This window comes from Butyrivibrio sp. (genome assembly GCF_015056685.1).
In the GTDB taxonomy this organism is placed as follows: Bacteria; Bacillota; Clostridia; order Lachnospirales; family Lachnospiraceae; genus Butyrivibrio.
Window position 1 is genome coordinate 1 of the sequence record NZ_SVFW01000006.1, and the last position, 57671, is coordinate 57671.

At 40.2% G+C, this 57671-nt stretch carries 42 protein-coding genes and 1 riboswitch (1 of these 43 running past the window's edge); of the genes, 31 read left to right on the forward strand and 11 right to left on the reverse strand.

Annotated features, from left to right (window positions below; all coding sequences use genetic code 11):
* Nucleotides 1-1128: 1128 nt before the first annotated feature.
* Nucleotides 1129-2958 (reverse strand): translational GTPase TypA, encoded by a 1830-nt coding sequence (gene typA / locus E7303_RS03220; protein WP_292143813.1) that lies wholly within the window; start codon nucleotides 2956-2958, stop codon nucleotides 1129-1131.
* 206 nt (nucleotides 2959-3164) lie between these two features.
* A riboswitch (Lysine riboswitch) is annotated at nucleotides 3165-3337 on the forward strand.
* Nucleotides 3338-3441: 104 nt separating this feature from the next.
* On the opposite strand from typA, the gene dapA reads away from it, so the two are divergent.
* From dapA to hisA, 3 genes are all read left to right on the forward strand, one after another.
* Nucleotides 3442-4326 carry a 4-hydroxy-tetrahydrodipicolinate synthase gene (gene dapA / locus E7303_RS03225; protein ID WP_022773833.1) on the forward strand — a complete coding sequence of 295 codons (885 nt, stop codon included), beginning with the start codon at nucleotides 3442-3444 and terminating at the stop codon, nucleotides 4324-4326.
* Nucleotides 4327-4421: 95 nt separating this feature from the next.
* A complete protein-coding gene (gene dapB, locus E7303_RS03230) occupies nucleotides 4422-5177 on the forward strand; it encodes a 4-hydroxy-tetrahydrodipicolinate reductase (RefSeq protein WP_292143814.1) in 756 nt (251 codons plus the stop codon).
* A gap of 83 nt (nucleotides 5178-5260) precedes the next feature.
* Nucleotides 5261-6055, forward strand: coding sequence for a phosphoribosylformimino-5-aminoimidazole carboxamide ribotide isomerase (gene hisA / locus E7303_RS03235; RefSeq protein WP_292143893.1), 795 nt, complete (start codon nucleotides 5261-5263; stop codon nucleotides 6053-6055).
* 134 nt (nucleotides 6056-6189) lie between these two features.
* On the opposite strand, the gene E7303_RS03240 is transcribed toward hisA, so the two are convergent.
* Nucleotides 6190-6390, reverse strand: coding sequence for a cold-shock protein (locus tag E7303_RS03240; protein ID WP_013281837.1), 201 nt, complete (start codon nucleotides 6388-6390; stop codon nucleotides 6190-6192).
* Nucleotides 6391-6660: 270 nt separating this feature from the next.
* Here E7303_RS03240 and E7303_RS03245 point away from each other — a divergent pair, with 270 nt between their 5' ends.
* The gene (locus E7303_RS03245; protein WP_022773837.1) at nucleotides 6661-6945 is read left to right on the forward strand and encodes a YerC/YecD family TrpR-related protein; all 285 of its coding nucleotides are present in this window, start codon (nucleotides 6661-6663) and stop codon (nucleotides 6943-6945) included.
* Nucleotides 6946-7028: 83 nt separating this feature from the next.
* Here the strand turns inward: E7303_RS03245 and E7303_RS03250 are convergent, their stop codons facing one another.
* The 4 genes from E7303_RS03250 to E7303_RS03265 all read right to left on the reverse strand — a co-directional run bounded on the left by E7303_RS03250 (nucleotide 7029) and on the right by E7303_RS03265 (nucleotide 12678).
* Nucleotides 7029-7490: a bactofilin family protein gene (locus tag E7303_RS03250; RefSeq protein WP_292143815.1), complete on the reverse strand. Its 462-nt coding sequence runs from the start codon at nucleotides 7488-7490 to the stop codon at nucleotides 7029-7031.
* Nucleotides 7491-7504: 14 nt separating this feature from the next.
* The gene (locus E7303_RS03255) at nucleotides 7505-8287 is read right to left on the reverse strand and encodes a murein hydrolase activator EnvC family protein (RefSeq protein ID WP_292143816.1); all 783 of its coding nucleotides are present in this window, start codon (nucleotides 8285-8287) and stop codon (nucleotides 7505-7507) included.
* 184 nt (nucleotides 8288-8471) lie between these two features.
* A complete protein-coding gene (locus tag E7303_RS03260) occupies nucleotides 8472-10004 on the reverse strand; it encodes a hypothetical protein (RefSeq protein ID WP_292143817.1) in 1533 nt (510 codons plus the stop codon).
* A 223-nt stretch (nucleotides 10005-10227) separates the two neighbouring features.
* On the reverse strand, nucleotides 10228-12678 hold the full coding sequence (locus E7303_RS03265) for a GH36-type glycosyl hydrolase domain-containing protein (protein WP_292143818.1): 2451 nt from the start codon (nucleotides 12676-12678) through the stop codon (nucleotides 10228-10230).
* Nucleotides 12679-13063: 385 nt separating this feature from the next.
* Between E7303_RS03265 and E7303_RS03270 the strand changes: the two genes are divergently transcribed.
* From E7303_RS03270 to E7303_RS03310, 9 genes are all read left to right on the forward strand, one after another.
* Complete coding sequence (locus E7303_RS03270) at nucleotides 13064-14086, forward strand: LacI family DNA-binding transcriptional regulator (RefSeq protein WP_292143894.1); 1023 nt, start codon at nucleotides 13064-13066, stop codon at nucleotides 14084-14086.
* A 70-nt stretch (nucleotides 14087-14156) separates the two neighbouring features.
* Nucleotides 14157-15593: a carbohydrate ABC transporter substrate-binding protein gene (locus E7303_RS03275; protein WP_292143819.1), complete on the forward strand. Its 1437-nt coding sequence runs from the start codon at nucleotides 14157-14159 to the stop codon at nucleotides 15591-15593.
* Between the two features lie 106 nt (nucleotides 15594-15699).
* The gene (locus tag E7303_RS03280) at nucleotides 15700-16617 is read left to right on the forward strand and encodes a carbohydrate ABC transporter permease (protein ID WP_292143820.1); all 918 of its coding nucleotides are present in this window, start codon (nucleotides 15700-15702) and stop codon (nucleotides 16615-16617) included.
* A gap of 15 nt (nucleotides 16618-16632) precedes the next feature.
* Nucleotides 16633-17496: a carbohydrate ABC transporter permease gene (locus E7303_RS03285; RefSeq protein ID WP_074886122.1), complete on the forward strand. Its 864-nt coding sequence runs from the start codon at nucleotides 16633-16635 to the stop codon at nucleotides 17494-17496.
* 255 nt (nucleotides 17497-17751) lie between these two features.
* Nucleotides 17752-18255: a helix-turn-helix domain-containing protein gene (locus E7303_RS03290; RefSeq protein WP_074886125.1), complete on the forward strand. Its 504-nt coding sequence runs from the start codon at nucleotides 17752-17754 to the stop codon at nucleotides 18253-18255.
* A gap of 220 nt (nucleotides 18256-18475) precedes the next feature.
* Nucleotides 18476-18931, forward strand: coding sequence for an ACT domain-containing protein (locus tag E7303_RS03295; protein ID WP_022773851.1), 456 nt, complete (start codon nucleotides 18476-18478; stop codon nucleotides 18929-18931).
* A gap of 23 nt (nucleotides 18932-18954) precedes the next feature.
* Entirely contained in the window at nucleotides 18955-20163 is a 1209-nt protein-coding gene (locus tag E7303_RS03300) for a homoserine dehydrogenase (RefSeq protein WP_292143821.1), read from the forward strand.
* Nucleotides 20164-20192: 29 nt separating this feature from the next.
* Complete coding sequence (locus E7303_RS03305) at nucleotides 20193-21512, forward strand: aspartate kinase (RefSeq protein WP_292143822.1); 1320 nt, start codon at nucleotides 20193-20195, stop codon at nucleotides 21510-21512.
* 162 nt (nucleotides 21513-21674) lie between these two features.
* The gene (locus tag E7303_RS03310; protein ID WP_292143823.1) at nucleotides 21675-21854 is read left to right on the forward strand and encodes a hypothetical protein; all 180 of its coding nucleotides are present in this window, start codon (nucleotides 21675-21677) and stop codon (nucleotides 21852-21854) included.
* 350 nt (nucleotides 21855-22204) lie between these two features.
* Here E7303_RS03310 and E7303_RS03315 read toward each other — a convergent pair whose 3' ends face one another.
* Entirely contained in the window at nucleotides 22205-23002 is a 798-nt protein-coding gene (locus E7303_RS03315; RefSeq protein ID WP_292143824.1) for a hypothetical protein, read from the reverse strand.
* A gap of 249 nt (nucleotides 23003-23251) precedes the next feature.
* Here E7303_RS03315 and E7303_RS03320 point away from each other — a divergent pair, with 249 nt between their 5' ends.
* The 5 genes from E7303_RS03320 (at nucleotide 23252) to E7303_RS03340 (ending at nucleotide 30732) form a co-directional block, all read left to right on the forward strand.
* Entirely contained in the window at nucleotides 23252-23764 is a 513-nt protein-coding gene (locus tag E7303_RS03320) for a DUF6106 family protein (protein ID WP_292143825.1), read from the forward strand.
* Nucleotides 23765-23818: 54 nt separating this feature from the next.
* A complete protein-coding gene (guaB, locus tag E7303_RS03325; protein ID WP_292143826.1) occupies nucleotides 23819-25276 on the forward strand; it encodes an IMP dehydrogenase in 1458 nt (485 codons plus the stop codon).
* A gap of 73 nt (nucleotides 25277-25349) precedes the next feature.
* Entirely contained in the window at nucleotides 25350-28079 is a 2730-nt protein-coding gene (locus E7303_RS03330) for a putative bifunctional diguanylate cyclase/phosphodiesterase (RefSeq protein ID WP_292143827.1), read from the forward strand.
* 67 nt (nucleotides 28080-28146) lie between these two features.
* Nucleotides 28147-29853, forward strand: a complete 1707-nt coding sequence (locus E7303_RS03335; RefSeq protein WP_292143828.1) for a glutamine--tRNA ligase/YqeY domain fusion protein — start codon at nucleotides 28147-28149, stop codon at nucleotides 29851-29853.
* Nucleotides 29854-29874: 21 nt separating this feature from the next.
* The gene (locus E7303_RS03340; protein WP_292143829.1) at nucleotides 29875-30732 is read left to right on the forward strand and encodes a DUF2225 domain-containing protein; all 858 of its coding nucleotides are present in this window, start codon (nucleotides 29875-29877) and stop codon (nucleotides 30730-30732) included.
* Between the two features lie 47 nt (nucleotides 30733-30779).
* Here the strand turns inward: E7303_RS03340 and E7303_RS03345 are convergent, their stop codons facing one another.
* Nucleotides 30780-31082 carry a hypothetical protein gene (locus tag E7303_RS03345; RefSeq protein ID WP_292143830.1) on the reverse strand — a complete coding sequence of 101 codons (303 nt, stop codon included), beginning with the start codon at nucleotides 31080-31082 and terminating at the stop codon, nucleotides 30780-30782.
* Nucleotides 31083-31288: 206 nt separating this feature from the next.
* On the opposite strand from E7303_RS03345, the gene E7303_RS03350 reads away from it, so the two are divergent.
* The 3 genes from E7303_RS03350 to E7303_RS03360 are packed head-to-tail and all read left to right on the forward strand — an operon-like array spanning nucleotide 31289 to nucleotide 39459.
* Nucleotides 31289-35527 (forward strand): hybrid sensor histidine kinase/response regulator, encoded by a 4239-nt coding sequence (locus E7303_RS03350; protein WP_292143831.1) that lies wholly within the window; start codon nucleotides 31289-31291, stop codon nucleotides 35525-35527.
* Nucleotides 35528-35546: 19 nt separating this feature from the next.
* On the forward strand, nucleotides 35547-36308 hold the full coding sequence (locus tag E7303_RS03355; RefSeq protein ID WP_292143832.1) for a response regulator: 762 nt from the start codon (nucleotides 35547-35549) through the stop codon (nucleotides 36306-36308).
* Nucleotides 36309-36318: 10 nt separating this feature from the next.
* A complete protein-coding gene (locus E7303_RS03360) occupies nucleotides 36319-39459 on the forward strand; it encodes an ATP-binding protein (protein ID WP_292143833.1) in 3141 nt (1046 codons plus the stop codon).
* Between the two features lie 57 nt (nucleotides 39460-39516).
* Here E7303_RS03360 and E7303_RS03365 read toward each other — a convergent pair whose 3' ends face one another.
* Nucleotides 39517-42033 carry an ATP-binding protein gene (locus E7303_RS03365; RefSeq protein WP_292143834.1) on the reverse strand — a complete coding sequence of 839 codons (2517 nt, stop codon included), beginning with the start codon at nucleotides 42031-42033 and terminating at the stop codon, nucleotides 39517-39519.
* Nucleotides 42034-42194: 161 nt separating this feature from the next.
* Between E7303_RS03365 and E7303_RS03370 the strand changes: the two genes are divergently transcribed.
* The 8 genes from E7303_RS03370 (at nucleotide 42195) to E7303_RS03405 (ending at nucleotide 54699) form a co-directional block, all read left to right on the forward strand.
* Nucleotides 42195-42797 carry a TetR/AcrR family transcriptional regulator gene (locus tag E7303_RS03370; protein WP_292143835.1) on the forward strand — a complete coding sequence of 201 codons (603 nt, stop codon included), beginning with the start codon at nucleotides 42195-42197 and terminating at the stop codon, nucleotides 42795-42797.
* Nucleotides 42798-42809: 12 nt separating this feature from the next.
* Nucleotides 42810-43751, forward strand: a complete 942-nt coding sequence (locus tag E7303_RS03375; protein ID WP_292143836.1) for a carbohydrate kinase family protein — start codon at nucleotides 42810-42812, stop codon at nucleotides 43749-43751.
* A gap of 139 nt (nucleotides 43752-43890) precedes the next feature.
* On the forward strand, nucleotides 43891-45411 hold the full coding sequence (malQ, locus tag E7303_RS03380; protein ID WP_292143837.1) for a 4-alpha-glucanotransferase: 1521 nt from the start codon (nucleotides 43891-43893) through the stop codon (nucleotides 45409-45411).
* Between the two features lie 76 nt (nucleotides 45412-45487).
* Nucleotides 45488-46519 carry a LacI family DNA-binding transcriptional regulator gene (locus tag E7303_RS03385; RefSeq protein ID WP_292143838.1) on the forward strand — a complete coding sequence of 344 codons (1032 nt, stop codon included), beginning with the start codon at nucleotides 45488-45490 and terminating at the stop codon, nucleotides 46517-46519.
* Nucleotides 46516-47067, forward strand: a complete 552-nt coding sequence (locus E7303_RS03390) for a DJ-1 family glyoxalase III (protein WP_292143839.1) — start codon at nucleotides 46516-46518, stop codon at nucleotides 47065-47067. Before E7303_RS03385 ends, E7303_RS03390 begins: the two co-directional genes overlap by 4 nt.
* 49 nt (nucleotides 47068-47116) lie before the next feature.
* Nucleotides 47117-47674 carry a CYTH domain-containing protein gene (locus E7303_RS03395; protein ID WP_330601614.1) on the forward strand — a complete coding sequence of 186 codons (558 nt, stop codon included), beginning with the start codon at nucleotides 47117-47119 and terminating at the stop codon, nucleotides 47672-47674.
* A gap of 147 nt (nucleotides 47675-47821) precedes the next feature.
* Nucleotides 47822-49312 (forward strand): trigger factor, encoded by a 1491-nt coding sequence (gene tig, locus E7303_RS03400; RefSeq protein WP_022773881.1) that lies wholly within the window; start codon nucleotides 47822-47824, stop codon nucleotides 49310-49312.
* A 272-nt stretch (nucleotides 49313-49584) separates the two neighbouring features.
* Entirely contained in the window at nucleotides 49585-54699 is a 5115-nt protein-coding gene (locus E7303_RS03405; RefSeq protein WP_292143840.1) for a choice-of-anchor L domain-containing protein, read from the forward strand.
* Here the strand turns inward: E7303_RS03405 and E7303_RS03410 are convergent.
* Both E7303_RS03410 and E7303_RS03415 read right to left on the reverse strand, forming a co-directional pair.
* Nucleotides 54696-55838: an anti-sigma-I factor RsgI family protein gene (locus E7303_RS03410; protein ID WP_292143841.1), complete on the reverse strand. Its 1143-nt coding sequence runs from the start codon at nucleotides 55836-55838 to the stop codon at nucleotides 54696-54698. The genes E7303_RS03405 and E7303_RS03410 overlap by 4 nt on opposite strands.
* Nucleotides 55839-55849: 11 nt before the next feature.
* Nucleotides 55850-56602 carry a sigma factor gene (locus E7303_RS03415; RefSeq protein ID WP_292143842.1) on the reverse strand — a complete coding sequence of 251 codons (753 nt, stop codon included), beginning with the start codon at nucleotides 56600-56602 and terminating at the stop codon, nucleotides 55850-55852.
* Between the two features lie 167 nt (nucleotides 56603-56769).
* Between E7303_RS03415 and E7303_RS03420 the strand changes: the two genes are divergently transcribed.
* Nucleotides 56770-57507, forward strand: a complete 738-nt coding sequence (locus E7303_RS03420) for a hypothetical protein (RefSeq protein WP_292143843.1) — start codon at nucleotides 56770-56772, stop codon at nucleotides 57505-57507.
* Nucleotides 57508-57664: 157 nt separating this feature from the next.
* On the forward strand, nucleotides 57665-57671 hold the start of the coding sequence (clpP, locus tag E7303_RS03425; protein WP_022774545.1) for an ATP-dependent Clp endopeptidase proteolytic subunit ClpP. 596 nt of this gene lie beyond the right edge of the window; 7 of the gene's 603 nt are visible here — the first part of the coding sequence; it begins with the start codon at nucleotides 57665-57667; the stop codon falls past the right edge of the window.

A 57671-nucleotide genomic window follows, 5' to 3' on the forward strand; every position in this document is an offset into this window, starting at 1 on the left:
AATATTTACTTGAGCCATGATGATTACTCACCTCCTTTATATTGTTTGGTTTGGTCACTTAACATTTTAAATCAGGAGAGAGCATTCATGGCTCTTTTATATTATATTTTCAATTTACACCATTATATGGACATAATGTGATTTTTGTCATGATAATGCTTTGTTATTACAGAATTCATGACCTAATCAGTATATTTCTTTTACTTAGGTCATGTTTCTGGTCATGATAGGTATTATCAAAGTGGATTTCGATAGAAATTCAGGTTTTATCCTATATCTCAGAAAATCGCTGTTATAAAAATCATTCCGTCCGTATAACGATCCATATAATAGAAAAAATATCGTTTTGGGCATATAGCGCTTTGTAAAGCTTTCAGCCACCTCTGATTCTTACTATTTTGGGCATATAGCAGCTTTTTGCGATGCCAGCCACCCCTCACGAGCGCTCAAATGGGCATATAGGACGACTTCAAGCCTCGGACCACCCGTAAAAAGGCTGCGGCCGGATTATTACCGTATATGCCCAATCGCCTGCGATGAAATCCATGATGAGGGGTGGCTGCAAGCCTGATATCCGGCTATGAGCCCAAAACCTGTTTAATTGCAGGTGGCTGAGCTATTAAAAACAAGCTATATGCCCAAAGGTAACGCTTTCGGGCTCCCTTAACTGCTACTTGTATAGTGTACACATATAAACTCCCTTTAGCCCTGCTTTCACATGTGGCATGCGAAAGCTGCGAGCCCATGTTCCATAGAAACTAGCCGCTTCTGCTGCCACTGAATTCAGAGTCCGAGGTGCCTTCACCCCCTACTGTTCTCGGAATTGGATCCTGAGGCACCTTAACCCAGCCACACCGCAGGTGCTTGCCATTGACGGGTTCTGGGAAAAACGCTACAATGCTGAATCCGACGGTGAGATAAAATCTACTGTTCCCATCATCCTCACCGTCGGCAGAGCCTGCAGGGCGTTTTCCTCAGGTTCAGTCAATGGTGGCGGACGCTACCAATCACTTACGCATATACAAAGGGAGAGTATTCCGATGGGTGCGATTAGCATCCATCAGAATACTCTCCCTAATTTACAATGTATACTTTGATAGTTTATTACGTCCTGCTTGCAAAAAAGAATTATTTCTTGAAGCCGGCTCTCTTACGAAGAGTAGGATCAAGGATTCTCTTTCTGATACGAAGACTTGTAGGTGTTACCTCCAAAAGCTCATCGTTATCGATGAATTCGATGCACTGCTCAAGAGACATGATCCTAGGTGGAACAAGACGAAGAGCTTCATCAGAAGCTGATGTTCTTGTATTTGTAAGGTGCTTTGTCTTGCAGACATTAACCTCAACGTCCTCAGACTTACCACTTGTTCCGATAACCATTCCTGAGTAAACCTTATCACCAGGCTTGATGAAGAGCTGTCCACGGTCCTGAGCATTGAAAAGACCGTATGCTGTAGCTTCACCTGACTCGAAAGCTATGACTGAACCTGTCTTACGGTAGTTCATATCTCCCTTATAAGGAGCATAGCCATCGAAGATTGTGTTGATGATACCGTTACCCTTTGTATCAGTCATGAACTCACCTCTGTATCCGATAAGTCCACGTGAAGGAATGTTGAACTCAAGACGAGTGTAACCACCATTTCCGGCACCCATGTTTACAAGCTCACCTTTTCTTTCGCCGAGCTTCTGAATAACGCTTCCGGAGAATTCATCAGGAACATCGATGTAGCATTTCTCCATAGGCTCAAGCTTGTGACCCTGCTCATCTGTGTGGTAGATAACCTCTGCCTTACTTACAGCAAACTCAAAGCCTTCACGACGCATTGTCTCAATAAGAACTGAAAGGTGAAGCTCACCACGTCCTGAAACCTTGAATGTCTCTGTTGTATCTGTATCTTCTACACGAAGAGAAACGTCAGTGTTAAGTTCCTTATAAAGTCTGTCACGAAGGTGACGGCTTGTTACATATTTACCTTCCTGACCAGCAAGTGGAGAGTCGTTAACAATGAAGTTCATTGAAATAGTAGGCTCTGAAATCTTCTGGAATGGAATAGCAACCTGATTATCAACTGAGCAAAGTGTATCACCAATCTTAAGATCTTCGATACCTGAAATGGCAACGATTGAACCAATCTTTGCTTCCTGAACTTCAACTCTTCCAAGTCCATCGTACTCATAGAGCTTGCTGATCTTGGTCTTGATACGTCTGTCTGGCTCGTGGTGGTTAACAACTACAACTTCCTGGTTAACCTTAACGACACCGTTATCAACCTTACCTACACCGATACGTCCAACGTACTCGTTGTAATCGATTGTGCTGATAAGCACCTGTGTGCTGACATCAGGATCGCCAACAGGAGCTGGAATATAATTAACGATTGTATCAAGAAGTGGCTTCATATCTGTGCCAGGTTCATCAAGTGAAAGTGATGATGTTCCAGCCTTAGCCGATGCAAATACGAATGGGCAGTCAAGCTGATTATCATCGGCACCAAGATCCATAAGGAGCTCAAGTACTTCATCGATAACATCATTTGGTCTTGCTTCAGGACGGTCGATCTTGTTGATACATACAATAACAGGAAGACCAAGATCCATTGCCTTACCAAGAACGAACTTGGTCTGTGGCATAGGACCTTCAAAAGCGTCAACGACAAGGATTACACCGTTAACCATCTTAAGAACTCGCTCAACCTCACCACCAAAGTCTGCGTGACCTGGAGTATCAATGATGTTGATCTTGATATCTTTATATGTGATAGCTGTGTTTTTAGACATGATGGTAATACCACGCTCTTTTTCGATATCCCCGGAGTCCATAACACGTTCTACAACTTCCTGACCGGCACGGAATACACCACTCTGTCTTAAAAGTCCGTCAACCAGAGTTGTTTTACCATGGTCAACGTGAGCGATAATAGCAACGTTTCTTACATCATTTCTAGTCTGCTTCATAAATAAACCTTTCTTATAATTAATACAATTAACAATTATTTCTCAAAACTTTAGTAGTATAGCACGCGTTTTTTTCTAGTTCAACCCCATTTTCATTTCCTTAATAAAGTAATAATAAAATGTTTATAGTGGCTACTTTATTGGAAAACGTGCGGCGGTCTTGACACGCTTTTTTTCGTGTTGTAGTATTTAAAACAACTAAAGACGGTTTAGATAGAGGTTGCGTATTTAATGAGTATTTCTGTGGATGTGTCAGGCACAGATGAATCAGGAAAAAAGGTAAATACGCCGAAAGGTTCAATTACCTGAGGATTGGATACTTGGGCATGCAGTAAACAGCTGTATGACTGTCATCGAAAGATGGGGCGCTATCAACAATACAAATGCTTTAACCAGGATTGTTATAGGCTCATCAGATTTTCTGTTGAGCCTTTTTCTTTGAAAAAACAGCATTAGCGCACCAAAAGCCAAAAGGAGGGCAAAATGGCTATTTTTAAGGGAGCAGGAGTTGCGATCGCAACACCATTTAAGGAGAACGGGGAGGTTAATTACGAAGAGTTTGAGCGTCTTATCGAGTTCCAGATCGAGAACGGAACAGATGCCATTATCGTATGTGGAACCACCGGAGAGGCAGCGACCATGAGTGAAGAAGAGCACATGGACGTTGTAAAGTTTTGTATAGACAAGGTAGCAAAAAGAATTCCTGTTATCGCAGGAACAGGTTCTAATTGCACAGAGACAGCTGTCAAGCTTTCAAAGCTTGCCGAGGAGTATGGCGCTGACGGATTACTGCTTGTTACTCCTTATTACAACAAGGCTACACAGGGCGGTCTCATCGCACATTTCTCAGCAGTAGCAAAAGAGGTAAATATACCGATCATTCTCTACAATGTGCCAAGCAGAACAGGCTGCAATATCCTTCCTGAGACAGCTGTTAAGCTTGCGCGTGAATACAAAAATATTGTTGGTATCAAGGATGCTACAGGTAATATTTCACAGACAACCAAGATGATGCAGCTTGCAGAAGGATGCATCGATCTTTACTCAGGTGATGATGATCAGATCGTACCTATCATGTCAATTGGTGGTCTTGGTGTCATCTCAGTTCTATCAAATATCGCTCCACGACAGACACATGAGATTTGTCAGAAGTGTCTTGAGGGGGATTATGCAGCTGCAAGAGAGCTTCAGTTCAAAGCTTTTCCTCTCGTGAAAGCTCTTTTCTCTGAGGTTAATCCTATCCCTGTTAAGAGTGCCCTTAAAATGGTAGGCTTTGCGGCAGGCCCTCTTCGCCTTCCTCTTACAGAGATGGAACCTGAGAATCAGGAAAAGCTCCGCGCAGAGATGAAGAAGTTCGGACTTATCTGATCGCGTTTATCAACAAAAATGTGCTAAAAAAATAAGATATCCACAATTGATCGGTGTATAAATCAGTTTAAACATACGATTTCAGAGGAGTAAATATGACAAAAATGATAATGCACGGCTGCAATGGCCGCATGGGACATGTGATTATCGACCTTGTTAAGGAAGATAAGGATATAGAAGTTGTCGCAGGAGTAGATGCATATGGAGAGAGCTCCTACGATTTTCCTGTTTTTAAAAGCCTTGAGGAGTGCAATGTGGCAGCAGATGTCATTGTTGATTTTTCAAATGCTTCTGCGGCAGAAGGCCTTTTAGCTTATTGTGAAAAGACATCAACTCCTGTTGTTCTTTGCTCAACAGGTCTTTCAGAAGATCAGCTTCTTAAGGTAAAAGAGACATCCAAAAAAGTTGCAGTTTTAAAGTCTGCCAATATGTCTGTTGGTGTTAACGCTCTTATGAAGGTTTTAAAGGAGGTTTCTCCACTTTTTGCGGCAGCAGGATTTGACATTGAGATAGTAGAAAAGCACCACAATCAGAAACTTGATGCACCAAGTGGAACAGCAATTGCCCTTGCTGACAGCATTAACGATTCTCTTGGCAATGAATACGAGTACGTATATGACAGAAGCACAAGAAGAGAAAAGAGACCTGAAAAAGAAATAGGAATCTCAGCGGTACGTGGCGGTACGATCGTTGGGGATCACGATGTTATCTTTGCGGGACACGACGAAGTTGTAACTCTTTCTCATAGGGCTTATTCCAGAGCTATATTTGGAAAAGGAGCTATAGAGGCAGCCAAGTTCCTTGCTGGAAAACCTGCCGGAATGTATGACATGAGTGACGTACTTGCCTGATGATATGGCTGAAGTTATACTACACATTCTTTTGGGATGTATGTGCAGCAGGACTTCAGCCATTATTTATGAAAGGAATGATCATGAAGCTTAGACCATGTATTGATATTCATAACGGAAAAGTTAAACAGATTGTGGGTAGCAGTCTTAGAGATGCCGGAGATGTGGCCAGTGAGAACTATGTGTCTACAAGGGAAGCGGCATTTTATTCCAATATGTATAGAGAACTGGGGCTTTCAGGCGGTCATGTGATTCTTCTTAATTCTGTGGACAGCCCTTATTATGAAATGACAAAAAAACAGGCTTTTGGAGCTCTTTTAGCTAATCCCGGTCTTTTGCAGGTTGGCGGCGGGATAACTGCTGACAATGCGCAGGAATTCATTGATGCAGGTGCTTCTCATGTTATAGTCACTTCATACGTGTTTAAAAATGGCAAGATTAGCTATACGAACCTGAAAAAGCTGGTCAAGGCTGTTGGGAAAGAAAGGATAGTTCTTGATCTTTCCTGTAAAGCAGGAGAAGATGAAAGCAAGGATGAGCCTGCATCTTACTATATTGTCACTGATAGATGGCAGAAGATGACCGATGTGAAACTTTGCAGCGAAACTTTGGATGAACTTTCAGAGTATTGCGATGAGTTTCTGGTTCATGCAGCAGATGTTGAGGGCAAGCAAAACGGAATAGAAAAGAATGTAGTTAAGATCCTGGCCGATTGGGGGAAAAGACCTATCACATATGCCGGCGGTGTTGGCAGTATATCCGATATTAAAAGCTTGAAAAAGCTTGGGAAAGGTAAGATAGATGTTACTGTTGGATCCGCGCTTGATATATTTGGCGGGAATCTGAAGATGGAAGATGTGATCACAGCATGTGAGTGATTCAAGACTAAAAAAGGCCATCTGACTAATGTCAGATGGCTTTTTCTATTAATCATTGTTACAATCTTGCAAATTCAATATATATATATTAGAATAAGGCACTTTGTAGTCTGATTAATTGCTCTAATTCAGAATTAAAGCTTGTTTACGTTTACGGCCTGAGGTCCCTTTTCGCCCTGGATTACATCATACTCTACAGAAGCGCCCTCTTCGAGAGACTTGAAACCTTCCATGTTGAGTCCTGAATAATGTACGAATACATCATTTCCAGCCTCGTCTGAGATGAAGCCGTAACCCTTCTGGTTGTTGAACCACTTAACAGTACCTTTGTTCATTGTAATACCTCCACTAAAAATAAAAAAATATTCGTTCTGTTGTCTAGTCTATGACAACATATTTACAATAGCACAGTAAAAAACAAAAGTAAAGCGCATATTTTGTATTTTGCGTATAATCATTACAATTTTTAGTGCTTTTCCGATATTTAAATTACCTCTTTACTTTACAAATTTAGAGTGATAAAATGTTTAAGCACGAAAGTATTTTATACGAAATATTGATAAGTTGTGGCGACAGAAAAAATATTGAATTGGAGGACATGGCAGATGAACAAAAAAATAAGAACAGATGCAGTAGATCACCTGTTTGATGCAATTCTTTGCCTTCAGAATAAAGAGGAGTGTTATAGCTTCTTTGAGGATCTGTGTACTGTTAACGAGCTTCTTTCTCTTTCACAGAGATTTGAAGTTGCTTCTATGTTGAGAGAACATAAGACTTATCTGGAGATAGCGGAGAAGACCGGTGCGTCTACCGCAACCATAAGCAGAGTTAACCGTTCACTTAACTATGGTGATGATGGTTACGAGTTAGTTTTCGAGAGAATGAAATAAAAAAAATCGCTTGCCTTGGATAATTTCCGTGGGCAAGCGTTTTTTATTTAATTCATTATCAGTTTGTTTCTGTCTTATTATCTTCAGTTTGTTTCTGCCTTATTATCTTCAGCCGTTTCTTCTTTTGATTCCTTATCAGCAACAGCTCTTTCTTTCGCTATAGAAGCAGAAGACTTATCCTGACCGGTCATTTCACATTTACCCTGGAAAACAGCGTTTTCATCGATGATGATTCCTTTGCAGGAAATGTCGCCGTAAACTTTTCCGGTATCACTTATTTCAATTTTGCCCTGTGGAGCAGTGATATTACCTGTAACCTCACCAGCAACATATACGTTAAGTGCTGATACAGTACCGGTAATCTTGCCGTCCTGGCCAATGATAAGCGCACCAGAGATGGTTACGTTTCCTTTAATGATACCGTCAATTCTGGTTGAATCTTTAGTTGTCAGTGGGCCTTCAATTACAGCGCCGGGGCCAATGATTGTTCCAACCTGTTCCAGTAATGCGTTGTCTTCGGCTGAGTCTTTTTTGTTTCCGAACATGATTATCCTCCGATTTAACCATTAATCTCTATTAGTTCTTCAGGATCGATAAATTTATCATCCTGCTGAATCTGATATCCAAGGGTGGTATTGTCACTTACCACAAAGATTATGTCACCTCTGTCTATGGCATCGCCTTCAGAAACAAGTGGATCTCCTGCGTTTCTATAGAAAGTGATATATCCATTGCCATGGTCAATGGTGACCATATTGCCAAATTTGGCATCAGTAGTTACTGATAAAACTGTGCCTGTACCTGTTGCAATTACATTGCTTCCGGCTGCTGCTTCAAATAAAACAATAGGATTGCCGGTAGCAGTATCTTTATTCTCATCTGTAATCTTGGTAACAGTAGTGGAGTTAGTATCATCAACAGCTGCAATAGGTGCTGAAGCTCCTGCTGTAAGCGGAAAACCTGTTGGGACAGCGAGGGTCTCAGCTTCTTCAGCTGACTGCTGCTCATTTTCCAGTCTCAGATTAAGAGCTGCTCTAAGCTGTTGTTCCTCAGTTACAAGAGTCTCATTCGATGCTTCCAAAGTACTGTTTTCTACTTTGAGATCTTCAATCTGTTTTTTCTGCTCAGCCTGTATGGACCTGAGAGTATTTATGGTCATTGCCGAGTAGATAATGTAGCAGACCAGTGCAAGAACTATTGCAAAAGAACAGTAGGCAAGCACCTGAGTCTTAAAATGATTAAGATGGAGACGTTTGGTACTTCCATCAGAATCTCCTGAAATGATCATAAAAGTATAATGTCTCTTATGCCTGTGCTTTCTGGGCTTTTTATCTGCGCTCATATTCACCTCCGACTGACTAAATATTTTATCATATATGCCAGTAAAATGGCAAATTATGCGCAAAACCCCAGCGAAATACACAATTACGTGCAAAGAATCGTCCCTCTGATTCCACAAAAAAAACTCCCTACACCGTAGGGCTATGTGGGCGCCCTGTGGTGTGGGGAGTTTAAGAAATTACTATTTACTTTGTGCCTGTTAATGCTGTGCCGTTTACGTAGAGTGTGTAACCGTTACTGATTATGCTTGATGCGTCGCCGTCAAAGGATGTGATATAAGTGTCAGCGGTAAGTGTCCAGGTACTGCTTGAGTCGATACTTACTGATACTGTGCCGACCTTTGTTGACACTGTTTCGCCGTCTGCGTTTGTTATGTTGCCGTCGATAGCTCCTTCAAAGGTTGATCCGTTTGTGAGGTTCAATGTGAACTCAGAATCATCTCCGACAAGGATTGTTCCGGAGAGGATCTGGTCATCTGCATTAAGTGTGGCTATATTGTTATCGCCTGTCCATCCGTCTGCACATACTGAGAGAAGGATGTTATCAGAATCGGCATTGTTGATGCTTACACTTGAGAGGTTGATGACCGCGTTTGTGTTTGTAACGTGGAATACGTGACCATTTTTACTTGTAAGTGAGCCGCCGTTCATTGTAAATGTAGATGTTCCGCTGTCTGCATCACCTGACATTGACTGGTAGATCATGATGGTGTCGTAGAATGTAGCGTTACCATTAGTGTCAGTATTATTTGCAGTCATATCACAATCATTAAGTGTAATGGAGTTTATACCCTCAATGCATACACCTTCTGAAAGGTTTGAAGTGAGTGTTGCATCTGAAACGGTAATATCCGCAGTTGAGTAGATTGCAGGTGAGCCGAGACCATTTGTTGTGTAAGTTCCGCCATCTACAGTAACTGTTCCGCCGCCTCTGTCAGTTCTGATAGCAGCAGAGGACTGGCCTGATGTTTCAACAGTGAGGTTGGAAGCCTTTGTTATACCGCCACCTGTTGTCATGATACCGCCTGAACCGTCACCTGTTGTTGTAATGGATGTATCTGAAATGATAACTGTTGTGCCGTCTCCTGAAGCACCGTTCTGTCCGCCGTTACCGCCGTAAGAGAAGACGCCGTTTGCGCCGTCTGCATCAGAAGTGATAGTTCCACCTGTGATTGTGGTTGTTGATCCGTCTTTTACAAGGACAGCAGCGTTAAGACCGTAGAAGTTGCAGTTGTCGCCACCATCTGAGTCACCTGTCTTTTCAACAGTTGGATTTGTTATTGTTACGTCTTCAGAAGTTGCAATCAAAAGAGCACTCTGATCAACTGTACTTGTTGAATATGTCTTTGAGTCTTGAGTATCGGCAGATGTGATCTCAACAGCACCTGAATAATCTATATCAGCGCTGCTGCTACCGCCGCCAAAGCCGCCACCGCCTTCTCCTCCGGGACCACCGCCAGGTGCTCCATCGGGGGCTTCACCCTGAGGCTTTTCTCCATCAGGTGCCTCGCCTTCAGGCTTTTCACCTTCTTTATTATCTGCAGGCGCTTCGCCTTGAGCCATGTCTTTTTCACCAGCTTCTGCAGGTGCTTCAACACTGCTTTCAGCCTGGGTATCCAGAGTTGAAGCTGTACTTTCCTGACCGCAGGCAGCAAGTGATGCGCACATTACTGTTATAGCTGCAGTAGATATCAGTTTTTTGACATATTTTTTTTTCATCTTAAGTCATCTCCTAATAGATTTGCTTTTTAGTTTATGTGTGCATTATGAAACTTAAACCTAAAATTAACTTAAAATGTTAAAGTCAATATGCAAAAAGCCGCATAAATCTGCTTGAATGCAGAAAATATGCGGCTTTTAGGCATTTTTTAAAAGAGGTATAAAAAAGTATAATTTTTTATGAAAAATAAGTTTCGTGGTCGATAGCTTTTATAAAATAAGATTACATGATAACTTCAACTTTGTATTCTTTTACTCCTGCTTCGTAAGGAATTACAGTTCCTTCGATCTCTTTGCCGTTTACAGTGAGCTTCTTAACTCCGCTCTGTGAACCATTTGTCTTAACGTCAATTGTATAAACGGCATCTCTGTACTTTCTTGTGATTGTAAAGTCACCAAAGTCCTCAGGTACACAAGGGCTCACTGAAAGACCGTTGTGAGTAGGATATACACCAAGAATGTACTGTGAGATATTAACAAATGTCCAGGCAGCAGTACCTGTAAGCCAGCTGTTCTTGCCCTGTCCGAAGAACTTAGCATCTCTTCCTGCAACCATCTGAGAGTATACATAAGGCTCAGTGCAGTGAACATCGCTGATGTCTTCAATATAAGCAGGACATGTCTTTTTGTAGATCTCAAAAGCTCTGTTTCCGTGGCCAAGAACTGTCTCAGCAATAGAAACCCAAGGATTGTTGTGGCAGAAGATACCGGCATTTTCCTTGTATCCCGGTGGATATGAGCTTACTTCACCAAGTTCAAGGTGATATTTTGTGTAAGCAGGCTGAAGGATCATTATGCCATACTTGGTATCAAGTCTTTCTTCAACGCTCTTAAGAGCCTTAGCTGCAAGGCCTTCCTTAACACCGATTCCTGCGAGAACGCAGAAGCCCTGAGGCTCGATGTAGATCTGACCTTCTTCACATTCTTTTGAACCAACTTTGTTGCTGTAGGCATCATATGCTCTTACAAACCATTCGCCGTCCCAACCTGCATCGAGCACAGCGTCGTAAACTTTTTTAACTTCGTCTCTTGCGCGCTTTGCTTCAGCATCATCGCCTAAGAGTTCAGCGAGCTGAGCGTACTCTTCACCGTACTTAACAAACATTCCGGCAATGAATACAGATTCTGCAACAGGCCCTTCAGAAGGTCCGAATGTCTGGAATGATTCACCTGGGTGCTCTGAGAAGCAGTTGAGGTTCAGACAGTCGTTCCAGTCAGCTCTTCCGATAAGAGGAAGTCCGTGAGGTCCCTTGTGAGTGATAGTGAAGTTAAGTGAGCACTTTAAGTGTTCCATAAGTGTCTTTGCAACACTCATATCGTTATCAAAAGGTACGATCTCTTTTAATATAGAAAGATCACCTGTCTCTCTTACATATGCGCTTGTTCCTGCAATGAGCCAAAGTGGATCATCATTGAAGCCAGATCCGATATCGGAGTTACCCTTCTTGGTAAGTGGCTGATACTGATGATATGCGCTACCATCCTGGAACTGAGTAGAAGCGATATCAATTATACGCTGTCTTGCTCTGTCCGGAATAAGGTGAACAAAGCCCAGAAGATCCTGACATGAATCTCTAAAGCCCATTCCACGGCCAATTCCTGACTCATAATATGAAGCAGAACGTGACATGTTGAATGTTACCATGCACTGATACTGGTTCCAAATGTTGACCATTCTGTCAACTTTCTCATTTTTGGAAGAGATGTGGTAGATTCCAAGGAGGTTATCCCAGTAATCGCTTAACTCTTTAAGAGCCTTATCAACAGCTTCCTCTGTCTTGTAGCTGTCAAGCATCTTGAATGCAGGTTTTTTATTAACAACAGAAGGAGCTTCCCATTTATCATCTTCAGGATTCTCGATATAACCGAGTGTAAAGATGAAAGTCCTGGACTCGCCAGGAGCAAGCTCAAGGTTGATCTGCTGAGATGCAATAGGAGACCATCCGCTTGCAATTGAGTTTGTTGCCTTTCCTTCTGCAACTACATCAGGGCTGTCAGGGCCGTTGTATGCACCAAGGAAAGCATCTCTGCTAGTGTCGAATCCATCAACTTTAGCATTTACACCGTAGATAGCATAGTGGTTACGACGCTCTCTGTACTCTGTCTTGTGGAAGATAACAGATCCGCCGTCAACAACTTCAACTTCACCTGTGCTAAGGTTTCTCTGGAAGTTCTTCATATCATCGTCAGCATTCCAAAGGCACCATTCTACATAAGAAAAGAGTGACAATTTAGCTGCTGTGCTCTTGTTATTTGTGATAGTGAGCTTTGAAATCTCACAGTTGTCATTCATAGGAACGAATGTTAAAAGTTTTGCTTCAACATCATTTTTGGATGATGTGAACTTGCTATATCCAAGGCCGTGACGACATTCGTAGCTGTCAAGCTTTGTCTTGACAGGCTGCCAACCCGGATTCCATACAACAGTGTTAGCGGCATCTGTTACATCTTTAATATAGAAGTATTTACCATTGTTGTCATAAGGCACGTTGTTATAGCGATATCTTGTGAGTCTTAAAAGCTTGGCATCCTTATAGAATGTGTAACCGCCACAAGTGTTGGATATTAGTGAAAAGAACTCTTTATTCCCGAGGTAGTTGATCCAGGGAAGGGGAGTCTTTGGGGTAGTGATGACGTATTCACGAGCTGCGTCGTCAAAGTAACCGTATTTCATATCGACCTCCTAATACTTAAACGTTTAAGATAATTTCCTAGTGACATTATATATGGCAAGTTGATGGAATGCAATAGAAAAAATCCAAAAAAGATTCACCTGAATGCCGCACAAAACCTAGGGGTAATTAAAATAAACAAATCGTTTCCGTGGAATAGGCGCAGAATCTGTATCAAATCGAAAACGTTTAAATCAAAAATGAACAAACTATGTACAACTTCGGAAAAATGTATGAAAAAGCGATAATGAATTTGTAAAAAACAAACAAAATTATATAATGTGCACAAAAAAATAATAATGATACTTGATTTGAAAGTAAAAATGATGTATATTGAAATCACGAAAACGATTAAGTGTATGTGAAAAGGTACAAATGACAAAGAGAATGGTTTCACTCAAAGACATATCTAAGGCTTGTGGAGTGTCGGTTGCGACCGTTTCCAAGGCCCTTAATGATCATAGTGATATAAGTAAAGAAACGAAAGAACGTGTCAGAGAAATTGCTGAGCAGCTTGGCTATCATCCCAATGCTGCAGCCCAGGCGCTCAAGACAAACAGAACCAATAACATCGGAGTCCTGTTTGTTGATGAGGCAAACAGCGGCCTTACTCATGATTACTTTTCACATGTTCTTGACAGTTTCAAAAAGAAAGCGGAGCAGGAAGGTTTCGATATCACCTTTATTAATGGTAATAAGACCCGCAACAATATGAGCTATTTATCTCACGCAATCTACAGAGGATTTGACGGTGTGGTAATTGCCTGTGTTGATTTTTCAGATCCCCAAGTGGATGAGCTTATTAAGAGCAACATTCCTGTTGTCACTATCGACCACTCTTTCTTCAATAGAATATCGATCATGTCTGACAACATAAAAGGCATTAAGGATTTAGTTACTTATGTATATGAAATGGGACATAGGAAGATAGCTTATGTACACGGTTATGAAAATACCGCCGTTACACAGAGCAGATTGGCAAGTTTCTACAATACTTTGCAGGAACTTGGTATAAACGTTTCGGATGAATATATCGTGGGAAGTCCTTACAGAGATACTGAGAAGGCTTATGAAGCTACCCAAAAGCTTCTTGATCTTCCTGATCCACCTACATGTATTCTTTATCCCGATGACTTTGCAGCGTTTGGCGGATTCAATGCAGTCAGAGAGAGGAACTTGCGCATCCCGGAAGATATTTCCATTGCCGGTTATGATGGAATTGAGCTGGCAAGGCGAATAAGTCCTTTGATGACAACAATAGTTCAGAATACAGACAAAATTGGAAGGACAGCAGCAGCCAAGCTGATTGATCTGATAAATAATCCGAAAGGAACGCTGATCGAGCAGATAGTTATAGAAGGGACTCTTGAGAAGGGTGAGTCCGTAGGGCGTATTGAAACAGTTAAATAAGGTTTAAGACGGCAAAGCCGTTTTAGATAATACTAACAAAACACTCATATAAAAGGGAGGTACATTAGTTATGAAGAAGAAAGTACTTGGATTGTTACTTTCAACAACTATGGTAGCAGGTATGCTTTCAGCATGCGGTAGCACAGCTACTACAACAGAGACTCCAGCAGCAGAGACACCTGCAGCTGAGACAACAACAGAAGCTCCAGCAGCAGAGACACCTGCAGCTGAGGCAACAACAGAAGCAGTTGCTGAATTACCAGCAGATGAGGGAAAAGTTCTTAACATTTCAGCATGGAACGAAGAGTTTAAGTCTCGTCTTACAGATCACTATCCAGGATATGAGGTAATCGATGGAACAACAGGTAAGATCGGTGATGTAACAGTTAACTGGCTCATTACTCCTAACGAAGAGAACGCTTACCAGAACAGACTTGATGAGCTTCTTCTTGCACAGGATAGTGCAGCAGCAGATGATAAGGTTGACCTTTTCCTTGTAGAAGCTGACTACGCTGTTAAGTACACAGATACAGATTACACACTTCCTATAAAGGATCTTGGAATCACAGATGAAGATCTCAAAGATCAGTATGCATACACACAGGCAGTTGTTACAGATTCTAACGGAGTTCTTAAGGGAACATCATGGCAGGGCTGCCCTGGCGTTATGATCTACAACAGAGCAATTGCAAAAGAAGTATTCGGAACAGATGAGCCTGCAGATATCCAGGCTAAGTTCTCAGATTGGGATAAGTTCTTTGAGTCAGCAGGCGAACTTGATAAGGCTGGTTACGATGTAATTTCTTCAACAGCTGATACATTCCGTGTATATCAGAACAACGCTAAGCTTCCTTGGGTAGATGGAACAAAGATCCAGGTTGATGACAACCTTAAGAAGTGGGTTGAAGATTCTAAGAAACTTGCTGACGCTGGCTACTGCAACACTTGGGGACAGTGGGGCGAAGACTGGAACAAGGGCTTCTATCCTGAAGGAAAAGTATTTGCTTACTTTGGACCAGCTTGGCTTATCGATTTCTGTATGGCAGCTGATGTAGATGGTTCTGTTGCACATGATGGCGGCTGGGCTGCTACAGAAGGACCTCAGGGCTTCTATTGGGGCGGTACATGGATCTGCGCAGCAGCTGGAACAGATAATGCTAACCTTGTAGCAGATATCATGAGAAAGATGACATGCGATCCAGAAGTTATGAAGGACATCGTTCTTAAGGACAATGATTTCGTAAACAACAGACCTGTTATGGAAGGTCTTGCAGCTGATGAGTCATACTCAAATGCAGTTCTTGGCGGACAGAACCCTCTTAAGATGTTCTGCGCTGGTGCTGATAACATTGATATGGCTAACCTTACAGCTTATGATCAGGGTCTTCTTGGTGACTTCCAGACAGCTATGGGCGACTACATCAATGGCAACTATGCTACATATGATGAGGCTCTTGAGCAGTTCTACACATTAGCACTTCAGAGATATCCTGAACTTACAAGATAATCATTCTTAAGATTATTGCCTAATAAACTGCCTGCCGGTTCGCCGGCAGGCAATTCTTTAAAACGCTTTGGGTTTAAAGAGTAAAATATCGCGGAGGTACGGTAGTATGGACAAAAAGAAGTCCAATTCTAACGTGGTTAAGTTTAATAGATGGGGATACATCTTTCTTATACCATTCTTTGTAACATATGTAATTTTTAGTTTAATTCCACTATGTTCAACAATTTATAACAGTTTCTTTGAAAATTATCGTTCCGGTCTTAAGCAGATAGGACCTAACTTTGTTGGAATCAACAACTATATCAATCTTCTTAGCTCACCGGAAATTTGGAAATATTTGGTAAATACACTGATCATGTGGGTTGGTGGCTTTATTCCACAGATCACTATAGCTCTTTTGCTGGCTTACTGGTTCTCTGATCCATCTCTTCGTCTTAAGGGACAGAGATTCTTCAAGACAGTTATTTACATGCCTAACCTTATCATGGCATCAGCTTTTTCAATGTTGTTCTTTGCATTGTTCTCAGATTCTGGCCCAGTAAACCAGATTCTTTTGAGCCTTGGCTTTATAAAAGAGCCATTTAAGTTCTTCCAGTATGTTATTGCATCAAGAGTACTTGTAATGCTTATGAACTTCCTTATGTGGTTCGGTAATACAACAATCCTTCTGATGGCTGGAATGCTTGGTATCGATTCATCACTTTATGAGGCAGCACAGGTGGATGGAGCTACAGCTTCACAGGTCTTCTTTAAGATCACAATGCCTATACTTCGTCCTATCTTTACATATGTACTTATAACATCTCTTATCGGTGGTTTGCAGATGTTCGATGTTCCTCAGATCCTGACAAATGGTAGAGGTAACCCTACTGATTCCTTGACAACAGTTATCATGTTGCTCAACAGATACCTTACAAGTAAGGACGTTGGCCGTGGCGGTGCTTTGTCAGTATTCTTATTCATTGTCACTGGTATTTTGAGTCTGGTTGTATTTAGAATGAACAGCTCAAAGGATAAAGACTAAGGAGGAAAAGGGATTATGGAAAATCAGGCAGCAGCTAAAACCCATGGACTTCCTATAGGAGCAAGAAGAACAATTGCTTATATCGTACTTGTTTTCTTCTCATTCTTATGTCTCATATGGTTTTATATATTGCTTATCAATTCAACAAGATCACATTCAGAGATGACACTTGGATTTACAATTCTTCCAAGCACACATCTTTTGGATAACTGGAATAGCCTTATAACAGGAACTATTCCTATTGCAAGAGGTTTTGCAAACAGTATCACGGTTTCAGTTTGCACCAGTATTCTTTGCGTATACTTCTCAGCAATGACAGCATATGCGATCAATACATACAGATTTAAAGGAAGAGATGCGATTGCTGCATTTATCCTGGCAATCATGATGATCCCAGGACAGGTTACAGCACTTGGTTTCTTACAGCTCATCAATAGAATGAGACTTGATGACTCAATTATTCCACTTATTTTGCCGGCAATTGCTTCACCTGTTACATATTTCTATCTTAAGCAGTACATGGAAAGTAACCTTCCATTGTCACTGGTTGAGGCAGCAAGAATTGACGGCTCAGGTGAGTTTAGAACATTTAACACAATCATTATTCCACTTATAAAGCCTGCTATCAGCGTTCAGATGATATTCAGCTTTGTAGGTAGCTGGAATAACTACTTCACACCAGCTCTTATCTTACATACAGATACAAAGAAGACTTTGCCTGTTATGATCGCTCAGCTTCGTGGAGCTGACTGGCTTAGATTTGATATGGGTCAGATCTATATTATGATCGCAGCATCTATTTTCCCTGTTATCGTAATATACCTTATCCTTTCTAAGTATATTGTAGGCGGAGTTTCAGCAGGAGCGGTAAAGGGTTGATTTTGCTTTACACAACGATTCGTTGTTTTAATTTGATGAGGTGACTTATTTTTATAAGTTTATCTTCATATTTTACTCTTTCCTTTTATAAGCGTTTAGAAAGCCATGACATTCCCCGTGTCATGGCTTTCTGCATTAATATGTGAAAAAAGATACGAAATAAGTGAGATTGCTTCTGTAAGTGGTGACATGGGCTAAGATGTATTGTAGAATTAGTAGAAATGTTTTTTAGCAGTGTGTGAGTTGGAGGTTTATATGGGAAAAAGATCTATTAAGGAAAATAAAAATATTTATTTTGAATGCAGGGATAGTCTTGGATTGTCAAGAGCTCAGGCCAGCGAGCTGATGGAGGGTATTTCAGAGAGCAGCCTTGAGAAGATGGAAACAGGCAAGACCAATATATATCCTGAGGACGTTGTCCTTATGGCTAAAGCCTATAAAAGACCTGATCTTTGCAATTACTACTGCACTCATGAATGTGCTATTGGAAAGACATCTGTGCCTGAAGTAAAAATATCATCACTTTCAGAGATCGTACTTGGAATGCTTTCATCTCTCAACTCTCTTGAACGTCAGAAAGACAGACTTATTGAGATCACAGCCGATGGACAGATATCTGATGATGAGCTTGAGGACTTTGCAAATATTCAGAAGCAGCTTGAACATATAGATGCTACTGTTGAGGCACTCAAGCTTTGGGTTAATGGCACTATAGCCGAAGGTAAGATAAATAAAGAAAAGCTTGATGCTTTAAAGTAAGGTTTTTTTACCAGTCAGTCGGATATTGTAGAATGAAATATGACGAAATACACATTGGTTAAGCGAGCTTCTATGTGCATTTTGTCATATTTTTAATTGGGTTTGAAATTTTTAATTTTTGTACTTGTCTTTAAAACTTTAATGTGCTAAAATTCTTTCCAGTACATACAAATGTCCGTGGTAGAAAAACAAATATTAAAAAATGTAAGCGAGAAGGAAAATGGAGCAGGATACCGGTTTTTATGTAATTAAAAAGCAAGCGGTGCCAGAGGTGCTTTTAAAGGTTGTAGATGCCAAAAAGCTTCTGGAATCCGGCAAAGTAAAAACTGTAAATGAAGCTGCTGACAGAGTCGGGATCAGCAGAAGTTCTTTTTACAAATATAAAGAAGATATCTATGAATTCCACGATAGCCTGCAGGGAACTACCCTGACACTCACTTTCCAGATGAATGATGAGGTGGGGCTGTTATCTTATGTGCTTGGACTCATCGCAGAGTTTGGAGCCAATATACTTACAATTCATCAATCAATCCCACTTAACGGTGTGGCATCCATTTCTATAACTATTCAGGTTCTTCCTACCACAAGAGACATCATGGATATGATAAATAAGATGGAAAAGGCTGACGGCGTCCACAAGGTTCACATTACGGGACGCAGTGCAACTTTTACATAATAGATAATATTTTGGAGGAAGACATGGCAAAAGTAGCAGTATTAGGATATGGCACAGTTGGAAGCGGCGTAGTTGAAGTATTGGATACTAATGCAAATGAAGTTGCAAAAAGCGCCGGTGAAAAGATAGAACTTAAGTATATTCTTGATTTGCGCGATTTCCCTGGGGATAAGCATGAATCACAGGTAGTTCACGATATCAATATTATTTTGGATGATCCTGAAGTAGACGTTATCTGTGAGACCATGGGTGGTATAGAACCTGCATTTACTTTTGAGAAGCAGGCTCTTTCAAAGGGCAAATGTGTATGCACCTCCAATAAGGAACTTGTTGCAGCTCACGGGCCTGAACTTGTGGAACTTGCAAAGGAAAATGGAGTAAGCTACCTCTTTGAAGCAAGCGTAGGCGGTGGAATTCCAGTTCTTCGTTCAATAAATGATTCTCTTAAGCATGAAAAGATCGACTCTATTACAGGTATTTTAAACGGCACTACAAACTATATTCTTACTAAGATGGATAAAGAGGGCGTTGGTTTTGCAACAGTCCTTAAAAAGGCTCAGGAAAAGGGATATGCGGAGAGAAATCCTGAAGCTGATGTGGAAGGATATGATGCATGCCGTAAGATCGCCATTCTTTCAAGCCTTATGAGTGGCAAACATGTGGATTATGAGGATATCTACACAGAGGGCATCACACACATCTCTATCGAAGATTTTGAATATGCGCGTGCACTTAATATGGCCATCAAGCTCCTTGCTATGTGTAAAAGAAATGAGAATGGCTTCTTTACTATTGTTGCGCCATTCCTTATTCCTTATGAGCATCCACTTGCCAATGTAAATGGTGTATTTAATGCCATAAATGTTCATGGAAACATGCTGGGTGATGTAATGTTCTATGGAAAGGGAGCAGGAAAAAATGCCACAGCAAGCGCTGTAGTTGCCGATGTTATCGATATGGTCAAGCATAAGGGCAAACATATCGAAGTTAATATGAATTCTGAAAAGGCTAAGCTCACTTCAAAGGACAACGCTGTCAGAAGATTCTTTGTAAGAGTTCCTGAATCACTTAAGGATCAGGCAACAGAGCTCTTTGGATCAGATATCGACGTTGTGAAAAGAAACAGCGTTTCAGGTGAATTTGCATTTATTACAGATCTTATTTCTGAAAAGGATTTTGAAGAGAAGCTTTGGAAGCTTGATAGTGTTAAAGGTTATATAAGAATGTATTAAAAATAGCTATTATTTTTTAGGAGAATATTATGAAAAAAGTAGTTAAATTTGGCGGAAGTTCACTTGCCAGCAGCGAACAGTTTGAAAAAGTAGGAAACATCATAAAGTCAGATCCTGACAGAGTTTATGTAGTTCCTTCAGCACCTGGAAAAAGAAATTCCAAGGACACTAAAGTTACGGATATGCTTTACAAGACATATGCTCTTGCAGAGGCAGGAAAAGACTTTTCAAAACAGCTATCAGACATCAAAGCAAGATATGATGAGATCATAAAAGGACTTGGACTCAAGCTCAACCTTTCAAATGAGTTTAAGACCATAGAAAAGAACTTTAAGGCAGCAGCCGGAAAGGACTACGCTGCAAGCCGCGGCGAGTATTTGAACGGTATTATCATGGCTGCATACCTTGGATATGAATTTATTGATGCGGCAACAGTAGTAGCTTTTGATAAGAACGGAGAGTTCGACGGAGAAAAGACCAACAAGCAGATGGCCAAAAAGCTTGAGAAGTCTCCAAAGGCTGTTATCCCTGGCTTTTATGGAGCTTATCCTGATGGAAGCATCAAGACCTTCTCAAGGGGAGGTTCAGATATTACAGGTTCTATCGTAGCAAGGGCCATAAAGGCAGATGTCTATGAGAACTGGACAGACGTATCAGGATTTTTGGTTGCTGATCCAAGGATCATTGAGAAGCCACCACACATTGAGACAATAACTTATACAGAGCTTCGAGAGCTTGCTTACATGGGTGCTTCAGTTCTTCACGAAGATGCGATCTTCCCTGTCAGAAAAGAAGGAATCCCGATCAATATCAGAAATACCAATAAGCCTGAGGATCCAGGAACATGGATTGTAGAGTCAACAGCTAAAAAGTCCAAATTTGTTATTACAGGTATTGCCGGTAAAAAAGGCTTTTGCTGCGTAAATATCCTAAAGGATCAGATGAACTCTGAGGTTGGCTTTGTAAGAAAAGTGCTTCAGGCATTTGAAGATCAGAATATTTCAATTGAGCATGTTCCTTCAGGAATAGATACCATGACAGTATTTGTTCAGCAGGATGAGTTCATTGAAAAAGAGCAGGCAGTAGTATCAGAGATTCACAGACTCGCAAGACCTGACATGCTTGAGATTGAATCAGATCTTGCACTTATCGCAGTAGTAGGTCGCGGCATGAAATCAACACGAGGAACAGCCGGACGAATCTTTTCAGCGCTTGCACATGCCAGCGTAAACGTCCGCATGATCGACCAGGGCTCATCTGAGCTTAACATCATCATCGGCGTAGAAACCCGTGACTTCGAAAAAGCCATCAGTGCCATCTACGACATCTTTGTAACAACACAGGTCTGAGACAATTTGCTAAAATAGCCTTCCTTTGTAGCCGTGGCGTGGCTGCAAGGGAAGTTTTTGTTTATAAAATGGTAATACTTTTTTATGATTATTTTTTGCCATGTAGGAAAATGGCTCGTATATAATGGTAACAGAAACAAAGATATGATGGAGGTAAAGATCATGAATAATATGGATATAGATAAGAAAGTTATTTCTGATAGTGAGCTTGAATATGTTACCGGCGGAATCGATAAGGAGACTATCCTTAAGTACAGTGAACAGATGAAGAAAAAACCGGATAAACTGGCACCAAAGAGTAATCCTGGCGGCAATGACTGGTTTAAGTATAAAGAGGGGTGAGCATTTAGGCAGCGCTCGATGCGGAAAATATACTTTCTTGTAAACGTACGCAGCCGAGCTGAAAGTGTAGGCATAGCTCTGTTCACTCTGATATTTTTCAATGTGATAAATTGGACATAAAACACCCACAAAAGACTTGTTTCATACTTATTCAGAACACAAGTCTTTTGTGGGTTTATTTATATCCATTTATCATCATTTCAAAATAAATCGCTCACATCACTATGCCTACACTTACAGTTCGTCTGCTGTTCTTGCAAAAATAGTAGTCTTTATATGTGTAGTAAACCATAAATCCAAAGGTATGGGCACTTTCGGATTTAATGCCACTCGCAAGAAAGTATACTTATTTATTTTAGAAGATACTCAATGAAGAGTTTTGCGTTATCAAGTCGGGTTGTGTTGGCGATTATGCCGACTACAGGAGTTGTTCCCTGGTAGAGGGTGTTGTCTGTTATTACTTTTGAATCATCAATAATGATCCCGACAGGAACAGGGTTATCCATTTCATTTACAGGAGTATCAGGATACTGGCCTGTTGCATATATATCAGCAGCCATGACAGCGTACTTATTGTCTTTATCGTAAGAACCGTTCATAAGAAAATCCTGATAAGCATCGGATGCGATGTAATCCACAAGGCCTCTGTCTACATAGAAAAGCTTATCGGCATATTTGTTAAGAAAGCTTTCATCATATATAGTTCTGAGGTCCATGAATATATCCTGATGCGCGTAATAGGCAAATGTGTTCTGGTCTGCAGCCATGGAATCAAGCTCTGCAGCTGAGAGGTTTGCCATTATTTTCTGACTGGTTGCAATTGTTACTTCATCAATTATTTCTGTATTATTTGTAACTGAAGTGTCTATAAAGCAACTGTTTGTAGTAGTATCAATGCCGGCATACTCTGTGAATTCACTCTCAAGTACTTCTTCTGCATTTGATGAATAACTGTTGAGCATTAGTGCGTAAAAAGCATAAGGCTTGTTGTTTGTAACATCTTTAACCAAAACTACTATAAAAATGATAGCAGCTAAGGCAACAATCGTATGTATTTTGTAGTAGTCCCAAAAATATTCAAGGTGAGCCTTTATGCCCTGACCTTTTAATTTCTTTTGCTGTTCTCTGATCTCTTCATGTACTGACATTTTAAAACCTCCGGAGCTCAAAAAATATTAACAGAAATATAATATTTTATGTTCGTAAAAATGTATATAATAGAATTGATGACTGTGTGCAGGAACAAAATGAATTGTTTAAGAGCACTTGTCACATATGATACAAATTTATGTCCTTCAATGTCAATAAGAATAATCGTGGTTGCCCTTGACATGACATTAATTTGAATATAAGATACTTGATAAAAATGGCGACTAACAGGAGGAGTGGTTTTACAGATGGTTAACGACAATAGTTATGTAGAATGCCTCGTTGAAAGTAAGGCATCGCCGGTTATTACTTTTCTCAAGTATTTGAGCATTTTCTTTGCAGTTGTTTTCTTCATTGCGGCTTTCATGCTTGGTTTTGGAATAATTGGCCTTATACTTTGCGTGGCAGCAGGTTTTGCTTATCATTTCGCAGCACTTAATGCAAACATTGAGTACGAGTATCAGTATTGTGACAAAGAAATTTCAGTAGACAAAGTTCTTAATAAAAGTTCCCGTAAGCACGTGGGTACTTATTCAGTTGAGCACATTGAAGCAATGGCTCCATCCAGATCATATCATTTAGACGAATTCAAGAATAAGACATACAAGACATCAGATTTTTCATCTAAGAACAAGGACGCACAGCCCGATCCTACATACACAATCTATTACGATGGAAAAGACAAGATAATATTTGAACCAACAGAAGAGTTCGTAGCAGCAGTTAAGGCTGTAGCACCTAGAAAAGTATTTACAGATTAAGTTAATAATTGCAATTCAATTTAAATAAGATTTTATAGATAATGGGAGATTATAATGGGACAGATAATTGGTGAAGGAATTACTTTTGATGATGTGCTTTTGGTACCTGCTTATTCACAGGTTATACCTAATCAGGTAGATGTTGGAACATGGCTTACTAAGAAGATCAGACTTAACATTCCTATGATGAGTGCAGGAATGGATACAGTTACAGAGCACAGAATGGCTATTGCAATGGCCAGACAGGGTGGTATCGGAATCATCCACAAAAATATGTCAATTGAAGCTCAGGCTGAAGAGGTTGATAAGGTTAAAAGGTCTGAGAATGGCGTAATCACAGATCCATTTTCTCTTTCACCAGATCACACACTTGCAGATGCAGATTCACTCATGGCTAAATTCCGCATTTCAGGTGTGCCTATCACAGAGGGGAGAAAGCTTGTTGGTATCATTACAAACAGAGACCTTAAGTTTGAAAAAGACTACTCCAAGAAGATAAAGGAAGTAATGACAAGCGAAAACCTCATTACTGCAAAAGAGGGTATCACTCTTGAAGAAGCAAAGAGTATCCTCGCAAAGTCCAAAAAAGAAAAGCTCCCAATCGTTGATGATGACTACAATCTTGTAGGACTTATCACTATTAAAGATATTGAAAAGACAATCAAGTATCCTCTTGCTGCAAAGGATGATCAGGGAAGACTTTTATGCGGAGCCGGAGTTGGTATCTCTGCAAACTGTCTTGATCGTGTAGCAGCTCTTGTGGATGCTAAGGTTGACGTTGTTGTTCTTGATTCTGCACATGGACATTCAGAGAATGTTCTTAAGTGCCTTAGAATGATCAAAGAGAAGTTCCCAGATCTTCAGGTTATCGCAGGAAACTGCGCAACAGGCGCTGCAACAAAGGACCTCATTGAGGCTGGTGCGGATGCTGTTAAGGTTGGTATCGGACCTGGTTCTATCTGCACAACACGTGTGGTTGCAGGTATTGGTGTTCCTCAGATCTCAGCTATCATGGACTGTTATGCAGTTGCTAAGGAGTATGGTATCCCGATAATCGCTGATGGTGGTATCAAGTACTCAGGTGATATTACAAAGGCTATCGCAGCCGGTGGTAACATCGTTATGATGGGTTCAATGTTTGCTGGTTGTGACGAGGCACCTGGTGACTTCGAGCTTTTCCAGGGCAGAAAATACAAAGTTTACCGTGGAATGGGCTCTATTTCAGCTATGGAGAACGGTTCAAAGGATCGTTATTTCCAGGAAGATGCCAAGAAGCTTGTTCCTGAAGGTGTTGAAGGTCGTGTAGCTTACAAGGGAACAGTTGAAGACACTGTATTCCAGCTTATCGGTGGACTTCGTTCAGGAATGGGATATTGTGGATGCAAGACAATAGAAGAGCTTAAGGAAAATGGCAGATTCATAAAGATCACTTCAGCAGCACTTCGTGAGTCACATCCTCATGATATTCAGATTACAAAAGAGGCGCCTAACTACAGCGCATCTGATAGATAAAAATATTCTCCGGTATCAGCATCCGAACATCATAAGTCAGGTAATATACTTGCGTTATTAGAGGAGTGAAAACTTGCAAGAGCATATTACGGAAGCAGAAGCAAAAAACACTGGTGAAATGGGTTCTCTAAAGGATTTTAGCGGAGCCCTTGGTGATTTTGCGCAAAAAAATGCCGCTTCGATCCAGTCATGGCAGGACAGATTCTGTGAGATGGCTGGTATATATGCTTTTTGCCTTGATACTAATGAAGTACCTGTAAGTCAATTTTCAGGTAATCCCAGAGAAATAAAACTAATTCAAAAATACGTGACAGATGTAAGGATACACAACATATTTAAGCGTGTATCTGAGAGCGAGCTTGAGGATCAGGCTGTGGAGATCACGGAAGTTCCAAATTTAAAGCTCGCTGCTGTTGCTGTCAAAAACGATAATTCTACTGCCGCTGTGTGGATAGTATGCGGTGTACTTACTGATGCGGAATATGAAAAAGAGTTTTATCATGTTCAGCCATTAGAATCCTTTACTTACCAGATATCTGAAAGAAAACTATATAAGACTTTAGATCTTCTCAGAGAGTCACTTAGTGTGGTCTTGGGTATTGAAACATCCAGAACAATGGCTGAGGCCAGCAGCAAGGTCAGCAAAAAGCAGGAGCTTGAAATGACCAGTTCTTTTAGAAGAGCTGAGACCATGACAGAGATAGTATCTCTTTTGGATAGTGATGATTCAATTGAGGAAATAATGGTGGATATGCTATCTAAACTCTGTGAGTATCTTCAGGTAAGTAATGCATACACCTGTAGGATCCATCATGGCCATCTGATGGATATTGTAGTTCAGTGGACGGCAGCAGGCGTATCCAAGATGTTTCCTGATACGACAGATCAGGAGAAATGCTGGTTCCTTGGCTCTGAAAAAGCGGTTGTTGTATCAAGCGACAGTCAGATGAATGCAGGCGAAAGGGAACAGCTTGATAATCTGTCAATAAAGGCACTTGTGGCCATGCCTATAATTGTCAACGGCGCTATCCTGTTCTATGCGTGCTTTACAGAGACCAGAGAAATAAGGATATGGTCCATTGATGACATCAAATACATAAATGATGCTATAAGAGTGCTCCAGAGTATTATTACCAAGAGACTGCAAAAGAACTCTCTTGCAAGCTCTTTTGCTTCACTTGAGTCAGTTCTTGATAATGTGGGAAGTTCCATTTATGTAAGAGATATTGAGACCGGAGTTCTTTTGTTTGCAAACAGAAGCTTTAAAAAGAACTTCAGCAGGGAAATAAGTGAGAACTCTCTTGTGGATCTTTTTGAATCCAATATTCCGTCAAGGAGCCGAAGCGGTAACTATGAAGTACATCACAGGGCAAGAGGTAAATGGTACGACGTTTACTACACAAGAATAAAGTGGGTTGACGGAAGACCTGTATCTCTTTGCGCCTTGTATGACATAACGGAGAAAAAGCTCTATCAGAGAAGAATTGAACTTCAGGCTTATACAGATTTCCTGACAGGCCTTTACAACAGAATGTGCTGTGAAAAAGACCTTGCCAGATATGTGGATGAAGCAAGGCAGAATAATACACACGGTGCGCTTATGTACCTTGATCTTGATGACTTTAAGCATATAAATGACAGTTTGGGTCATCAGTACGGCGATATTCTTTTGCAGGATATTTCCAAGTCGATCAGCAGGATTGAGGGTATCGGCAATTCCTGCTACAGAATGGGCGGAGATGAGTTTGTCATCATTGTTCCACCTGATAGTTTTGACAGACTTGATAAGATAATGGAGGAGATCAAGGACGCCTTTGCTACGCCCTGGTACCTTAAAGACAGTGATTATTACTGCACTATGAGTATGGGTATTGTAAAGTTTCCTGATCACGGGGATAGTGTATCTGAGCTTATCAGGAAATCTGATGTTGCCATGTATGAAGCCAAGAAATCCGGCAAAAACCGCGTGGCAGAGTACTCAGACAATATTGATTCTTCTTCTATCCACAGACTTGACCTTGAAAAGAGCATGTATGATGCCATTGGAAAGAGCTGTGATGAGTTTGAAGTATTCTTCCAGCCAATTATCATGCAGCCTGCCGACCTTAAGAGCGGCACCGGTCAGTATAAGCATATAGGAGCGGAGGCTCTTGTCAGATGGAACAGTGAAAAACTGGGATTCCTTAGTCCTGATGAATTCGTTCCTCTGGCGGAGTATTTGGGACTTATAAATCCTATTGGCAATTATGTCCTGAAAAAGGCCTGTGAATGCTGCAGACAGTGGAATGAATCGGGAACAGGAGATTTTGCGGTCGGCGTAAATCTTTCCGTAGTTCAGATCATGCAGACAGATATTGTGGATGTAATTAAACAATGCATAGAAGAAAACCATTTAAAACCTCAGAATCTCATCCTTGAGCTCACTGAGAGACTTGCTATAAATGATCTTGCAAGGACCAAGCAGACACTTCTTGATATCAAGGCGCTTGGAGTAAGGCTTGCGCTTGATGATTTCGGAACAGGATATTCCGCACTTAGCAGTTTGAGGGCACTGCCCTTTGATATTATCAAAGTTGACCAGAATTTCTCCAAGGGAATAGAAACAGATGATTATTCCAAAGCTTTCATAAAGACCATAAGTCAGCTTGGAAAGACTATAGGTGCAGAGGTATGCGTGGAAGGCATAGAGACCCGGCAGCAGCTAAGTGCCTTAAAGGGGCTGGGAGTGAAATACGTTCAGGGCTACTATTATGACAAGCCTTTACGAAGGGCTGCATTTGAGGAAAAATACGTCTATAGTTAAATGTTGCGTACTATGATATACTATGTTGTACGATTATAATTTTTAGAAAGTTGGTTATAAGAACAAAATGGCAGAAGAAGTAGTAACAAAAACAAATGACAATGCTGAAGAAGGCAATATTCCTTCAAGGCATTTTATTGAAGCAGCAATTGATAAGGATCTTCAGGATGGAGTGTACGACCACGTACATACTCGTTTTCCGCCTGAACCAAACGGCTTTTTACATATAGGACATGCTAAGAGTATTCTTTTAAACTATGGAATGGCAAAAGAGTACGGCGGCAAGTTTAATATGAGATTTGACGACACCAACCCTACAAAGGAAAAGGCAGAGTTCATGGACTCTATCATCGAGGATGTTAAGTGGCTTGGTGCAGATTATGAGGATCGTTTATTCTATGCATCTGATTATTTTGACGAGATGTATGAAGACGCTGTAAAGCTCATCAAAAAAGGTAAGGCTTATGTTTCAGAGCTTACTGCTGATGAGATGCGTGAGTACAGAGGAACTCTTACAGAACCCGGTAAGAATGATCCTAACAGGGACAGAAGTGTAGAAGAGAACTTAAGACTCTTTGAAGAGATGAAGAGCGGCAAGGTTGAAGATGGCGCTATGACACTTCGTGCCAAGATCGATATGGCTTCACCTAATATTAACATGAGAGATCCTATTATCTACAGGGTTGCTCATATGACACATGCAAGAACAGGTGATAAGTGGTGCATCTATCCTATGTACGACTTTGCTCATCCTATTGAGGATGCTATTGAGGGCATCACACATTCTCTTTGCACACTTGAGTTTGAGGATCACAGACCTTTATACGACTGGGTTAAGACAGAATGTGAATATAAGAACCCACCAAGACAGATTGAGTTTGCAAAGCTCTATCTCAACAATGTTGTTACAGGTAAAAGATATATCAAGCGTCTTGTAGAAGATGGCATAGTTGACGGATGGGATGACCCAAGACTTGTTACTATTGCTTCACTTAGAAGAAGAGGATTTACTCCTGAATCTATAAAGATGTTCGTTGATATGTGTGGTATCAGTAAGGCAAACTCTACAGCTGAGTATGCGAGCTTAGAGTATTGCATAAGAGAAGATCTTAAGCTCAAGGCTAAGAGAATGCTTGCAATACTTGATCCTGTAAAGCTTATTATCGACAATTATCCTGAAGGTGAAACAGAGTATCTTGAGATTGAGAATAACAAGGAAGTTCCTGAAATGGGAACAAGAAAGATTCCTTTCGGAAAAGAGCTCTATATTGAGAGAGAGGACTTCTATGAGAATCCTCCTAAAAAGTATTTCCGTCTTTTCCCGGGAAATGAAGTAAGACTTATGAACGCTTACTTTGTAACCTGTACAGGATGCGATAAGGATGAGAATGGCAATGTTATTGCTGTTCATTGTACATATGATCCTGCAACAAAGTCAGGAAGCGGATTTAACGAGAGAAAAGTTAAAGGTACAATTCATTGGGTTTCTGCTAAGGAAGCATTTAATGCAGAAGTACGTTTGTATGAGAACATCATTGATGAAGAAAAGGGTGTTTATAACGAGGATGGATCACTTAACCTTAACCCTAACTCCATCACTGTGATCAAGAATGCAAAACTTGAACCTGAGCTTAAAAATGCAGTAGCTTATGACAAATTCCAGTTTGTAAGAAATGGATTTTTCTGTGTTGATTCAAAGGATTCCAAGGAGGGAGCACCTGTATTCAACAGAATAGTGTCATTAAAGAGCTCATTTGTATTACCTAAAAACTAATTTAAGAAAAGAGGTATAGGCATGGCTGGTATTTTTTCTGGACTTGAAAAACTTGGACTGGGAAACATCGGTGGCGGAGACCTTTTTGAGGATCCAAAGAAAAAAGAAACTGTAGTTAAAAAGGAAGAGCCCAAGAAAAAGCTCGCGCTTGTTAATGAGGAAGATTACCTTTTTGACAAGAAGTATAAATGTCCGGTTTGCGAATCAGAATTTGAAGCTAAGACTGTGAGAACAGGTAAGGTCAGAATGAAGGCAGTAGATATCGACCTCAGACCAGATTACAGCGAAGTTGATCAGAATAAATATGATGTTATAGGCTGTCCTGAATGTGGATATGCAGCTCTTGGAAGATACTTTTCAACTCTTAATAAGTATCAGATCGAAGATATCAGAATAAAGATCTGCATGAATTATAGGAAAATAGTCTATAAAGAACCTACATACAGCTATGAACATGCCAAGAGTCTTTATCAGCTTGCACTTGCCAATGCAGTTGTAAAGAAAGCAAAAAATAGTGAAAAGGCATACATCTGTTTGAAAACAGCATGGGTCGTAAGAGGTGAGACACAGCGTCTTGATGAGTCTGATCCTGATTACGAGACCAAGAAAAAAGAAAATGATGAGCAGGAGAAAGAGCTCCTTACAAATGCCCTTAACGGATTTGTAATGGCAAGACAGTCTGAGGAATTCCCAATTGCAGGAATGGATTCAACAACTCTTGACTATCTGATAGCAGCTCTTGCTATGGAGACAGATCAGTTTGATGTTGCAAGTAAGATGATCTCTGAGATACTTACATCCAGAGTTGCTAACAGCAGGATCAAGGATAAAGCCAGAATTTTAAAAGAAATGCTCACTGAGAAAACAGGAGAGCAATAAAAAATGAGGTGCCATATGGCACCTCACTTTTTTATTGTCATAAACAATTATTTCTCGTCTTCGTCGTCAAAGAATTCTTCTGATGAGGATGGTTCCTTATCAGTTTCTTCTTCCTCATCTTTTGCGTCAGATTCAGAAGCTTTGATATCAACATACTTTCTGGAAGTTGTCTTTATATCTTTTTCCTCATCGAGATCATCCTCGAAATCATCATATTCATCAAAATCATCGTCGAAGCTGTCAGCTATCTCAGCTTCTCTCTTGGAAAGATAGTAATAAGCACCTGCAGCTGCAGCGCCTACTGCTGTACAGAACAATAAAAACTTACCAAATCCACTGTTTTTGGACATTTTAATAATCCTCCTATCGAACGATAGTTTAATTTTAATACAATTTAATTACAAATAAAAGCGTTAATTCATTGATGGGCAAAAAAAGTTTAAGGAAATCTAATGCTTTTATAAGAATTACGAAATAATTTGAGAAGATTGTGAATGATATAATGTAATGTGTGAAATCATAATTACGTTTATTGAGCCAAGTGGGAGATCATACTATGCCAAGGCAGGTTTTAAAGAAAATAGCTTTATCATACATGTTTTTTATATGCTTTCTTTTGATGCCGTTTAGGTCTATGGCTGCAGATGAGGAAGAAGTGATAGAAAATCACGCCGGTGGAGCTATGGCTGCCACAGGGCAACTTAAAGGTGTAGGATATGCTACCAAGCTCTATAACTCGTCAAATGGACTTCCCACATCGGATGCAAATTGCATATTATCAACAAGTGATGGATATATCTGGGTTGGTGGTTATGCAGGACTTATGAAATATGACGGTGTTTCTTTTGAGAGACAGGATTCAACTACAGGACTTACCAATGCCAACGCGCTTTTAGAAGATGAGAAAAAGAGAATCTGGGTTGGTACAAATGATAATGGAATACTGGTTTATGACAACGGTGTAACCACCCATAAGTATACCTATTTGGACGGACTTAAATCATCTACAATGAGATCCCTTGCTGAAAGCATAGACGGATCTGTTTATGCAGGCTCCACTAATGGAATTTCTTATGTTGACTCAAATATGAAGCTTCATCTTGTGGATGATTCAATGCTTAGCGATACATACATAATGAAACTGTGTTCTGACAAAGATGGAAGGATATATGGATGTAACAGAGTTGGTGAAGTTTTTTGTATTGAAAACGGGGAAATTATTGAATATTTTTCAAGCGATGATCTTGGAATTGAGATGATTACAACTATTTTTGTGGATCCCGAAACACAAGGATATCTTTATTATGGGACTACATCTGATAAGCTGTATTATGGAAGATTTGGCAGCAAGGGAATGGGACTTAAAAGAATATCAGTAAGTCCTGCCAATGATATTTCGTGGATTACGGAGGCAGCAGACAGAATATGGGTTATGTCAGGCAGCGTTGTTGGGTATCTCGATCAGAAAAACAGATATATTACACTTAATAATCTGCCTCTTACCAGTCTGATTGGTTCTATGATAGAGGATTATGAGGGAAATCTGTGGTTTTCATCAACGCGTCAGGGGATTATGAAGCTGGTTTCCAATAGTTTTGTGGATATTTCTGAGAGATCGGATGCCGGCAGTGAAGTTGTAAATACGACTTGCACATATAATGGCGCTTTGTATGTGGGAACAGAGAAGGGACTTGAAATTATAACTTCAGGGAACCATAAAATTGAAAATATCCTGACAGATGAGCTTCAAGGAACCAGAATACGATGCATCATAAAAGATGACGACAATAATCTGTGGATTGCAACTTATACGAATGATAAGGGGCTTATTTGCTATACGCGAAACAGACAGATCATAAGATTTGATGAGAAATCAGGCTTTATCTGTAATGAAGTCAGAAGTATTGTTAAAAGAGATGATGGTTCTTTACTTGTATCAACCAACAGAGGACTGGCCATAATAAAGGACAAAGAGGTTATAGATACAATAGGAAAAGAAGGAGAGGTGACCAATACTTTATTTTTAACATCTGCAGAAGGCCCCAATGGAGAGATATACATAGGTACAGATGGTGATGGTATATATATTGTTGATAAGGATAAAAAAATCAGAAAGCTGGGCAGAGATGACGGACTGACCAGTGATGTTATCATGAGAATAAAGAGGGATAAGGAACGGGGAGTCTATTGGGTAATCTCATCCAACGCTCTTGGATATATGAAGGATGAAAAGATTCATATAGTAGAAAAGTTTCCATATTCAAATAATTATGATATTTTCTTTAGCAAGTCCGGTGATGCATGGGTACTTGCGTCAAATGGAATCTATGTTGCCAATGGGCAGGATATGATAGACGGAAAAGATTTTAAGTACCAGTTTTTTGATGCAGCCAGTGGGCTTCCAAGTGTTCCTACAGGAAATTCCTATAGTGACATAGATGATGAGGGAAATCTCTATATAAGCGGAAGATCTGGTGTAAGCAGTGTGAATATCGATGACTATATGGATCGTGAAGCTTATGTAAAGGTCTATATCAAATCAATAACTGTCGATGATAAAACCATTAATCCGGAGCAGGATGGAACTTATATTATTCCGGCTTCAAGAGGCAGAATTCAGATTTCTGCTTCAATTTTAAATTATACGCTTATTAACCCAAGAGTAAAAATATACCTTGAAGGGGCCAAAGATGAAGGCGTAACAATGTATCAAAGCAATATGTCAGCATTGGAATATACTTCACTTCCTCACGGCAATTATAAGCTTCACGTACAGCTTCAGAGCCAGGCGACCGGAAACGTATATCAGGATGAGATCTTCAATATAAAAAAAGAGGCCAGACTTACAGAAATATTGGCGGTAAGGCTTCTTATAATACTTGTTGGAGCGGCAATAGTAGCTTTAGTGGTGTGGCAGGTTATGAGAGGAACTGTTATACGCAGGCAGTATGAGCAGATACGCATAGCTAAAGACGAGGCAGAAAGAGCAAACAGTGCAAAATCAAGATTTCTTGCTAATATGTCCCATGAGATACGTACTCCTATAAATACTATAATGGGTATGGATGAGATGATAATGAGACAGGAAGCAGATGGAGTTCCTAAGGGGTACTATCAGAGCATAATGAGTTATGCAAGTGATATAAAAAGAGCTTCGGAATCGCTTTTAGGACTCATTAATGACGTACTTGATCTATCTAAGATTGAATCCGGAAAAGTGCATTTGGTTGAGCAGGAATACAGTTTTGAAGAACTTTTAAGATCAATAATTCCAATGATAAGAGTAAGAAGCAATCTAAAGAATCTTGATTTTAAAGTTGAAGTAGACGAAAAGCTTCCACAAAAGCTATATGGCGATGATGGAAAGATCAAACAGGTGGTATTAAATCTTTTGACAAATGCGGTAAAGTATACTGAAGAAGGTGGATTTACACTGAAAGTTGAAAGGGTATGGGGAAATGCTGAGAGCTGCAGGCTCAGATTTAGTGTGACTGATACAGGAATAGGAGTTAAGCCTGAAGATATAGACAAGCTTTTTTCAGCCTTTGAAAGAGTTGATGAAAACAGGAACCGATCAATTCAAGGGACAGGACTTGGACTTCACATTTCCAAACAGTTTGCCGAGCTTATGAAAGGTGAGCTTAGGTGTGAGAGCGAGTATGGAAATGGTTCCACATTTACTTTTGAGGTAGAACAGAAGGTTATAGACAGTTCTGCCATTGGAGTATTTAATGAGAATAGCGGAGAGGTTAAAGTTGGACCTTATATTCCGGAAGTGTATGCCCCTGAAGGAAAAGTTTTGGTTGTTGATGATGATGCCATGAACAGGCAGGTTATATCAGGGCTCCTTAGTAGAACGGGTTTACAGCTTACTTGCGCTACAAACGGGCGAGAATGTCTGGATAAGCTTAAGGAGGATACGTTCCACTTGGTTTTGCTGGATCATATGATGCCGGTTATGGACGGACTTGAGACTATCAAAGAATTAAGAAAAGACTATCCTGATCTTCCGGTTCTTATGCTGACCGCCAATGCTGCAAACAGTGGCAATAAGTTCTATAAAAACCATGGCTTTAACGGATATCTTCCAAAGCCGATAAACGGATCTGATCTTGAAAAGGCAATAAGAGAGTATATTCCAAAAGATCTTTTGACAGAAAAGATTCCTGACAGCGCTGGAGTGGATAATGAAAGGCTTGTTAATGATCTTGGAGATATGTCATGGGTAAAAGATATTGAGGATATTTCCATTGATGAAGGAATAACGAACTGTGGAAGCAAAGAATCATTTGTCAGCGCCCTTACACTTTTTGCAAATACTGTTTCTGACAACTCTGAAGTTATTGAGAAAGCTTATGAGGAAAAAGATATTAAAGCCTACACTATCAAAGTTCATGCATTAAAGAGTGCTGCAAGGCTGATAGGAGCAATGGATCTTTCTGAACTTGCCAAAAAGCTTGAGGCAGCAGGCAATGATAATGACATTGAGTTTATCAATGAGAAGACAAAAATTCTTCTTGAGAAATACAGAGGATTTAAGGAAAAATTAAAAGTTCTTTTGGAGGAGGCATCTGATGATTCAGATAAAGAGCTGATTCCGGAAAATGACCTTAAGGAAGCTTACGAAGCTCTTAAAGAATTTACCGAGCAAATGGAGTATGATGGCGCTATAATGGTAGTTGAGCAGGTAAAAAAGTACAAGCTTCCTGAAAAAGATAAGAAAGTATTTGATAATATAGAACATGCACTAAAGCAATTTGATTGGGACAAAGTAGAGAATGAACTAAAGACATGATAGTAATGGAGGATTCATTATGTTTTTCGGCTCAGGCAAGGTACTGGTAATAGGAGAAAAAGAAACTTTTATCATTAAAGTACTACTAGGTAAATTAAATGATGCTAAGATTGAAACTGCTTTTGCCTCAGAGAATGTAAATGCAATTAATGAAAATTGGCCTGAAAATGGAATAATTGCGTATTATATGGAGGCTGGTGCAAGACTTTCATCAGAGGTGGAAACATTTCTAAAGGATAAGCTCTCCGAAGATAATAAGCAGCTTTTTGTCATCGGAGACCCTGTTGATACAAGAAGTGTAACCGATTCTTTTCCTCCGCATCTGATTGGAAAAGTATTTGGAAGACCTCTTGATTATGATGCTTTTATCAATGCTGTTTCCATTTATTTTAATTTGGAAGCAGAAGGCGAGATGAAAAAAAGCATTTTAATTGTGGATGATGATCCCAATTATATGGGACTTGTAAGGGAATGGCTTAAAGACAATTATAAAGTTTCAATGGCCAATTCCGGCATGCGAGCTATTAAATGGTTAAGTGTTAATAAAGCTGATTTGATACTTCTGGACTATGAAATGCCGGTCACATCCGGGCCACAGGTTCTCGAAATGTTAAGAAGCGATCAGGAAACTAAAGATACTCCGGTTATCTTTCTTACAGGTAAGGATGATAAGGAAAGTGTAATGGCAGTTCTTTCGCTTAAACCTGAGGGTTATGTGCTTAAGACAAGCGGAAAGGATGAAATTGTAAACACAATTCGTAAATTCTTTATGTCAAGGTGAATGTAGTCTGATGGAGAAAAAGAGTTTTAAAGATTATTCAATCAGAGAAATTAATATCTACAGAGTCTGCATCATATTAGAAGGAATAGTTCTGAATATTTTGTTATCAAGGGTCTGTGTATGGCTCAAAATACCACTTTTTCTTGATACAGCAGGGACTATTTTTGCTTCGGCTGAGTGCGGCCTTTTTGCAGGTATCGTGGTGGCATTGACATCTAACGTACTTGGCAATTATTTCAGCAGTACTTCAATGTATTTTGCTCTGGTTAATATTTCTGTTGCTTTATGCTCCAATAGATTCTTTTATAAAAACTACTTAAAGAAGAAAAAAGGAATCATTGTATATATTGCAGTAATAGCCTTTGTAAGCGGTATTCTTTCTGCCTTCATTGAGTGGTCTATAATTGGGGTGCCTGAGAATCCACTGATTTCAGGGGCAACTGAATTTCTTTCAAATAGCGCAGGACTCCCGTACCTGCTTTCTTTTGTGCTATCCGATATTGCTGTGAATGTGATTGACAAAGCATTTACAGTAGCTATAGGCCTTTTTATTGTGTGGATTATTCCGGGGCATGTCAGAGAAGGTATATGGAACAGGGAGTATAGCTATGCGGAAATAGCCAAGGAACAGTTTAACTCAGGTGAGTATGATAATGTCAACCGCAAGCAGATAAGGGGAAAACTTCTTGCCATAATCGCTCTTGAAGCAACATTTTTATCTGCAGTTATTTCTTATATGAGCATATCTTTGTATAATGAAAATGCTGTAAAAGAAAGAATTGAGCAGGTGACCGGAGTGACCAAACTTATAGCCGGTGCTTTAGATGGGGATATGATTCCTTATTTTTTGGAAACGGGGTTTGACAGCAGGGAATATCAGGAAATGGAAGGGCTTTTACTGGCTGCCTGTGATCATTCTCCCGGAATAGAATATACATACGTATATCAGATTAAGGAAGACGGATGCAGAATTATATTTGACTCTGATCCTAACTTTAAAGAAAATGGGGAAGTTGGAGAGTTCCTTGCTTTCGATGAAGATTTTATGGAATATATTCCGGATCTTCTTGAGGGAAAAAGAATTGATCCTATAGAAACAAGGGATAAATATGGATGGTTTATAACTGCCTACGAGCCTGTTTATAACAGCAGCGGTGAGTGTGTTGCCTATGTCGGAGCAGATATGTCTATGATGGATCTGCTCAGTTATATACATGACTTTACGATCAGAGTGCTTTTGGTAGCTTTAAGCTTCCTTATACTTAGCATATCGCTTGGTATATGGCTTGCAGCTAATTATCACAATATATTGGACAGACAGTATGATCTTCTGCAGAAGGCAAAAGAAGATGCTGACAGCGCAAATAGGGCAAAGACAAGGTTTCTTGCAAATATGTCCCATGAGATAAGAACGCCTATAAATACCATTATGGGAATGGATGAAATGATCCTCAGAGAGGATGCTACAGGCATTTCTGAGGAATATTCCGGTGCAATAAAAAATTATGCTGTGTCTATCAAAAAGGCATCTGAAATTCTGCTTGGACTCATAAATGACATCCTTGATCTGTCCAAAATAGAATCGGGGAAAATGAATTTGATAGAAACAAACTATGACACAGTGGAGGCTATCAGAAATGTAGTGTCAATGATACGTGTCAGAAGTAATGAAAAAGGATTAAATTTTAAAGTTGAAATAGACAGAGATATCCCCAAAATTCTTTATGGAGATGCAGGAAAGCTTAAACAGATTGTCTTAAACCTTCTTACCAATGCTCTTAAATATACTGATGATGGCGGTTTTACGCTGAAAATAGCTCTAATTGAAAAAAGAGAAAACAGTTGCGTTTTGTATTTTGGGGTTAAGGATACCGGAATCGGTATCAAGAAAGAGGATATTAAAAAGATATTTGCTCCCTTTGAAAGAGTAGATGAAGTAAAGAATGAAGCTGTTCAGGGAACAGGCCTTGGGCTTAATATTTCACGTCAGTTTGTCAAGCTCATGGGAAGTGAGCTTAAATGTGAAAGCGAATACGGAGAAGGATCAACATTTTTCTTTACACTTGAGCAGAAAGTTATAAACAGTGATCCAATAGGGGAGTTTGTAGAAAAGTACGATGAAAAGCCTTCAGGCAGGTATATTCCTAAATTCATAGCTCCTGATGCAAAGATCATGGTGGTTGATGATAACGAAATGAACCTTCAGGTCATTTGCGGTTTGTTAAAAGGAACAAAGGCTAATGTTGTAACAGCTATGAGCGGCACAGAATGCCTTGAAAAGCTTGACGAGAGTTTTCATCTTATTTTGCTTGACCATATGATGCCTGGAATGGATGGAATAGAAACTCTTCATGAAATACAAAAAATCACAGTTGATATACCGGTAATTGCGCTTACCGCAAATGCTGCACACGATGGGAAAAACTATTATAAGAGTCAGGGATTTATAGATTATCTTGCAAAGCCTGTAAATGGAGATCAGCTTGAAGAGACAATTATAAAATACTTACCGGACAGGTTGATAAGAGAAGCTGACGAAGAAGAAACTGTGGAGAATGCTACGCTTCCTAAGGAACTACAGGAATTAATGGGTATTGAAGAGATTAGCATAGATGATGGACTTAATTTCTGCGGAAGTATTGAATCTATGGAAAAGTTTCTTGATACCTTCTATGGAAGCATAGATGAAAAGTCCAAAGAAATAGAAGATGCCTATAACGCAGAGGATTATGAGTTTTATACGATCAAGGTTCATGCGTTAAAGAGCACATCCAGAATTATAGGAGCCAAAAAACTTTCTGCCCTTGCACTTAGTCTTGAAGAAGCCGGAAAAGCAGGTAATATTGAACTGATAAAAGATAAGACGGCAGAACTTTTATTCCTATATAGGAGCTATAAGGAAATACTGAGTGGATATGCCAGGGAAAGGCACAAAGGCGATGTACATAAAGAAACTGTTTCAGATGAAATATTACAGGACGCCTATAATGCATTAAAAGAGCTGATTCAGGCGATGGACTACGACGGGGTGGAAATGGTCATTTCCGAACTTGAAAAATACAGCCTTCCCCCCGCAGAACTGGAAAAAATCACCAACCTAAAATCCCTCCTTATAAAGGCAGATTGGGATGAAATGGAAAAACTGATATAACAAGGAAAACCTCCCTCAGGTATAAACTGACGGAGGTTTTTTGATGGATGGTGCACTTTAGTGAGAGGAAAGAAGCTCATCGACTTTATCCCAGTCAAAGGCTTTAAGTGCTTTTGATATTTCGGCGAAAGTCTCGTTATCTGCGCTTGGAAGGTCATATTTATCAAGCTGGGAAAGAATCAGTTCGGCACTGTCGTAATCCATTTGCTCCGCTGTCTCTTTTAAGGCTTCATAGGCATTCTTTAGATCTTCAGAGGATATGCTTTCTTTTGAAGTATCATCTGCTGATTCATGTGAATTCATTCTTGAGAGCTTTTGTTTAAATGATCTGTACATGGCAAGCAGCTCGTTGTGGTGCGATGATATAAATGCTATATCGCCCCTGTTTCCGGCATCTTCCATTTCTCTGGCAAGTTCTGAAAGGTTATTGGCGCCAATGATTTTGGAGGAACTCTTAAGGGCATGCACTTTGATAGTGTATAACTTTATATCCTCTTCGGCGTAGGCGTTTTCAATAACTTTCGCATTCTCGTCAATAGTATCAAGGAAAAGCTGAACCGAGAATATATATCCTGTGACTCCGCCACAGTTTTTTATTCCGGATGCTACATCTATATCATCTAAATCTTCCAGCCATTCCATATCAGAAGGGAGTTCCATGGTATCTTCACTTACAAGTTGCGGCTCCAGCTTTGTTACCAGTTCTTCGGGAAGGTTTTTGATTATGATTTCTTCAAGAGCTGCTGAATCAATTGGTTTACTGATATATCCGCAAAAACCTTTTGAACCATAGAATTCATCGCCGTTTGCCATATAGTTGGCGGTAAGGGCAACAGCGGGAATTGTTTTATTTATTTCCCGTACCTTTTCAAGTGTCTCTATGCCGTCCATTCCGGGCATCATATGATCTAAAAGAAGTAAATCATAGGAATTATCTTTTAAAAGGTCAAGACAGGCATAACCGGACTCTGCAGTTTCGACCTGGACTTTTGTTGATTTTAAAAGCCCCTTTAAAACTGATAAATTCATGGAATTGTCGTCTACTACAAGAATCTTTGCTTTTTCAGCAGTAAAACTTGGCAGGTACATTCCAACTGATTTTGAATCATCATTTTCTTTGAATTCGCCAATAGGAGTCATGTCTATTACTTTTTGACTTACATTAAAAATAAAAGTAGAGCCTTCTCCATAGACGCTTTCACATGTGAGACTTCCGCCCAGTAATTCAGAAAACTGTTTGGAAATATCAAGACCAAGTCCTGTTCCCTGTATGCCATTGTTTTTTTCTTCATCAAGACGCTCAAATGCACTAAATAGCTTGGGAATGTCTTCTTCTTTTACGCCGATTCCTGTATCTTTTACTGAAAACAGCAGATTACAGTTTTCTGAATTCCTGCTCAAAACCTTTGCAGTCAGAGTAAAGCCGCCCTGCTCCGTGTATTTTACGGCATTAGTTAAGAGATTTAAAATGATTTGCTTGATTTTTCCCATATCGCCATAAAGTTTTTTGGGAAGAGTAGCGTCAATATCAAGGTCAAATGTCAGATCTTTCTGGTTACTTCTTATACGGATCATAGTGATGACTCCGCGGAGAAGCTCCTGAACATCATATTCCTGCTCTACAAGATGCATTTTTCCGGACTCAATTTTGGAAATATCAAGAATATCGTTGATAAGTCCAAGAAGAGACTCTGATGCATAGCGTATATCAAGTGCATAGTTTGTGATTGACATGAAATAGGGCTTGGGAACATCTGTTGCATCTTCTCTAAGAATCATCTCATCCATTCCAAGTATTGTGTTGATGGGAGTTCTTATTTCATGAGACATGTTAGCCAAAAATCTTGATTTTGCAGTATTGGCCCTTTCTGCGGCAATCTTGGCTTCCTGCAGCTTATTCATGTTTATGATTTCAAAAACGTAAATAAGAACGATCATTCCAACTATTGTTATGTTGGTAAGGGAGAGCCCATAGGAAAAAATCTGTATTATTGTGGCTACATAGGGGAGAATACTAAAAGTCAAAAGAAAAGCAGTTGAACTTTTTCCTATGTAGCGTCTGTATTTAACTATAGCCATTATTTGCAGAAGTGTAATAGCCAGAGGAAAGGTATAGGATATTATAAATCCGGGATTTCTTACGTAGCGGTTTGAAGCATCAAAGGTGTAATAAAAGTGGGTAAAAATATTTAAGATGATCATCACGCTTCCTATAGTGAAAAGAATTTCGCAGATGACCAAAGATAAAGGCGGTGTTTTATGATGAACAGTCTCTTTTACGATGTCCATAACATACAGATTAAATGCATGGGAAACAAATAAGGAAAGGAAATAAACGAGAAAATTACTGATCCTTACCATCCAGTATCCTTTGTCTGATATATCCCCTCTGTATATGTAGGCAAGTCTGTCAAATATGAGAAGAAACATGGCAGACAATTCCATGGACACCAAAGCATGCTTGCGTATCATGGTAAGAGTTTTGGTGGACAGGGCAAGTATAGTAAGGACTCCACAGCCACCACTTAGAAACAACATTATATCAAGTTGGTAAGTTCTCAAAAAATCGTACATGCGAACACCTGCCAAAAGACTATATTTATAGATACTACTAGTATACCATATTAATGATTAAAAATTGATAAAGTACGATAAAACGTTTGAACTGGACTTGGTAAAATGCTATATTTAGACTAGACTGTTGTAGTCAATATAGACTTCATAGGGTGTACAGGATGAATGAAAAATTTTTTGAATTGAAAAAAGAAAAACAGGACCGTATGATAAATGCAGCACTTTTAGTGTTTTCCCGTTACGGTTATTATCATGCAAGCACTGATGAAATTGTTAAAGTTGCCGGAATAAGTAAGGGACTTCTTTTTCACTATTTCGGGAGCAAGATCGGGCTGTATTCCTTTCTATATGATTATGCGACCCGTTTTGTGACCCTTGAACTTGCACAGAATGTGGATAAAGGCGAGACAGAGTACTTTGAACTGTACAAGCAGATCGTTTCAGCCAAGGCGGCTTCTATGGGCCAGTATCCATATATATATCTTTTCCTGAAAAGAGCTGAGGATGAGACTTATGCAGAGGCTCTTTCCGAAATAATGGAAAGGCGCGAGAAATATCAAAGGATAATGGAAGCCTTAAGAGAAAGAGCTGATATAACAGTTTTTCCTCCTGAAATTAACTATAACAAGGTTTGGAATATGCTCGATCATACTGTGGATGGAGTTATGGAAAAAGAGCTGAAGCAGGACACCTTCAGGTCAGATCTGTTTTTAGAAGAAGCTATTGAATATGTTGATATGGTAAGCAAAATGGTTCTCTCATAAAAGGAGGCAAAAATGAGCAAATTTCTAGTAGCTGGAGTAACACAGATTGAAACAATTGTCAGAGTGGATAAGATTCCTGTAAGTTATGCACCTTTGAGCAACGTTCAGAATTCCATCTATACTGCCATGGGCGGCGATGCTTACAATGAGTCACTGGCGCTTAAGTGGCTGGGAGATGATGTTACATTCATGTCCATTGTTGGAAGAAATCAGGATTTAGGTCTTATCAATCCGCCAGACAGAAGGATAACTCTTTCTACTGACTATATCATTCCTCAGATGCAGGAAACTCCCACAGAAGTGGTGCTTTATGACAAGGAGAGAAAGCAGCAGATATTTGAGGATATTAAGGACCTTAGAGAAAATGTATATGACATGAACGTGGTAACACCAATAGCCGGTGCATGTGACATGATGGTCCTTGCCAATGCCAATTTCTGCAGACCTTTTGCCAAGACTGCTGCGGAGCTTGGAAAGCCGATAGCTGTCAACATAAGAAGCTATAATCCTGAGAAGGAAAAATACAATACGGATTTCCTTGAACCTGCAAAAGTACTGTATTTCAGTGATGATACTCTCTCTGAGGACCCTTATGATTTCATAGACAGAATGGCATCAACTTATGGAACAGAGATCATTATTCTTGGACAGGGTAGTGAAGGACTTATCCTGTTTGACAAGACCAAGGATATAAAGGCTCATTACAAGACAGTTAAGACCAACGAAGTTGTCAATACAATCGGTGCCGGTAATGCCCTGTTTGCATGTTTCCTTCATTTTTATATGGAGACAGGAGACAGTGTAAACGCAATAAAGAATGCTCTTTTATTTGCATCCTACAAGATCGGGTACATGGGTACTTCCAATGGATTTATGACTGTAGACCAGCTTGAGCAGTGGAGAAATCTCATTTGGGGAATTAAAAAGACTCCTTTTGAAGAGCAAGGTGTTTGATTTTTTTACTTGAAATAGTTTTTATAAACTGATAAAGTAGAGCTATGGAAACGTTACCGGGAACGGTGATTTTTTCCGTAGCTCTTTTGATGAAGAACTGTTACATAGATAGATTTTAATATTGCTGAGAGGTTTTGGTATGGCTAAGAAAAGTAAAAAGAAGACAAGAGCATGTGGAGTTTTACTTCCTATTTTTTCACTTCCGTCTGAATATGGAATTGGAACATTTTCAAAGCAGGCGTATGAATTTGTTGATTTTCTAAAAAAGGCAGGACAAAGCTACTGGCAGATTCTCCCCCTTGGCCCTACAAGTTATGGAGATTCACCATATCAGTCTTTTTCCACATTTGCAGGAAATCCATATTTTATAGATATCGAGGCCCTTATTGAAGAGGGATTTTTGGATAAAGCTGATGCAGACAAGTGCGATTTTGGTGTCAGCGATGAGTACATAGATTATGAGAAGCTTTACAGATCAAGGTTTAAGCTCCTCAAAAAGGCTTTTGACAATCTGGACAAGGTTTCAAAGGCAGCAGAGATAAAGAAAGAATTTGAAGCTTTCAAAAATGATCCTGACAATGACTGGCTTTCAGATTATTCCCTTTTCATGGCTCTTAAAAATGTCAATGGCGGTAAGGCCTGGGATACATGGGAAGAGGGTGTTAGACTCAGAAAAAAGGATGCACTTAAGGCAGCCACAGAAAAATATAAGGTTGAGATAGAGTTTTACAGCTTTTTACAGTATCTTTTCTCAAAACAGTGGAAAGCGCTCAAGGCATATGCCAACGAAAATGGTGTTGATATTGTAGGAGACATCCCGATCTATGTGGCATTTGACAGCGCTGATACATGGGCTAATCCGGAACTTTTCCAGCTTGATAAAGATAACGTTCCTACAGATGTTGCAGGATGCCCACCGGATGCATTCAGTGCAACAGGCCAGCTTTGGGGCAATCCTTTATACAGGTGGGATTACCACAAGAAAACAGGCTACAAGTGGTGGATGAAGAGACTTGCCCACTGCTTTAAACTCTATGATGTCGTAAGAATTGACCACTTCAGAGGCTTTGATGAGTACTATGCAATTCCATATGGTAACCTGACAGCTGAGATCGGTGAGTGGAGAAAAGGCCCTGGAATCGAGCTTTTTGATGTCATGAAAAAGGAACTTGGCCAGCAGAGAGTTATTGCAGAGGATCTTGGCTTTTTGACTCCTTCTGTAATAAAGCTTGTTAAAAAGACAGGCTTCCCCGGAATGAAGATCCTTGAATTTGCTTTCGATTCAAGAGAGGAGAGCGACTATCTTCCTCACAACTATACAAAGAACTGCATTGTTTATACAGGAACTCACGACAATGAAACCTGCAGAGCCTGGTTCGATGCACTTCCAAGAAGCGACAAGAGATTTGCCAAGGAATATCTTGGAATCACATACTCAAAAGATGCAGTTAAAGCTATGATCAGATCGGCTTTTGCCAGCGTATCTGACACAGCCATCATTCCAATGCAGGACTATCTGGAACTTGGTGCAGAGGCAAGGATCAATACTCCTTCAACACTCGGTGGCAACTGGGTATGGCGTATGAGAAAGGATGCTCTTTCAGATTCTCTTTGCAAGAGAATGTATGACTATGCTAGAATCTATGGAAGATTGAGATAAAGAAAAACAGATCCGATGGCGTGTGGAAAATCCATGCGGCATCGGACTTGTAGTTTCATAGAGGTAGGTGGAAGTTATGTCGGATATTACAATAGTTGAGATTGCGAAAAGATGCGGCGTTGGTGTTAGCACTGTATCCAGAGCAATCAATGACCACTCTGATATCAATCCTGAAACCAAAAAAAGGATTCTTGAGGTAATAAAGGAAACAGGCTATGTTCCCAATAACAGCGCAAGGAATTTGAAGCGAACAGATGCCAAATGCATTGCTGTTCTGGTAAAGGGAATTACCAATCCATTTTTTACCCCGATGATACAAATAGCAGAACAGGAAGCGGAGAACCGCAAGTATGCTCTGGTCCTCAGACATGTTGAGGCATATGAGGATGAGCTGGATGTGGCTCTTGAGTTGGAAAAAGAAAAGAGGCTTCGCGGCATTATATTTATGGGAGGAAGTTCAAGACATTCTTCTTCCAAGATAAAACAGCTTAATGTGCCGGTTGTTTTTGCTACCATTGGTTCGGAAGTATCAGAAAAATTAAGTAAAAAAGAGTACTCGACAGTATCTGTGGATGATCTGCTTGAAAGCCGCAAGATGACTGAGTATCTGATCGGACTTGGACATAAAAAGATCGCGATCTTATCTGAAGGTAGCGATAAGCCATCCATAGTAAAGCTTCGTCTTGAAGGATATATAGAGGCACTTAAGGAAAATGGCATAGAGATCAATGAAAATCTTATCCGTCTGGTTGATAAGAGAATCTATTCCATGGAAAACGGCTACCAGACCACTAAGGCTCTAATTGAGTCCGGTGAAGAGTTCTCGGCTCTTTATTGTATTTCAGACGTACTTGCTGTCGGAGCTCTAAGGGCTTTTGCAGATGCAGGTATAAGAGTGCCTGAGGATGTGAGCGTGGCTGGCTTTGACGGACAGGATATTGCAAGGTTCTGTGTGCCAAGACTTACAACAGTAAGGCAGCCACTTGAAGACATATCAAAGGCAACAATGAAGTTATTATTTGACATCATCGACGGTGAAAGTGGTCATCGCCACATTACATTCCCTTGCGAACTGATCGAGGGTGAATCAACCAGGAGGAAATCATGAACAAAACAGCGATTTTTTTAGCAAACGGGTTTGAAGAAATTGAGGCACTTACAGTTGTTGATCTTTTAAGAAGAGCTCAGATAGAGATCAGCACAGTTTCAATCAGCGATTCTCTTGAGGTTACAGGATCACATAACATAACAGTAAAAGCTGATAAGTTATTTGGTGATGTGAACTTTGATGAAATCGACATGATCATTCTTCCGGGTGGAATGCCTGGCACAAACAATCTGTTTAACTGTGAACCATTAAGAGAAAAAATCACTGAGTTCAATAATTCCGGAAAGCTTCTCTCTGCAATATGTGCTGCACCTACAGTCTATGGCAGAATGGGGCTTCTTGATGGCAAAAAAGCCTGCTGTTATCCGGGCTGCGAAGTGAATCTTAATGGCGCCGATGTACAGACATCAGAAGTTACCGTTGATGATAACTTTATAACCAGCCGCGGAATGGGAACAGCAATTCCATTTGGTCTTGCTATCATCGAGAAATTCCAGGGCAAAAAAGCTGCAGATGAGATGGCAGCAAAAATAGTATATAAACAGTAAGTTCCAGGGAATGTTTCAGAAGACATTCCTGTCTATTGAGGAAAAATATATGGGAATAGAGATTGAACGTAAATTCACAGTAAAAGAGCTTCCCAAGGACTTAGACCGATACCCCTACCATGTTATTGAGCAGGGGTATCTTAATGTCCACCCGGCAGTTAGGGTGCGCAGGGAAGATGACATTTATTACATGACATATAAGGGATCTTCCATGGAAAATGAAGATCCATCGCAGGACGGCCAGAGCAGGCCAATAGGTAAAGTAGAATATAACATGCCCCTTGATAAAGAATCTTATGATCATCTTGTGCTCAAGGCTGACGGCAATATGATAAGGAAAAAGAGATACCTTATTCCGTTAAACAGCGATGGATTTGATGAAGCTTTTTTTGCGGGTGATCCTGATATAAAAAAAGCTGTAGAAGAGGGAAAGATCAAGATAGAACTGGATATTTTTGATGCGCCTTTTGAAGGGACTATTCTTGCGGAAGTTGAATTTCCAAGTGAAGAGGCAGCAAGAGCGTATAAGCCGGCAAAGTGGTTCTTTGAGGATGTTACCGGTGATGTGAAATATAGCAACTCTCACATGAGCTCAGTAAAATTGTGATTTGATGAGAATTGACTTTTTTAAGATAAATTGTTGTGGAAAAAAATATTCAGCTATGTTATAATCTACAAGCGATTGTGCCTAAAAGGCCAGAAGGGTTTAAAAACCCTTTATATAAACAATTTTTAGAAGGAGAATTTAGCAAAAATGAGCGTAACAGTAGAGAAGCTTGAGAAGAGCATGGCTAAGCTTAAGATCGAAGTATCTGCAGAGCAGCTTGAGAAGGCTATCCAGAAGGCCTATGACAAGAACAAAAACAAGATTCAGATCCCAGGATTCCGTAAGGGTAAGGCTCCTCGTAAGATGATCGAGCAGATGTATGGCAAGGGAGTATTCTATGAGGATGCTGCTAACGAGCTTATCGAGGAAGAGTATCCTAAGGCTGTAGAGGAGTGTGGAGAAGAGGTTGTTTCTTCACCTAAGATTGATGTTGAGCAGCTTGAGGCTGGTAAGGATTTCATCTTTACAGCAGAAGTAGCTCTTAAGCCTCCGGTTAAGCTTGGTAAATATAAGGGTGTAGAGGCTGAGAAGATGGATCTCGAAGTATCTGACAGCGATGTTGATGCTGAGATCGACAAGCAGAGAAATACAAACGCAAGAACAGTAGAAGTAACAGACAGAGCTGTTAAAGATGGCGATATCGTTACTCTTGATTTCGAAGGATTTGTTGATGGAGTTGCATTCGAAGGTGGTAAGGGAACAGATTATCCTCTTACAATCGGTTCAGGTGCTTTCATTCCTGGATTCGAAGAGCAGCTTGTTGGATTTGAAATTGGTAAGGAAGGCGATGTTAACGTAACATTCCCTGAAGATTACCAGGCTGACAACCTTGCTGGCAAGGCTGCAACATTCAAGTGCACAGTTAAGGCTATCAAAGCTAAAGAGCTTCCTGAGCTCAACGATGAGTTCGCTAGCGATGTATCTGATTTCGATACACTTGCTGAGTACAAGGAAGATGTTAAGAAGAAACTCGTAGAGAGAAAGACAAACGAAGAGAAGGCTAAGAGAGAGGACGCTGTAGTTAAGGCTGTTATCGAAGATTCTGAGATGGAACTTCCAGAAGCTATGGTTGAGACTCAGGCTAGACAGATTGTTAATGATTTTGCTCAGAGACTTCAGATGCAGGGCATGAGCATGGATCAGTACCTTCAGTATACAGGCAACACTGTAGACAAGATGATCGAGCAGGTTAAGCCACAGGCTATCGAAAGAATCCAGGCTAGACTTGTTCTTGAGGAAGTTGCTAAGGCTGAGAACATCACAGTTAGCGATGAGGACTTTGAAGAAGAACTCAAGAAGATGGCTGAGCAGTACAAGATGGAACTCGACAAGCTTAAAGAGCTTATGTCAGAGTCTGAGCAGAAGACAATGAGAAGTGACCTTGCTGTTCAGAAAGCTGCTGATTTCCTTGTAGAGAATGTTAAAGAAGTAGCTAAAAAGAAAGCTACAAAGAAGGCTGACGATGCTGAAGAAAAGCCAGCAAAGAAGACAGCTGCAAAGAAGACTACAAAGAAAGCAGACGATGCTGAGGAAAAGCCTAAGAAGACAGCTACAAAGAAAGCTGCTAAGAAGGATGACGACGCAGAAGAGAAGCCTAAGAAGACAACAAGAAAGAAAAAGACAGAAGAAGAGGCTTAATTAACTCTGTATATTTAAGCACAACAATTTATAGAGATATAGATTATAAAGAGGATTCTTGCGCAAGCTAAATGCTTGCGCGAGAATCTTTTTTTCTTTGGAAGACAGAGGGACGGTTCTAATGACTTGTTTTTATAAGTCATTAGAACCGTCCCTCTGTCTTCTTGATGTAGCATTTTATAAAAATGTTAGATTTATAGTGTTAATTAATATAGTGAAACGTACGATAAACAGATAAGTAATAGTCTTTTTATTAAGGGTGATTAATGTTCATGACTATTAAATCAGTACTTAATAAAAGAATAGTTGCAATATCTATGTCATTTGTGTTGGCAGCATCTGTCATCAATTTGACATCTTTTGCCAAGCCCGAAAAAGATGATGCGAAAGTCATCAGTAGTTTTCTAGAACTTCCTGAGGGTATCGCTACCCAGCATCTATCTGTGGGGGATCCTTTTGAAAAGATAATATTCCCGGATAATTTAATAGCATATGTGGTAAGTGAAGGTGGAGAAGCTTCGTCACTTCTATCTTCTGATGAGTCTGCAGTTTCACTTAGCGCTTCAAGTGGAGATTCGGCAGATGCTGCAGCAAGCAGTAGCAGTTCACTAGACGAGGCAGATGCTGCTGCAAGCGCATCAACTGAAGAAGAGTCTTCCGATGCAGCAACAGCAGGAAGTATGGTCGATGCCAATACTGATAGTAGTGAAAGCGGCTCTTACAAAAAGGAAAATGCAAATGAAGGTGATTCCTCTGCCACAAATAATACTATAGATGGATCAGGTAGTGAGAAAGAAAAGGAAAGCGAAAACGGCACAGATAATGCGGGAAACAACGGCGAAAATAACAGCGATGGAAATGGAGAAGCAGAGGCTGCAAGTGAAGGGGCAAAAGGAACAGAGACTGGAACAACGTCAGAAGATACTCCTGGTGGTAATAAGGATGGTGAAAACAGCAATTCTGTAAATGAGCAGGATGACGAAGATAGTGATTCTGCCAGTGACCAGGTGGCTGAAGATACTGACTCCGGAAACGGAGATGAGGAAGGCAATGGTAATTCTGAAAATGAAGATGTAGATTCTGATAATGATCATGATAATAGCTCAAACAGTGAAGAAAACGATAATTCAGGCGATGCTTCAGGTGACAGCGCAAAGCTGACATTTTGGGAGAGACTGTTTGGAAGGATGACAGTTTATGCTGCTGAAGAAGATGATGATAAGACATCATCTTACATAGCACCCGGAGATTACAACGAAGACGATACGGAAGATGATATTGATAAAGAAGATGATGAGAGAACTCTTGAAGAAATCTCGATTTCAGTAATAGAGTGGAAGCTTGATGGCACTAAGAGTACTTCGGAGGATTTTAGTACTAAGGAACCCGGGGCGGTATTTGTTTACTTCCCTGTTATTTCTGATGAATACAGGATTGAGAGTGATTTTCCAACTATCACTGTATATGTGGATGAGAAAAAAGAAGATGAAGAAGCAGTTTCTTTTGAACAGACAAGTATTATAAATGGCGTTTCAATAACTGTGAAGGCAGCCGAAGGAGTATTCCCGAAAGGTGCGCGCCTTATTGTAAGCGAAGTTTCTCAAAGTGAAGAGACGCAGATATTAGATGCTGTAGAAAAAGAAAGAACTGATGATGTAAATGTAGCTGCATCGTACTCTTTTGATATAAAGGTCGTTGATAAGGATGGAAATGAGCTGCAGCCTGATACTTCAAAGGGTGAAGTAAAGGTTAGCTTTTCTCTGGTGGAAGTGGCAAATGATAACCTTGATACAGGAGTTTATCATGTGGCAGATGAAGCGGGAGACCTTAATGCGTCAAAGCTTGATGCAGAAACTAGTGGAAATGAAGTTACTGTAGAGACCGACGGCTTTTCTTTTTACACTGTTGAGTTCACCTATGGGAAGATCGAATACTCAATTGAAGGCGGCGGAAGGGTATTTCTTTCAGAAATCCTTGATGCAGTGGGACTTAAAGGAACTGCCACAGATGCAAGGTCAAGCAATGAGGACCTGGTCAGTGTAAAAAGAGATGACGAAGGCGAGATATATCTTGTTTCCAACAGGGAGTTTCATTCGGATGAAAAGCTTGAAGTGGATATTAGCGGCATAACCTATGAGATTCTTATGACCGATGCGGCTGTTACTGCAAGTGGTGGTACTTTAGTATATGACGATGATTTTAATAAGTCTGCAAGTGATCTGGTAAAAGAGATTCTTGGTGGCGGAATAGCTGCAACTAACGAATCAAGAACGGGAACAGTATATACATTTTCAAATGGACTTGCGGATGTAGGAATAGATGCAGGAATTATTCTTGATACAAGCGGAAAGATTGCTGGTGGAACTGATGCGCAGCTTAATTCAATTAAAGACTCTGCTTATAGCTATGGCGGACATACGTCCACCTTGGAGTTTTCACTGGTTGCAAATGGGCCTCTTTTGACATTTAATTATGCTTTCGCTTCAGGAGAGTTTAATCAGCCACCAAAATATAATGATATATTTGGACTCTTTGTAAGTGTCAATGGTGGAGCATATGATAATATTGCGCTTATAACAAGGACAAATGGAAGCCAGGTTCCTGTCACCATAAATAACTTAAGAGCCGGTGTTGACGGCACTGAGATGAGTGGTGGTACCAGTACTACTTTAGGAGGACTTCACAGTCTTTTTACAGAAAAGCAAATACAAATTAATGGCGGTAGTATTAATGGAGTTTCTAATGTTTTTACAGCCCAAAAACAGGTTAATATTGGAGATACAGTAAAGATCAAGCTTGCAATCTGTGATATATCAGATACTGCTGTTAATTCGTATATTTTTATTGAAGCAGGCTCTCTTTCTTTCCATGCCCCTGAGTCTGAAATTGGATATATTGATGAAGAGCTTAATAACCTTGATCCATCGTCACTTTTTGAAATAACAACTGATGATGGAACAGTTCTTAGTATTACTTCATCAGGAAGCGGAACAATACCACTTATAGGTACTGATGACAACGGAACACCTTATAACATTATTGATACTGCTGTAGCTATAGTAAAAAAAGGTACCGGTGGATACGGAGATTCACCTCCACAGCTGCTGGCTATTCCTCCAAGGCCAATAGCTGAAGATATAGATCCAAGTGGCGGAGGGATATCTGCTGATCCTGAGACGGTTTCAGTTATTTTCCCAGCTCCTGATCCTACGAAACCTTCACAGAAATACAGGCTTTATGATAAAGATGGCAATGAGATCCCGGGAAGAGACTGGGTGGATGCGCCAACGGATGGGACTCCTTTGACATTTGGAGGACTTGATGAAGATACTGATTATATTATAAAGACCTGGATTCCGGCTACAGAAAGTAATTTCAAATCCGAAATTTCTGAAGGTACAACGGTACATACAAGACTAAACCCTGTGGATCTTTTACGTATCATTGTTACTGAACCTGATAAAAAGACCATAGTCGCAGACGGCGAGTATCATTCATTTGTTTGTACTTCTGACCCGGCTGATGCGATCCTCAGATATTCAATTGGTGATGATAAGCATTACGGGTACTCTACGCCTATTTTTAAGGACGTTGGTCAGTATACAGTCTACTATCAGGCGGCCAAGGTTGGCTATGTGACTGAATATGGAAGCATGATAATAACCATATTGCCACCTGAAAAAGAGACAATTGTGGATCTTGAAAATGAGGATGTGGAAAGCTCAATTTCCTCTGTAAAGGCTGATAAACTCTCGGATTATACGGATGAGCAGACAGGAGATAAGGTCAGAGTAAGGCTTTTGGTAACTCCTAAAAAACCTGAAGATATTGATAGTGGCATTGTAAATAGCGTCACTTCCAAGATAGAAAGCCTTTATGACAGCTCAAATCTTGATAATGTGAAAAAAGAGTTTTTGGATATTGGAGTAACAAGGCGAATCAATGATGAAGATCCTGAGAATATCCATGACCTTGACAGGACAATAGAGATTGAAGTCGGCTTTGATATGACTGATAAGGAAGACTTTAAACTTGTCAGAGAACACGATGGAGAAGTCCTTGCCTTTGCTTCACTTTCAGACAGGCCAACAGATGACTATGTTGATGGCACTGTATATTTTGGTGAAAATGTGATCTGCATCTATTCAAGGTACTTTTCTACATATGTTCTTTCATATGTAGTTCCTGTGGAAGTAGTTCCGGAGCCGGAACCAGAGCCTGAACCAGAACCACAGCCTGAGCCAACGCCAACTCCTACACCGGAGCCACAGCCTGAGCCTAAGCCAGAGCCTAAACCGGAACCAAAGCCTGCACCAGCGCCAACTCCGGAGCCTACACCTGATCCGGAAGTAAAACATGAGGAAGTGGTTTATACTCCGGCCCTAGTGGAAGTGCCAGCGCCTCCTGTGATCATAACTCCGGGAAGAGCTCCCAAGACCAGTGGATTTTATGTTGGAAAGTTTACAGGAGTGTGGATTCTTATCCTTGAGGCAATTATTACAGTTTTCCTTGCAGGCATATATATTTACATAGGTGAAAAGAAAAAGGACAAGCTGTGGTATAAAGACGGCTGGAAGTCAATATGCCGCGTGGGACTTTTGATAATGGCTGTTTCTTTTATCCTTATATTCAGGCTTAACCAGGACTATATAAAGTCTAAGGCTATGTACGATGAAGTAAAGAATGAATATGTCACTACTTCATCAGGAAACGCCGGTAAGATGACAGTTACAAGCGCGGCTGTAAGTAAGACTGTAGCAGAGTCTTTTGGCTATGCGGATGAGCAGGTGCTTGTGACGAGTGCGTCAAATGACTGGTGGAATCTTGCTCAGGTCAACGTAAAAGAAATGAGCAAAGACTATGTGGATGTCGTTGGATGGATAATGTTTGAAAACGAGGATATAAGCTATCCTATAGTTTATAGCGGCGATAATACGACTTATCTTGAGACTGCATACAATGGAGAGTGGGCCAATGCCGGAGCGATATTTGTAGATGGTCTTTCAACACCTGATTTTAACGATCCCAATACTCTGATCTATGGCCATAATATGGGTAATCTTACCATGTTTGGTAAACTCAAATTCTATGAGAATGACAAAGAGTATTATGACGAGCACAAATTCTTCCAGATATTTACGAAGGACAAGGTTTACCGCTATCAGATATTTGCCTGCAAACTGATCTCTGACGATCACGAGATCTATTATGCATATGGAAAGGATCCAAGGCATTACTGGAGTGCACTCAGTGATATCATCAAGAATGCAGATGTTGAATCAAGTGTTGCGCCTCAGAGCCTTGACCATATAGTTACGCTCTCTACCTGTACTTACGATGACTCCATGAGACTTGTTATATGTGCGGCAAGAGTTGATGAGCACTAATTTGTTGGTGGCGGAGCATTTTGCGGAGCCGACGGCATTTCTGAAATGCCTTTAGAACCGGTATCTTGTGGTACCGGTTCTTTTATTGCATTATTATTGGTTTCAGCTGGGGCACCTTCTGTAGTTGGCATGTTATCTGTAGGAGGAGCATTTTCTGAAGCACTGTTATTTTCTTCGGGAGCTTCATTTAACTGAGATGCATTTTGATTATCAGGTGCTATTTGCAGATCAGGATTGTTGTTGCCTTCGGATGGGATGTCGGGATTTTGCAGGCTCTCGGGATCATCAATTGGGATTTGCTTATCAGTTGTGTTTTCCTCCGGAATCTCACCTGGAATTTCAGAAGGACCATTTCCGTTACCTTCAGCACCAGAGTACTCTGAGAGTATCTCTTTTACGGGGAGTGACTTATAAACATCTTTAAGGGCTGATAAGTCCTGGCTGTTATCACCGGTAAAAGAATCTGTTTCATTATCAGGGTTGCTATCAGCTATTTGCTTCATGGCTTCGAACCTTCCTGTACTCATACCGGAGCCTATGGCTTCCTGCCTTGAAGCTATATCAGATTCAAGGAGGCAAAGACTGATTTTGCTATCATCAAAAGCTTCGGTTATATCACCAGAAAGATCACTGTAAGAGCGTTCACTTCCGGGGACGACATCAATTAGTATTGAGGCATCGTCACCGAGGAGATAATTGTTTTCCTGTAAAACAGCAACTGTTTCTGATAGTGCATCGGAAAGAGTTTTGTTTTTCAGACTATCACTAAGGGCATCAACAACCTCGGCAGCATCGTCATTGAGGGCGGTTACGTTTATTACCCTGTTCAGTCTGTTTAAGGTGTATTCTATGGATGGATTTACATCGACTGTAACATAGGAATAAGCAAGAGCTGTCTCGTACATATAGGAGAGGCCTGCAGCAATGATGATAAGGGCAGCAGCCGCATATGGCAGAAATAATCTGTACATGCTTTGATGCCTGTTTTTTTTGCCTCTTATATGACAGGTTGTTGGCGAGTCTGCAATGACTGATATTTCCTGGCCGACGTCAAAGTTACCGGCTATTTTTCTAAAGCATCCGTCATCGCAAAGAACGGCACATATTCTTTTCTTTTTTTCCATTACAATTGCGTGCATGATCTGTCCCTTTACAAATTTGATGGAGAGTTAGTTATAAACCACATATATTCTGAAAGCTGTGGATAATCACCATTTATTATCAGTGTTGCAGTGATTATGTAGCGTCTGTATCTATCCAGCATTTTTCTTGATATTCGGCTTTTTTCCTCGAGTTCTTTCATTGGAAGAGTTTTTGAACGTTTCATTTTCTGCAGCAGTTCTTCTGAAGTTAACATCGCCTTTACAGCCTTAGCGCATGCTCTCTTAGTCTTTTCCGTGCAGGGGGAGCATTTTGTCAGATCCATAAAGCTAAAACCATAGTCAGTAAGCTTGCTGCTGATCTCTGCTATCTCATCTTTTACAGTTACCTGATGGTCTATGGAATCTTGTTTTAAATAAGAAATATCTGCTGATTTTTCCTTGAGCTCAAATGAAATAGGAGACTCCTTGTCCTCATCTATTTCTCCTTCAAAAAGGTAGGGTTCTACGCTAAACTCGCATTCATGGTGCTTTGCCTTTCTCATATGATCAAGAATCCTTCTCTTTATGACCAGATTTGCAAAACTTGAGAAAGCTCCTTTGGAAATATCGTAAGAATCGATAGCTTCAAGGAAAGCGCTAAGTGCAATGGAGTACTCATCATCACTTTCTGTTATGAATCTTCCCACACATTTATATGCACAGTATTTTATGTATCCTGTGTTTTTTTCAATAAAAGAATTCAGCTGAGCCGGAGTATTTTTTACCTCTATGACTTCTTCGCTAAATGCATTCTTTTCCATAATTAACTCCCGAGTATATTGAATTATTCGAATATGGATGGACAAAGAATGGGGTAGCCCGCCAAAAAAGATTTTTTGAATTTTTTTAATGTGACCCCACTATATTTGTTTGCTTGCAAGAAATATTACTGTGAGGAACTAAAAATAAATTAAAAATGGAGGAATCTATGATGAAAAGAATAATTGGAACAATGACAGCAATAGCTTCGGCGATTATAATGCTTGCAACCGTGCAGGTTACAGCCATGGCAGCACCTCAGGCAAAAGATGCGCAGCCACCTGCTCAGGGAGCGGCACCTGTCCAGGGCGAAGCGCCAAAGGGCGGACAGGCACCAAAAGAGGGTGAGCAGCCACCGGAAATGCCTGATGCATCAGGAGCTGCAAGTACCGGTGAAGCACCTGAAAAGCCAGAGGGTGAAGCTCCTAAAGAAGAGCCTAAGGATGGAGAAAAGCCTTTAGCAGACGCAGATATGACAACTTTGCTTGAAAATCTTCTTGAGGCAATCGAAGCTCTGGATGATGAAGATGTAAAAGAAAACATTACAGAATTATATGATGCATTTGTAGATGCCCTTGATGCAGAGCAGGCAGCAATAGATGCAGAATCTGATGAAGACACATTAGCTGAAGTTAAGCAGGCTGTTGAAGATGCGAGAGCAGCGCTGCAGAGCGCTTTGGAAGAAGCAGGAATCGATTTTGACCTTGAACCAAAGACAGGTGATGAAGCGCCAAAGGCTATAGAGGATGGTGAAGAGTTATCCGAAGAAATTGCACCAAAGGATGCAGAGCCTGCCGTAAATGAAGATGGAAGTGCTGATGAATCTGTTGAGAAGACAAGCCCTATCAAGAAGATTGGAAACGCAATAAAGAGCTTTTTTAACAAATTATTCAAAAAGAGCGAATAATTAAGAGTTTATTAAATTGTGCGAAAGACTTTCAAAAAACAGTATTTAGCCGTATAATATAGTGTGGTTGTGTATAGTTTTTTAGCTGTGCAGACCACACTATTTAGGTTTAGTGGTAAATAATGCTTTTTGATAAGGCAAGGTTGGAGGACAGATAATGAGTT

Excerpts from the sequence above, each read along its gene's own strand:
- typA (WP_292143813.1), bottom strand. The coding sequence starts at position 2,958 with ATGAAGCAGACTAGAAATGATGTAAGAAACGTTGCTATTATCGCTCAC.
- dapA (WP_022773833.1), top strand. The coding sequence starts at position 3,442 with ATGGCTATTTTTAAGGGAGCAGGAGTTGCGATCGCAACACCATTTAAG.
- dapB (WP_292143814.1), top strand. The coding sequence starts at position 4,422 with ATGACAAAAATGATAATGCACGGCTGCAATGGCCGCATGGGACATGTG.
- hisA (WP_292143893.1), top strand. The coding sequence starts at position 5,261 with ATGAAGCTTAGACCATGTATTGATATTCATAACGGAAAAGTTAAACAG.
- E7303_RS03240 (WP_013281837.1), bottom strand. The coding sequence starts at position 6,390 with ATGAACAAAGGTACTGTTAAGTGGTTCAACAACCAGAAGGGTTACGGC.
- E7303_RS03245 (WP_022773837.1), top strand. The coding sequence starts at position 6,661 with ATGAACAAAAAAATAAGAACAGATGCAGTAGATCACCTGTTTGATGCA.
- E7303_RS03250 (WP_292143815.1), bottom strand. The coding sequence starts at position 7,490 with ATGTTCGGAAACAAAAAAGACTCAGCCGAAGACAACGCATTACTGGAA.
- E7303_RS03255 (WP_292143816.1), bottom strand. The coding sequence starts at position 8,287 with ATGAGCGCAGATAAAAAGCCCAGAAAGCACAGGCATAAGAGACATTAT.
- E7303_RS03260 (WP_292143817.1), bottom strand. The coding sequence starts at position 10,004 with ATGAAAAAAAAATATGTCAAAAAACTGATATCTACTGCAGCTATAACA.
- E7303_RS03265 (WP_292143818.1), bottom strand. The coding sequence starts at position 12,678 with ATGAAATACGGTTACTTTGACGACGCAGCTCGTGAATACGTCATCACT.
- E7303_RS03270 (WP_292143894.1), top strand. The coding sequence starts at position 13,064 with ATGGTTTCACTCAAAGACATATCTAAGGCTTGTGGAGTGTCGGTTGCG.
- E7303_RS03275 (WP_292143819.1), top strand. The coding sequence starts at position 14,157 with ATGAAGAAGAAAGTACTTGGATTGTTACTTTCAACAACTATGGTAGCA.
- E7303_RS03280 (WP_292143820.1), top strand. The coding sequence starts at position 15,700 with ATGGACAAAAAGAAGTCCAATTCTAACGTGGTTAAGTTTAATAGATGG.
- E7303_RS03285 (WP_074886122.1), top strand. The coding sequence starts at position 16,633 with ATGGAAAATCAGGCAGCAGCTAAAACCCATGGACTTCCTATAGGAGCA.
- E7303_RS03290 (WP_074886125.1), top strand. The coding sequence starts at position 17,752 with ATGGGAAAAAGATCTATTAAGGAAAATAAAAATATTTATTTTGAATGC.
- E7303_RS03295 (WP_022773851.1), top strand. The coding sequence starts at position 18,476 with ATGGAGCAGGATACCGGTTTTTATGTAATTAAAAAGCAAGCGGTGCCA.
- E7303_RS03300 (WP_292143821.1), top strand. The coding sequence starts at position 18,955 with ATGGCAAAAGTAGCAGTATTAGGATATGGCACAGTTGGAAGCGGCGTA.
- E7303_RS03305 (WP_292143822.1), top strand. The coding sequence starts at position 20,193 with ATGAAAAAAGTAGTTAAATTTGGCGGAAGTTCACTTGCCAGCAGCGAA.
- E7303_RS03310 (WP_292143823.1), top strand. The coding sequence starts at position 21,675 with ATGAATAATATGGATATAGATAAGAAAGTTATTTCTGATAGTGAGCTT.
- E7303_RS03315 (WP_292143824.1), bottom strand. The coding sequence starts at position 23,002 with ATGTCAGTACATGAAGAGATCAGAGAACAGCAAAAGAAATTAAAAGGT.
- E7303_RS03320 (WP_292143825.1), top strand. The coding sequence starts at position 23,252 with ATGGTTAACGACAATAGTTATGTAGAATGCCTCGTTGAAAGTAAGGCA.
- guaB (WP_292143826.1), top strand. The coding sequence starts at position 23,819 with ATGGGACAGATAATTGGTGAAGGAATTACTTTTGATGATGTGCTTTTG.
- E7303_RS03335 (WP_292143828.1), top strand. The coding sequence starts at position 28,147 with ATGGCAGAAGAAGTAGTAACAAAAACAAATGACAATGCTGAAGAAGGC.
- E7303_RS03340 (WP_292143829.1), top strand. The coding sequence starts at position 29,875 with ATGGCTGGTATTTTTTCTGGACTTGAAAAACTTGGACTGGGAAACATC.
- E7303_RS03345 (WP_292143830.1), bottom strand. The coding sequence starts at position 31,082 with ATGTCCAAAAACAGTGGATTTGGTAAGTTTTTATTGTTCTGTACAGCA.
- E7303_RS03350 (WP_292143831.1), top strand. The coding sequence starts at position 31,289 with ATGCCAAGGCAGGTTTTAAAGAAAATAGCTTTATCATACATGTTTTTT.
- E7303_RS03355 (WP_292143832.1), top strand. The coding sequence starts at position 35,547 with ATGTTTTTCGGCTCAGGCAAGGTACTGGTAATAGGAGAAAAAGAAACT.
- E7303_RS03360 (WP_292143833.1), top strand. The coding sequence starts at position 36,319 with ATGGAGAAAAAGAGTTTTAAAGATTATTCAATCAGAGAAATTAATATC.
- E7303_RS03365 (WP_292143834.1), bottom strand. The coding sequence starts at position 42,033 with ATGTACGATTTTTTGAGAACTTACCAACTTGATATAATGTTGTTTCTA.
- E7303_RS03370 (WP_292143835.1), top strand. The coding sequence starts at position 42,195 with ATGAATGAAAAATTTTTTGAATTGAAAAAAGAAAAACAGGACCGTATG.
- E7303_RS03375 (WP_292143836.1), top strand. The coding sequence starts at position 42,810 with ATGAGCAAATTTCTAGTAGCTGGAGTAACACAGATTGAAACAATTGTC.
- malQ (WP_292143837.1), top strand. The coding sequence starts at position 43,891 with ATGGCTAAGAAAAGTAAAAAGAAGACAAGAGCATGTGGAGTTTTACTT.
- E7303_RS03385 (WP_292143838.1), top strand. The coding sequence starts at position 45,488 with ATGTCGGATATTACAATAGTTGAGATTGCGAAAAGATGCGGCGTTGGT.
- E7303_RS03390 (WP_292143839.1), top strand. The coding sequence starts at position 46,516 with ATGAACAAAACAGCGATTTTTTTAGCAAACGGGTTTGAAGAAATTGAG.
- E7303_RS03395 (WP_330601614.1), top strand. The coding sequence starts at position 47,117 with ATGGGAATAGAGATTGAACGTAAATTCACAGTAAAAGAGCTTCCCAAG.
- tig (WP_022773881.1), top strand. The coding sequence starts at position 47,822 with ATGAGCGTAACAGTAGAGAAGCTTGAGAAGAGCATGGCTAAGCTTAAG.
- E7303_RS03405 (WP_292143840.1), top strand. The coding sequence starts at position 49,585 with ATGACTATTAAATCAGTACTTAATAAAAGAATAGTTGCAATATCTATG.
- E7303_RS03410 (WP_292143841.1), bottom strand. The coding sequence starts at position 55,838 with ATGCACGCAATTGTAATGGAAAAAAAGAAAAGAATATGTGCCGTTCTT.
- E7303_RS03415 (WP_292143842.1), bottom strand. The coding sequence starts at position 56,602 with ATGGAAAAGAATGCATTTAGCGAAGAAGTCATAGAGGTAAAAAATACT.
- E7303_RS03420 (WP_292143843.1), top strand. The coding sequence starts at position 56,770 with ATGATGAAAAGAATAATTGGAACAATGACAGCAATAGCTTCGGCGATT.